Genomic DNA, 57,671 nt, shown 5'->3' with positions numbered 1-57,671 from the left:
TGGTTTACTTAGTTTTTAAAATTTCAGTTAAAACAATTAGAATTTTAAATTCTATAAAAATCAAAAGCCTACGATAAGTTGAGATTGGCGTAACTCTTTATTCTTATGTTTAATTGAGTGATAAGTGGTTTAATAACATCCATTCTGCTTAAACCTGACCATTTGGTCAACTGTTTTATGCAAATTATTTTTATACGCTGGTGAAAACCCTGCTATATTTTCGCTAAATAAAAAATAAAATTGGCTTATCAGTGCTGTTATATGTTGCAATATGGCTACTTATTTATCCTCCTATCCAATGGTTTATCTTATGACCCAACCTAATCAAACATCTCAAGCGTCCGATTCTGAGGCGCCTATTCATCGTAATCAGCAAGATATCCGCGCCCAAAATCAAGCAGTAATTTTGGCAGCTGCAGAAGAAGAGTTTGTATTACAAAGCTATCGCGGCGCTACGATGCAGGGCATTGCTGATCGGGCAGGACTACCAAAAGCCAATGTCCATTACTACTTTAAAAATAAAAAAAACCTCTACAAAATGGTTTTGCGCTCTATTATTGAAGAATGGAACGATGGTTTGGTGACAATGACCGTCGATAGCGACCCAAAAGCCGTGATAGAGAAGTTTGTACGCACCAAATTACACCAAGCGTTTGTGCATCCAAACCGTCATAAATTGTTTGCGTTAGAGGTCATCGGCGGCGCCCCATATTTACATGACTTTATGTCGACAACCATGAAAGAGTGGGCGCTTGATAAATCACAAGTGATGAAAACTTGGCATGAGCAAGGCAGAATTGGCATCGCTGACCCATTGCAGCTGTTGATTTTGATTTGGGCAACGACGCAGCGTTATGCAGAATTTGAAACAGAAATCGTCGGTCTGCTACAAAAAGACGCTTATGATAAGCAAGATGAAGCGCGCGCGGCTGACTTCTTAATACCCTTTATTCTGCGCGGTTGCGGGCTTGAATAGCGGATTTTACATAGCGCGCCATTTATTCAACCAAGCCCGCTGCCGTTATAACGGCTGACCTTCAACCTCACTTTTCGGCAACACGCGCACAGGTTTTAGACCATCTTCTATATGTTGATCAGACGTATCAAACTCGACGCCATAGTTCTTTGGCAAAATCATATCCAACGTGATAGCGACGATACCTGACATGGTCACTGCCGAGCCAAAGATATTGCGGAACAGCTGCGGCGTTTGCGCAAAGACATCAGGAACAAACGCGATACCCATCGATAAACCAAGCGAAGTCGCAATAATTAAGATATTACGGTGGGTAAAATTTACTGTGGATAGGATGCGGATACCCGCAGTAGCAACGGTTGCGAACATCAATAGCGTCACGCCGCCAACCACAGGCTTTGGCAGCTGCGTAAAGATAGCGCCAAGGATAGGGAATAGCCCCATGGTAAATAAAATCGCCGCCACATAAAAACCCACATAGCGGCTGGCGATACCAGTCATTTGAATGACGCCGTTATTTTGGCTAAAGGTAGTGACCGGAAAGGTATTAAATACCGCGGCAATCCACGAATTGATCCCATCACCTAGCACGCCGCCTTTGATACGCTTTTCGTAGACAGGACCTTGAATAGGTTCGCCTGAAATCATTGAAGTTGCGGTCAAATCGCCTGAGGTTTCGATACTGGTAATGATATACATAAAGGCAATCGGAATAAACGCTTGCCAATCAAAGCTTAAACCGTATTTAAAAGGAATAGGGACGGTAAGTAATGGCGCTTCAGAGACTAAAGAGAAGTCAATACGCCCCATCAACATCGCCGCAAATAAGCCCAACATCAGACCGATAAAAATAGCGCTTGAGCGAATCACTTTATTATTGACGATGCTAATCAGCACCACGCTGACCAGCACCCCGCCGCCCAGTAGTAAATTTTCCATACTACCAAAGTTTTCGGCACCAACCCCGCCCGCCAAATCAGTCAGACCTGTTTTGGTTAAAGACAAACCAATGGTGACAATGACGCAGCCAGTAACGATAGGGCTCATCAAAGATTTAAGTTTGGTGATGAACTGGCTTAAAAATATTTCGACAAATGCGCCGAAGAATGACACGCCAAAGATGACAGAAAGAATCTCCTCTGGGCTACCGCCTTTATTTTTTACCACAAAACCTGCGGCAAGGACGGCAGCCAAAAAGCCAAAACTGGTGCCCTGTAATGCCATCAGCCCCGAGCCGACGGGCCCGACTTTACGGGTCTGAATAAAGGTGGCGACCCCTGATACCATCAGTGACATGCTAATCAGATAGGGGATGTGCTCTCCCAATCCCAAAGCGCCACCAATGATTAAAGAGGGCGTGATAATACCAACGAAAGCGGCAAGTACGTGCTGTACCGCCCCTAAGAAAGCTTTTGCAGGAGCAGGGCGGTCATGCAGTCCATATAATAAATCAGGGTTTCCTTGAGTAACTTCACTCATTTTGGCTTTCTCCTAAAGTGTCTTTTAGTCCAATCTCTGAAGGTAGACCTAAACAGCGTAGGAAAACTGATGATTTGAGAGTTGAGTCCGTGACTTAAAAAAGCCTTTCAGTAAACTCTAGATCTTCATCTTGTTTCTCTAGCTATCTAAGCATTTACTAATTTTCCAACAGAGAGTCGCACTTTTCCGTGTGCTAATAAATAAAAGCAGCTCACCATTATTTATCAATATTGCCAGATATGGTGATTAAAACCTGACTAATTAGTCAGCTATCTAAGGGTATAGCGAAAGCCTTGCTTATTGCAATGTTTTTTTTGCGATTAAAATATTAATTTGTTTCATCTCGGCGATTTAACAAAACCTTAATGCGCTTATGACAAATAAAATTACGACTGCTATTAAGTACTTAATAGCAGTCGATGTTAGGTGCTGCTTAACTTTCAAAATGTCGTCTATCTTATTGAATTAAATTCCTTACTTTATTTATTGCCAAATTGTTAATACTTCGTTATTATGCCTGTCATATTTCAAATGCTAATCATTATCATTAGTGTTAATCATGTTATTTCTATACGCCAATCTCAACTTATCGTAGGCTTTTGATTTTTATAGAATTTAAAATTCTAATTGTTTTAACTGAAATTTTAAAAACTAAGTAAACCAATACCTTAGAAAAACAAGTTGAGAGTGGGGTTTCTATATGTATTTGTTGATTGAGTAGGCGTGGTCAATCAATAAAACACAAAAATTTTAATAGAAAATAAAAAGCAAAATCCCAAATTGTTTTTTTCGGACCATCTTTTTCAAACTGTCTTTCTAAAGTGGCACTTAAATCCTTCAATCCTAATAGTAAGTAAAGTGAGTGTGTTATGCGTGAAGTTAAGTCAGCAACATTTTCTAATCAATTAACGGTGTTATCGGTCGCTGTTTCAGCAATTCTGTGTTCACAGCTGGCGGTTGCGGCAACGGATGTGCCTAGTACGACCTTACAAACCATCACCGTAACTGCCAATAGCTCGGTACGTGAAAAGGTGCAAGAGGATGGCGTCGATGTCGAAGACTATACGCCTGCACAGCAAGCGAGCCATTTAAGCGATTTTTTAAATGTGGTGCCAGGCGTGACCATAGGTGGTACGTCAGCGGTCAACCAGCGCATTCGTATTCGCGGTCTTGAAGATAGCAACCTAAAAGTCACCATTGATGGCGCGCGCCAAGAAGGCAAGCTGTTCTATCATATGGGCGATATCACCATTGATCCTGATTTGCTCAAACAAGCGGATGTGGCAGTGGGTAACAATTCTGTCACGCTCGGTAATGATGCACTTGGCGGCGCGGTTGCTTTTAAAACGGTCGATGCCGCTGACTTACTTAAACCTGGTCAAAAGATTGGTGCCAAGCTAAAAGCAGGTTATGCCAGTAATAATGATGAGCTACTGACGTCAGCCACGGTTTTTGGCGCACCATCTGATAATGTCGATTTATTGGCTTATTATGGCAAGCGTGATACCAGCTCGGGTGAAGACGGTGAAGGCCGTGAGTTGTTTGAAGACAGTGAGAGCGAGAGCTTCTTATTAAAAGCCGGTGCTTATGTTGGTAATGACCATCATGTAGGTGCAAGCTTTAGCCGTACTGAGAAAGAAGGGATTTTCCCATTCCGTCCAGATTTTCCTCGTCTTCCTAATGACGGCGGTCCTAATGTAATCCCGCAAAAAGTAAAGCGCGATACTTATACCCTTGATCACAACTTTAACCCAGCAAACTCACTGGTCGACGTTGATACCACCATTTATCAAACTGAAACACAGATTTTACGTGATTCTTACTATGTAGGTAACTTTGAATTTGATGCACAGGTAAAAACCACTGGCGCTAAAATTGAAAACACCAGTGTGATTGATGCAACGTCAGGACGCCATAAACTGATTGCAGGGTTAGAGCACTACAAAAAAGAGTCAGACTATAGTGGGCTTGATCGTACAACAAAACTACCCGTATCAGGAACTGATGAAGCTAAAAATACGTCAGTATATCTAGAAGACCAATGGCAAATGGGCAAGTTTAGCCTAACGCCAGGCGTGCGTTATGACCGCTATGAAGCACCTGATTTTATTGCTGGTGGCAAAACCTATGATAATGTCGTCGGTGCACTTGCCGCAAGCTATGAGATTGCACCGAGTACGCAGGTTTTTGCTAGCTATACTCAGCTGTTCAATGGCCCAGATTTAGGCCAAGCTATCTTCAATCGAGATGGTGCTGGCACTGTGGCTAACAACGACTTAAAAGCAGAAGAGGGTGATAATACCGAAGTAGGCATCGTCACAACATTGCGTGATCTCACTACGGCTAATGATTCTCTACAACTAAGCGGTAAATATTTTGAAACCAATATCGAAAACTATATTGAATTTATACGCTCAGGTTTAAGCTGTGGACCAAATCTTGGAAATGATTGCCAAGGTGCGGTCAATAAAGACGAAGATTATAAAATCAAAGGTGTTGAGCTTGCCGCTGATTATAAAATGAATAACTTTAGTATGGGTTTAAGCTATGCTCATGCTCGTAGTAAGGGTGAAGATACTGGTTATAGTTTTTATTCACAAACAGGATCAGCATCAGATGCTGGTGATAAATACATGGTCAATCTAGCCTATCAGCCAACCGATACTACCGAGCTTGGCTGGCGCAGTACCTATGTCGCCCCTGTCACCCAGACCTTTATAAGTAGAGGGGAAGTTACAGAACTTAAAAAACCAAGCTATGATGTGCACGATATCTTTATGAGCTACTTGCCAACACAAGTAGAAGGTCTAAAAGCCACGGTTGGTGTATACAATATCTTTGATGAAACTTATGCCAGTCATGCTTCAAGATTCGATCCTCTAAAAGATGATAGCACTGACTTTGAGCCAGGTCGTAATATCAAAGCTTCTTTAACCTATCAGTTTTAAGCCTGCATTTATTTCTTAGTAGCAAAAGAGCCAGCTTTTTATAAAAAAGAGCTGGCTTTTTTATCGCCATTTTTTGGCACTCAAGCTTTCTTTTTAAACATTACGCTTCGGCTATAGCACCATTAACCCTATATATTCATAAAGAATCAGCACTCATGACTTCACTTTCCTTCTCTTCTTTTGCATCGAATCTGCGTCGTATTTGTCTTTGGATTCACCGTTATACTGGGCTTGTGATGGCAGGCTTTTTAATCATGGCTGGCATTACTGGCTCGTTATTGGCTTTCCATGAAGAGCTAGATGATATGTTTAATTATAAATTGGCTCAAATTGAGCGGCAAGATGGGCCACAGCTTCCTATTGCAACCCTGCACGACAAGGTGATCGCCGCCTATCCAGAGTACAATTTTTCTAGTATGCCAACATCATTAGAAGCGGATAAATCTGCGGTATTCTCGGTCGATAGAGCCAGAGGTCAAAGCGCTAAAAATCAACCTAAAGCCCCGTTTCAAGAGGTTTATGTAAACCCTTATAACGGCGATATCGTAGGAACGCGTGATAAAGACGCGTGGGCGTGGCGTAATACCATGTGGAAAGTATTTTGGTTGCACCGTGATTTATTGCTCGGCGATATTGGTAAGCTGCTGCTAGGTTTGATTGCCCTTATTTGGACGATTAACTGCTTTATTGGCTTTTACTTGACCTTTCCTAGAGCTATTAACGGTAAAAAAGCATTGCAGAAAACTGTACCTAAAACTACGCCTAAAAAACGTGCGTCTTTTATTAAGCGCTGGCTACCGGCGTGGAAAATCCGCCGCAAAACCAATACATTTAAGCTCAATTATGATTTGCATCACGCTTTTGGTTTATGGTTGTGGCTGATGCTATTTGTCATTGCGTGGTCGAGTGTCGGTTTTAATTTAAAATCGGTGTATCAACCCGTAATGCAAGCAGTGGTTGGGTTTGAAGGTAGAGAGGGTAAAAGAGAAGAAAAAGGTAAGTCAAAGACAACAGATAAATCGAGCGAGCAGGCTATGTCAGCCGTTGCACCAATGAGCACTGAAACGGGTAGTAATACCTTTGTTAATAAAGCGAATAGTATTGCGTATTTAACTGAGCAAGCGCATATTGCTGCGCAAAAAAATGGCGTAACCGTACAGCAGACATTGGGTATCCGCAGGCTTACAGAGGAGGGGCAATGGCAAATGCGTTTTAAAACCGACAAAGATGTCGGCACTCACGGTGGTGCCTCGTCTATCACAGTGTCTGCGGCGACTGGCAAAGTTGAAAAGGTTAATTTCGGTTATCAAAGCGCATTTGGTAATAAAATCGACCAATGGTTCTCAACCTTACACATGGGGCATATTGGACAGGGTAACGCTCATTTACTCTATCAAATATTTTTAGCAATGATAGGGTTGGCCGTGGCAGTTTTGTCCGCTACCGGTGTGTATTTATGGGTCAAAGCTCGTCAAAGCCGATTAAAGCAAAAATTGACCATTAAAAATAAATTTTCAAACCATTACGGAAAACCAGCTATTAAAAAACAGTTATAAAACACCCCGTACTTAAACCGTATCGACAATCACGGGTCGGCCTTGATGGTTAAGGACAGTCACATCGACTTTGTATAGCTCTTTCATGGTTTCATGCGTGAGTACATCAACAGGCGCACCGGTTGCCAGTACGCGACCCTCTTTCATCGTCACTACCGTATCGGCAAATTGCGCCGCTTGATTGATGTCGTGCAAGACAATCACCACGGTTTTTTGCTCAGTATGACTCAATTCGCGCAGCTCACGCATCAGACGGCCAGCATGGTACATATCTAGATTGTTGAGCGGTTCATCAAGGAGTAGGTACGGTGTATCTTGGCAGACAATCATCGCAATCAGCACGCGTTGACGTTGACCCCCAGAGAGCGTCGATAAAAAGCGCTCGGCTAACGGCTCAAGCTCAAAGCGTTCGATAATTTCCTGCACTTTTTGCTGATCATCAGCCGTTGGTTGTCCTTGATGATAAGGATAGCGCCCAAACATCAGCAGCTCATGCACACGCAGCCGTCCTTGTACTTGGTTGTCTTGCCCAAGCATGGCTACGGTCTTAGACAGCGTTCGTGCATGACAGCTGACAATATCATGCTCCTCATTACCTATAACGAAACTGACCTGCCCTGATTGTAGCGGTTGCAAGCGCGCCATCACCGAAAACAGCGTCGATTTACCCGCACCATTTGGTCCTATTAAAGCAATCACTTGCGAGGGCGGTAAAGACAGGCTGATGTCATGCAGGATTTGCTGTTTGCCAATATGGTGGGAAACATTATTTATTTTAATCATAGCAGTTCTTGTTTTTAGAAAAATTTAACCGTTGCGTTTTAAAAAGTCATCATTAGCGGCGATAGGTCATAAATATGAGTAATAAAAATACCAAGCCGCCTGCCAATTCAATCACTACTGACAATACACCCGCCATGCCGAGTACTTGCTCAAATATAGTTTGACCGAGGACCAAGCAAATCATCGCCACCAAGCTGACCAATATCAGACGCTCACTGTGATACATATGGCGCGCAATACGATTGGTCAAGGCGCAGACCAGTAAGCCAAAAAAAGTTACCGGACCGACCAAGGCGGTTGCCGTAGCGACTAATACCGCAATGACCGTTAATAGCCCAAAGGCGAGGCGTTGATAGTTGATACCAAGGTTAATTGCTTGTGGTTTGCCCAACATCAAGACATCGCATTGATAGCGCCAGCGCCAGATAAATAGCGCACTGATGACGCAAATAACAAAGCTAATGCCCAAAAGCTGCGGATTGACCGTATTAAACTGCGCGTAACTGGCCGATTGGACTACCACGAAGTCATCGGGGTTAATGAGCCGTGCAACTAGCGCTGATAAGCTGCGAAACAACACGCCAAAGATAACGCCTACCAGTATCAGCCGCGTTAAATCCTGACTGCTTTTTGAAAACAACAGTCGAAACAACAATAACGACGCGCCAAACATGAGGACGATTTCAAGGGTAAATTTGGTAATGGGGTTGATGCTGGTAAAACTAATTGCGCCTAAAAAGAACACCAATAAGCTTTGTAATAACACATACAGTGAGTCAAAGCCCAATAAGGAGGGTGTCAAAATAGGATTGTGGGTCAAGGTTTGAAAGAGCAGGGTTGATACGCCGATGGCATAACCGACGACCATTAGCGCCAGTAATTTTTTACCCCGTAATGGCAGGGCAAAGTCCCAATAGCCGTTGACGTTAAGTGTCAAAAACAGCGTCATCGAGATAAGTAAAATAATCGCGGCAATGGATTTTGGATGACCAGCGATAAAGGTCCAAAGTTTTGCTAAAAGGTTTTGACGACAAGTATCTTCAAGGCTGTCATTGTCTAAAGTAGCATTTGCTAGAGCGCTCTTTTTTGCCGAGCCAGTCTTGGTAGAATTGTCGTTTATAAAGTTATGCTTAGACGATGAGAACATGAATAAATCCTACTATGCTACCTTCAATAGTAACAACGCCAAGCTTATCTAATCAGACAACAGGACGAATAAATTGAGAAAAGTGTTAACAATCAGGCAGCGACAAGATTGCGCTAGGGCTTATTGCTCAGCAGGCGCACGTAATAACAACCATAAAAATATCACCGTGCCGACCACACCAAAAACTGTCGCCACAGGCACTTCAAAAGGATAACGAATGGAGCGCCCGATAATATCACAAAGTAGCACGGCTGATGCGCCCAAGAGCGCGACTGCGGGCAAGCTGCGACGTAGTTTATCGCCCATAATGCGGCTAACGATATTGGGTACGACCAAACCGATAAAGGGAATCATACCAACGGTTACGACGACGACAGCGCTCATCATCGCCACCATGCCAACACCAAGCCACGTCACTTGTCGTTTACTAATCCCCAAGTTTAGCGCGATATTATCGCCTAAACCGACGATGGTCAGTTTATCGGCGATAATATAAGCCAGCACGCATAGTGCGCCCGTCAACCAAAGCAATTCGTAACGTCCAGCTAATACCGAAGAGAAGTCGCCAAATTGCCAAACGCTGAGCATCTGTAGTGATTCCGTTTGGTAGGCGATAAAAGTGGTTATCGCCTCGATAATGCCACCAAAGACAATACCGATCAGTGGAATCATCAAAAAATCCGTCGGCGGAACGCGATGTATCAGCAGCATAAAGAGCATCATGCCCGCGACTGCCGCAATAGTTGCGACACCCATTTTGACCAGTAGCGCGCTGGCTGGGAACAATAAACTGACTACCAGTAATCCCAATGCGGCGCTTTGGGTTGCCCCAACCATCGAGGGTTCTACGAAGCGGTTTTTCAGCACCACTTGAATAATCATCCCAGCCACCGCCATCGCGATACCCGTCAAAATAATGGCAACGGTGCGCGGAATACGGCTCACTAACATTAATGAACTATCAGAGTTGGCGCTTTGACTGATAAGGCTTTGCAAAATACCTGACCACGAAAAATCTGCTACACCAATGGATAAGCTTAATAACACCAAAAGCCCCATAATAATGAGGCTGGCTGTGTTTATTAACCACGGCGGTATCGCAGCGCGGCGCTGTTTATCACGGGCGTAGCGGCTGCCACTACTTGCACTCGGCTGCCAGCTTGATGGCGCAGCTGGCAGAGTAGAGCTGGTTTTAACGCTGGCTTGAGCACGAGGTGAAAATAATGGCATAACGGCTACTGGCTTACGAATAGAGTGTGAAAAATTTTATGGATAGCAACTGTCATAAGCAACAGCTGCTACTTGTATTTTGTGTAGCGTCAAAATTTATTTTGCCTTAGTAAAGGCGTTTTTAATGGTCGTTAAATCCTGTAGCCACTGATAATAACCACCAAAGGCTAAGTAAGAGTCTGGGCTTAGATACACTACCTGGTCTTTATCCCACGCAGTGGTTTGCGCCACCAATGGGTTGTCCAATACGGCTTTGGCACCCGCACCATCTTCACCGATTGCAGCGCTGCGATCGACGACGAACAACCAATCTGGATTGGTCTTTTGTATGTATTCAAATGAGATAGGCTGACCGTGACGCGCATCAGTGATTTTATCATCTGCCATTGGAATATCTAATACGCTGTGAATAAAACCATAACGCGACTTATCACCATAGGCTGACAGCTTATTGCCATTGACCATAACCACCAAGCCTTTGCCTTTATTTTCTTTGGTTAAGGCTTTGATCTCGTCAATCAGCATGTCAATATTGCCTTGCAATTTTACTGCTTGATCGCTTTTGCCAAATAACGCACCCAAATCGTGTAGGCGCTGCTTGCTTGACTCATAGATATTTGCCGTATCAATGCTCATATCCAGCGTGGGTGCGATACTCGATAGCTCATTGTATTTTTCTGCCATACGCGAGCCGATCAAAATTGCTTGCGGCTGCATGGCGTTCAACGCTTCAAGATCAGGCTCAAATACCGTGCCGACTTCTTTAGGATCAGGATGTACTTTTGACTGTAAGTTATCTAAATGTAGCCCACTTGGCATACCGTCAACCGCTACGTCAAGCGCCGCCAAATCTTGCATCAAGGTCATATCATAAACGACCAATGGTGATGGATTCATGGCCAAATCGACTTTACCTTTTACCGTATCAACTGCGATGGTCGCAACAGAAACGTTGTCATTTTCAGCCACATTCGAGGCCGCATCAGCCGTTTGGTTTTCAGCTTTGGTTTCTGTTATCTCATTATCACTTGAATCAGGCGAACTACAACCTGCTAAGCCAACACTAGCAATGAGTGCGGTCATCATGGCAGTCAATAATGGACGTTTAACAAGGAGGCTTGCGGTACGATTAGAACATAAAGTAGTAGACATAAATAACTCGGTATATCAAAGGTTTGGTTGGTATTGTTATAAGAATGCTAAAAAACAGCAGAATAATGATAAAAAATAGCGGCTTTATAATTAAAGTTTTACGATCATTTGCTATTTTTACTATAAAAACAACTGCCATAATAAAGTAATTGAGACTTATTATCAATATTAACGATAATGGTTTTTATTAACTGACTTTTCATTCATTAAATTTTTAGTTTTAAACAACTTTGCTCAAGAACTTTGCTTAAGATAGGCAGTAAAAAAATGGAGAGATTAATAATTTACTATTGATAATAGTTATCGTTTGCATTATTATCTACGCTATTCTATAACGGTTAAATGTTAGGGTGTTATGAGTTCAACGGATTTAGAGGCGCCACCACTTAGATTGATACTTATCGCTATTATTTTAGTGGTCGGGCTACACCTGCTTACCGCAATCGCTTTGGTGATCATCAAAGCGCCTATGCTTAAAGATGAGCCCATTAAAGAGACGCCGCCGCTTGAAATCCAAATGGTCACATTACCTACTCAACCCATCGAAAACGTGGTTACTGAGGTAGAGGAAGTGCCGCAAAGTAAAGCTGAATCTATACCAACGCCTAAACCCGAACCCAAGCCTGAACCAAAAACGCAACAAAAAATGAAAGCGGTTACGCCAGTAGATCCAGTAGTAAGAGAAGAAGAACCAATCGTTCAGAAAGAAAAACCTGTACAGACGCCGCCTATAAAAGAACCACCTGTAAAGAAAAAAATAGAAGACAAGCCACCAGTTATTGATAAGTCAGTCGCTGACGAACAGCGCCGTATAATAGCTGCGCAGGCAGAAAAGGCAGCGCAACAAGCGGAAAGACAAGCGCAAGCAAAAGCGCTGCAAGAAGCGCAGGCGCAAGCGGCTCGTGACGCTCAAGCGCAGGCAGACGCCAATGCCGCTAAAGAGGCGGCGCAAAAAGCAGCGCAGGCAAAGGCTGAAAGAGAAGCGGAAGCCGCTGCTCGAGCAAAAGCAGAGGCTGCGGCAAGTAATGAGCCTGTCAATTTTACCGCCAGTGCTGCGAACTGGGCATCGGCGCCAAACTTTAGCTTTCCTGACCGCGCCGCTCGCCGCGCCCGTTCGGGAGATACGCTCAACGTGGTGTTGGTATTAAGAGTCAATAAACAAGGCGGTATCGATAGCATACGTGTGGCCCAATCGTCAGGAAATCCGCTGTTAGATAAAGAAGCACAGCGCCAAGTGCGTTCAGGTAAATTCAAACCCTTTACCAAAAACGGCGCGCCAGTGGTCGGCAATGTCACCCTGCCAATTGCCTATGCGGTTCCTTAAATATAAAAGACTGGGTGTAGAAAAGCGCATTTATACAAGCAGATATAAAACAACCGACACATACAAAATATAGTGAAACACAGCGAAATATAGCAACGATGTACGAAAATAGTTATCAAAACTCGTACTGCTAACAATCATAAAATGACAAGTAACGACATCCCACATTAAGGAGTCTGATATGGACTTTACAACCTACTGGCAATATAGCGATATGGTGACCAGAACCTTATTCTTTTTGCTTCTTATTTTATCTATTGCCTCTTGGGTGACGGGTATCATTCGCATATTGCAAAGTCGCAAACTGGCAGCTAGCGTCGCCGATGATTTGAGTGCGCAGATTCATAGTAAGCAGGTCAGTTTGGTTGAAAGCGATGCCGCGTCTCGGCGTTTGGTGATTGAGCAGACGTTACTCAAGCATATCGGTCGCTATCGTTTTGCCAGTGAGCGCGGTTTGCCGATACTTGGTACGACAGCAGCAATCGCGCCGTTTATCGGTCTGTTTGGCACGGTCTGGGGTATTTTCCATGCGCTGCATAATATCGGTGTTAGTGGTCAAGCAGGATTAGGACAAGTGGCAGGACCTGTCGGTGAAGCCCTTATTATGACCGGTCTAGGGATTGCTGTTGCGATTCCGGCGGTGGTGTTTTATAACCTTGCGATACGTATCAATCGCCGCGTCATGTATCACGCCAATGATAGAGCGCATGATTTATTGGCACAATCTAGCGAGCTTGCTGCAGTGCAACAAGCGCCAATTCAAAAGCCAGCAGTCCAACGTGATACTACTAATCAAGTAACGCAGTTAACGAAGCAGTCAAATGCAGATAAACAAGCTGAGCATTATCATAAATCCGCACCATCGCAGTTGTAGTGATGGTTCAGTAGAGATAATAAGCCAAAAAAGCACGAGCAGCAAAGACGACAATTAACGGTATTGAGAACAATTATGGCATTTCAATTGGGTGACGATGACAGTCAAAGCATGAATGAGATGAATCTTATTCCGCTTATCGATATCATGCTGGTATTGATGATTATCTTTTTATTGACAGCGACCGTATTGAATCCAACGGTGCCATTGGATTTACCGAAAACCAGTGCCGAGGTCAATGAAACACCGCCCGAGGCGATTCAAATTAGCATCGATAAAGATGCAGGTTTGTTTTGGGATGACAAGCCTATCAGTATAGAAGCATTAGAAGTGCGTCTGCAAGAACAGTCGGCGAATGGCAAGGATCCTTCTATCCAACTGCGTGCCGATAAAGAAAGTAGGTATGATACCGTGGCGCAAGTATTAGCGGCAGCCAGTCAAGCAGGATTAACGAAGGTGGCTTTTGTTAACGAGTAAGGTTTAAACGACTGATTAATACAGTTGAGCAGTAAAAATAGTTTTTAAAACAATAAGCTAGCAAGATAAATAAGTAAGCTTAGTAATAAGAAAATAACCACGACAATAACAAGAATAATTAAAATAATAAACTTTCTCTCCCGCCTCGCTTGGGCAACCTTGCGAGGTTATCTTTTTTTAGCAACCCTTCAATTTAGTAGATTGTATGGCATTCGGTGGGTCATATAGTGAGTGAAAAGTAATATCGATACATCACGCACTGCTGATATCAATTTTTCTTGTTTGCTGTGCCTACGCAGACAGAGGCTACAAAAAATTGATATCAGCAATACCGTCGCGTTTTCAGGATATTTTGACTATATAGCGGGCATTAATCATAGTAATTACCAAGCATAACCAAACGGGCGATAACCATAGCCAAAGTGTCCAGGTCCATAACCGAATGGATACGGCGCGCGCAGATAATCAAGGTCGCGCTGACGCATATAATAGTAGCGTCCTTGTGCGTAGGCTTCCTCAAGTTTTTCGATGCCTTCGAGTGGACAGACAGGCTGCCAATCATAACCTTCGCGGCCAAGTTTATAAGCATTGAGCTCGGTACAGTAGTTTTTTAGACCTTGCTGGCGACCTTGCTCCCACAATACGCGATTTGGCGTTGCGCCAACGACACTTGCGCATTGATTGGTATAATTGCCAAAGTAAGCCCCCGAGCGCCCGAGAAGTCCATCGACATAGCCGACTTCTTGCCAATTGCTATTTTGGCATTGCTCGGGCGTCAGACTTTGGGTGGTCGCGCAGCCCGATAAAGTCAGTAAAGCTACGCCTACTAGCGAGATGGTCAGCCCAGATTTACCCATAAGTTTGGTGACAATTTTATTTACTGATGCAGCAGTCGATGAGTTTTGTTTAATAAGATAATTCATAATAAACCTGCGCGCGTTTAAAATTATGGTTTATCATAGCACCTTTTTAGGCGACCAACTTTTTGCATCTTGTTATCGAATCAGTGGTTTTATGTACTAAGTATTTGATATGCCACTATAAATAGCAAGGCGTTGGTAAATGTCAGGTGTGCCTAGCAACTAGCCCTTTATAGAAGATAGTATTTACGAGCGTTTGTTTTTTAAAGGTTTACGCTCATTATAAGCGACTAGATAGTCGCCGTTTATATTTAAGCTGTTATATAAAGAGCCACGCTGATAGATTATTCAGCACGTTTTAATCACTAGCACACCATTAATTTTGTTAAAAGGTCAGACTGTTATGGGAATGTGGATTGCGATCGCCATTGTACTATTTGTATTAGGGAGTATGATGGCGCTCAAACCTAGCGGTATCGACCAGCGTTTGGATAAGCTGCGTATGACGGCGCGCCGTTTGCAGCTCAATCCCAAGTTAGTTACTTGCCCTGATTGGGTAAAAGGCCGTGACAATGAGTATGGTCGCGGCATGATTGGGCAATATGGTTTGGTGCTCGATAATGTCAAGCTGCCATTAACTCGCTATCAGGTGTTAGATGGACAATGGCGTCCGGCAAGTAACGCCAGCAGTAGTGATAACAATAGCAGCGACAATAAAAGCTTACCCGTACAAGCCAATTTTAGCTTAGATAAAGAGCCATTGGCATTGCCAGTCAGCATCGAACCATTTGTAAAAGCATTATTGGTTAAATCGAATAGCATTATTATTTATTGGGAAGATATTGCTTATGTGCGTCCGGCGACCAATCCTGCTTATCAGCAACAAGCGATTGAAAGCGACTTATTAATCATGAAAGAGAACCTTGAGAAATGGGCATTACAGATGCAAAAGTCGGCATAAAAATCACGCGGCGCTAGTAAAACATTTTTTCGTCTCCATAAAGAGGCAATATGCAAGTCCTTTTGGCAAACTCTCAGTCATTTTAAGTTGACAGCTTAACGCTTAGCAGTGTAACGTCTTTATAACTGTATCTATGCGTTATGGTTATTGTTTGTTTTATAACCGTTTTTATCGGCAGCCATTACTACAATAATTCGCTGAGCCATTATAACTAACTATTATAAATTGCCAGCTGCCGAGTTTATCCTTATTTTAATTTACTTATTATGGTGTCGTCACTTATGGCAAAAACCGCAACCAAAAAAAGCCCAGCCACGGCAAAAGACCAACCCAAAGGCAAGTCTTTGGTGATTGTAGAATCACCCGCCAAGGCAAAAACTATTAATAAATACTTAGGCGACGACTTTATCGTCCGCTCAAGTATCGGTCATGTCCGTGATTTGCCAGTGGGCGCGAGCAAAAGCGCGAAGAAGCCAGCCGCGAGTAAAAAAGATGACAGCCTAAGCAAAGAAGAAAAAACCCAGCAGGCATTGGTACGGCGCATGGGCGTCGACCCAGAACATGACTGGGCGGCTGTCTATGAGGTATTGCCTAATAAGACCAAGGTTATCAAAGAGCTAAAAGCCCTCGCCAAAGACGCTGACAAAATCTATCTAGCAACGGATATGGATAGAGAAGGGGAAGCGATTGCTTGGCATCTCAAAGAAGTCATCGGCGGCGCAGACAGTAAATATGAGCGCGTGGTCTTTAATGAGATTACCAAATCCGCTATTCAAAATGCCTTTAAACAGCCCTCAAAGCTCGATATCGACCGCGTTAATGCGCAGCAAGCGCGGCGCTTTTTAGACCGCGTCGTTGGTTTTATGGTATCGCCGCTACTTTGGCAAAAAGTCGCTCGCGGTCTGTCAGCTGGTCGCGTGCAGTCGGTCGCCATGCGTTTGGTCGTCGAGCGTGAACATGAGATTCGCGCCTTTATTCCAGAAGAATACTGGCAGATTCACGCCGATACTCATGTTGCTGATAGTAAAGCCAAGAAAGCGGCAGACGCTGAGCACATTGCGATTCGTCTAGAGGCAACCAAGCAAGACGGCAAAACGCTAAAGCTTGTTAATAAAGAGCAGACCGATAAAGTCCTAGAAGTTCTTAATTCAAACGACTTTATCGTGAAAGAGCGCGAAGAGAAGCCAACGCAGTCGCGTCCGAGTGCGCCGTTTATCACCTCGACATTGCAGCAAGCTGCCAGTACGCGCTTGGGCTTTTCAGTTAAGAAAACCATGATTTTGGCGCAGCGTTTATACGAAGCTGGTCATATTACTTATATGCGTACCGACTCGACTTTTTTGTCTGGTGATGCATTAGCCGCCGTACGTGGCTATATCGAAGACAGTTATGGCAACAAATACGTGCCAGAAAAGCCAAACTTCTATGGCAATAAGCAAGGCGCACAAGAGGCGCATGAGGCGATTCGTCCGTCTAACGTCAATATGAAATCGACGCAGTTAAAAGGCGTTGAGCGTGATGCCATTCGTCTATATGAGCTGATTTGGCGTCAGTTTGTCGCTTGTCAGATGACGCCTGCGAAATACTTATCCGTGAATCTATTTGTCGCTGCCGGCGATGTCGAGCTAAAAGCACGCGGTCGCACCCTAGTGTTTGATGGCTTTACTAAAGTCATGCCACCAGCGAAGACTGACGATACTTTATTACCTGATGTCAAACAAGGTGATAAGTTAACGCTCGATAAGCTCGATCCTAGTCAACACTTTACCAAGCCGCCACCGCGTTACACAGAGGCAAGCCTTGTCAAAGAGCTTGAGAAAAAAGGCATCGGTCGACCTTCGACTTATGCGTCTATCATCTCAACCATTCAAGATCGCGGTTACGTGAAGCTTGAAAACAAACGTTTATTTGCTGAAAAAATGGGCGATATTGTCACCGACAGATTGACGGCAAGTTTCCCAGATTTGATGGATTATACCTTTACCGCTGCGCTAGAAGACAAGCTTGACCATGTTGCTGAAGGCGATACCGACTGGAAAGATGTCCTCGATAACTTTTATGGCGACTTTAAAAAGACCCTAGATCGTGCCAAAGAAAAAGACGGCATGCGCCCAAATGATCCAACCGATGTGCCAGATGTCCATTGCGATATTTGCGATCGTCCGATGCAGCTACGTACTGGCTCAACGGGTGTATTCTTAGGCTGTACGGGCTATAATTTACCGCCAAAAGAGCGCTGTAAAGGTACCAAGAACTTAATGCCAGTCGAAGCGTTTGCCAATCTTGATGATAGCGACAGCGATGACGAAGCGGCCGAAGTCAAAGATTTGATGGAGAAAAAACGCTGCCCGAAATGTGGTACGGCCATGAATGGCTATATCGTCGACGGTGGTCTTAAGCTGCATATCTGCGGTAATAATCCTGATTGCGACGGCTATATCTTAGAAGAAGGTAAGTTTGAAGTTCCGGGTTCAGATGCGCCAACCATCGACTGTGACAAATGTGATGGACAGATGGAACTAAAAACTGGACGTTTTGGGCCATACTTTGCTTGTCAGAAATGTGATAATACCCGTAAGGTGCTTAAAACTGGTGAAGCGGCACCGCCACGTATGGAGCCAATCCATATGCCGGAGCTAAAATCAACCAAGCATGATGATTACTTTATCTTGCGTGAAGGGGCGGCTGGGATGTTCTTAGCGGCGTCTAAGTTCCCAAAAGTACGCGAAACCCGTCCACCAAAGCTGGCTGAGCTACGTGAAATCAAAGATAAGATGGAAGATAAATTCCAGTATCTGTTTGCAGGTCCAGACGAAGACCCAGATGGCAATCCAACGATTCTACGCTGGTCGCGGAAGAAAAAAGAGCAGTATATTGGCTCTGAAAAAAACGGTAAGGCTACCCGTTGGGGCGTATACTGGCGTAATGGCGAGTGGGTAGAAGAGTAAACCTCTGTAATCACCTTATCTTTAAACCATAAAAAACCTCTTAGATAATCTAAGAGGTTTTTTGCTATTAACTTTTGGGCTATCAGTTCTTTTCGATGATACCGCAAGCAACGCGATCGCCTGCGTTACCAGCAGGCTGGCTCTTATAATCATCAGCACCGCTATGGACGATAAAGGCTAGACGGTTAACACTGTATTTACCTGCATCAGCGGCAGAGATTTTCTTATTCACATAGTTGATAGTAGCAACGCCATTCGCATCGGCGGTTAAGTTCGGCAAGTCGCCCGCATGACCATTCATATCATCAGGATGAGAGTGCGGTTTTTTATCTGGATTAAAGTGACCACCAGCCGCTTTACCCATATCGCCGCAGCTACCCGTTTCATGAATGTGCAATGCCACAGTTTTACCAGGCTGCAGGTTCATGAGCTTACCATAAACTTGGACACCGCCATCTACTGGGCGTAGGAATACTTGACCCACTTCATTTTTATTACCAGCGACTGCATTGATCGTAGATTTTAACGCAGGTTGGTTAAGTGGATTGCCCGTTTGCATTTGACCTTTGACGGTTTGGCAACCTGTCATCGCTAGAGCTGAACCACATAACAGGGCACTTGCAAGCATCGTCTTATTCATTATTATCTCCATTTATATTTATTTGTTGTGATGAATGTCTATTGTTTTATTAAAATACTCAAACATTGCTTAATGTCGCAATCAGTATAGCCAAGGTTTAAATATAACTATTCATTAAATGCGCAACAATCGGTTAATAAATGTAAATAACGTATGCGTTTGAAAAAGGTTTACAGCGTTTTCTTTACTTCGTTTTGCCAAACTAAGGTTTCGCCTGTTGCCATCGTTTGCAATAAATTATAACGAGGCATATCGGTCTGATTATCTGCTGTTGGCGATGTTGGCTATGAGGGTTGTAAGCTTAATGTTAGCTGACTGCTGCTATCACGCATCAAATCAAACAAAGCGGACTCGATTCTATTGCCTGTCTCACCGCAGCCCATTACAGTACTAATAATAGTGCCGACTTTGAAAGTATTATCATTGAGTAAAAAATAAGGCGCGCGCGCGCCGTTACAGCCTGAGCTAAAGGATGCGTACTGATTGTTAGGCCAACTTTCAAAGCTCGCTGAAATAGGATGATCTGGGTGATAAAAATTGCCCAAAGGTTTTCTAGTTAATTCCCCTTTTGCATCATAAGTATTACTGACGGCACTCACCAGCGTCCAATGATACTGCTCTAATAACTCGTTAGTAATGGGCAATCCAGCGGGAGTTGCCAATGCTTTAGTTGAACCTATAAAAATTAAGCGATTACCATTTTCGATATTAAGTGCCAAACGTTTAGGGGCAGCTTGTATAGCGACTGGCGCTGATTGTGATGCTAAATGTGAAGTTGGCAATAACTCAAAATTAAGCCTAACAGGTGCGTACTTAACAAATAACGATTGAATACTATTATCCTCTTTAATTGCAGTATCAGTATTATTGTCGTCATGACAAGTTGTGGGTACTTTAGTAAGATGAGAATAATAGGGATAAGGCGGCGCGGACATCGACTGAAAATCCATCATATACTGTTCACAGCCTTGATAAAATCTGACTGCACTGGGTTCTATTGCTAAGGTAATCGGTGCAAAATTTTCGATGTCGACTATGTTACCGTTTTGATTAATTACTTGCGCCAATTGCCAGTCATAATGAGCTACCCATTGCATTACTTGTGATTCTTTAATTACTCTCTCGTCAGTAAAGTTAGATTTATCTTTAATAACAGGTGCGTTGACGATAGTGGTCTGCCGGATACTATTCGATGGCGCAGACTGGCAACCCATTAATCCCACTGCTACAGACAAGCTGATAATAGTTAATGAGCGCTTTATAGTTGGCAGGAGCATTGTAAAATCCTTTTAAAAAATATGAAAATGAATAGAGGCTAAGGTGTTTTCTTTACTTCGTTTTTCCAAATGAGTGTTTCGCCTGAATCAAAAGTTTGCAATAGGTTATAGCGCGGAAAATCGGTTTGGTTTTTTGACTGAGATTCTGATGAAATAGACGGCTGTAGGCTTAAGCTCAGGGTGCTTTTACTGTTACTAACCAGCTTAGAAAGCTCATTTTCAATTCTATTGCCAGTGATGCCGCAGCCCATGACGGTTTGCATTCCTGAGCCGACCAGCAAGGTATAATCTCTCATCAAAATATATGGACCACCGACGCCATTACAGTTTGAGTTAAATGACGCATATTGACTATCATCATATCCTCTAAATATCAACGATACTGGAAACTCTGGATGATAAAAATCACCAATAGATTGTCGAGATATAATCTTTCTATTAACATCAAAAGTATTACGAACGGCGCTCTTTAGCTGCCAATCGTAACGCTCTAGTAATGCATTATCAATTGGTAATCCCGTTGGTTTTCTAAAGGCTAGAGGCTTACCTGTGAATATTAATGTATTGCCATTCTCGATTTTAATCATCAAATTTTTCGGTGCCATTTGAATGTTGTCGAGCTTATTTTCTGCTACTGCTGACAGCGTAATCCCTAATTTTAATAGGCCGCTTTTAGGAAATAGCGCTTCTATATCGCCTTGATTCATTTTATTGCTAGGGGTGTTTTTACAGTCAGAGGGTTTTTGTCTAAGATCGCTACCATACTCAAAAGGTGGCGCATCCATCCACCCAAAGACGATTGAAAAATGCTGGCAGCCTTGAGATAAGCTTAATGAGCTGGGCGCGACTGCTAAAGTAATGGGATTAGCCGTGTCGATATTAATAAGGTTTCCTTTCTGATCTTTGACGTGTGCCAATTGCCACTGATAATGGCTTGCCCATTGCAGAGTTGTGGCTTTAGTAGGTTCTGGAGCCTGCCCTTTAATAGCTGGCGTTTGCTGTGTTGGCGCAGACGTCATCTTGTCGGGAACAGGAAGTGTTGTCATAATGCTCGGAACAACGTTAGGCTGACAACCCATTAGACTTACTGAAAACCAGACAGCTGAACATGCACATAGAGCGAAACGATTTAAAATCAAGTGTTTCAAAATCATAATTATTACCAAATAAACATTTGTCTAAAATATAGCACAGGGTTTTGACCAGATTGTTTTTTATTATTACCAAAAAAAGCCGCCCATCATGACGATGAGCGGCTTTTTGATTTATAAGACTGGATTAGTAACTAATCAGATTAGTTATGCAGCGCCTTGCTTGAGGTTTTATCAACCGTCACTTTCGCAGGCTTAAGCGGCACTGGCATACTCACCAATGCTACTTTTAATATCTCATCAATCGTGGCCACTGGTTGAATGGTTAAGCCAGCTTTGACGTTCTCAGGGATATCAGCCAAGTCGCGCTCGTTGGTCGCTGGAATCAACACATGCTTGATACCACCGCGATGCGCAGCAAGTAGCTTCTCTTTTAGACCACCGATGCGTAGGATTTTACCGCGTAAGGTAATCTCGCCTGTCATCGCAATATCTGGACGAATGGCAATGCCAGTTAAGGCAGAGACCAGCGCTGTCGTGAGCGCACCACCAGCCGATGGACCATCTTTCGGAGTCGCGCCTTCAGGCATATGTACGTGGACGTCAGTGGTTTTAAAGGTCTCGTAATCAATCCCTAAGCTGTCACCGCGAGCACGTACTACGCTCATGGCAGCACGAATCGACTCTTTCATTACATCGCCGAGTGACCCTGTAAAGCTCAGCTCGCCTTTACCTTTCATCGCCACCGCTTCGATGGTTAATAGCTCGCCACCGACTTGTGTCCAAGCAAGCCCAGTCACACGACCAATCTCAGGCTCTTCTTCTGCTAGACCGTAGTCATACTGATGCACACCTAAATAGTTACCGATGTTTTTGTCATCGACCACGATTAGCTGACGTTCGGCTTTTTTCGGAGCGCGTGCACCATGGGTTTCAACTGAGCCGCGAACCACTTTGCGGCAGATTTTATTGACTTCACGCTCAAGGTTACGCACACCAGCTTCACGCGTATAGCTACGCACGATGCTATGTAATGCCGCTTCAACGATTTCAATTTCGCCTTCTTTAAGGCCATTATTTTTAATCGCTTTCGGCACGAGATATTTCTGCGCGATATTGACCTTTTCTTCTTCGGTATAACCCGGTAGACGAATGACTTCCATACGGTCAAGCAGGGCAGGTGGAATATCCATGCTGTTGGCAGTACAGATAAACATCACTTGTGATAAGTCTAAGTCCATATCCAAATAATGGTCGTTAAAGGTATCGTTCTGTGATGGATCTAGCACTTCAAGCAACGCTGACGCTGGATCGCCGCGGAAGTCTTGCGCCATCTTATCGATTTCATCCAATAAAAATAGCGGGTTTTTAACTTCGACTTTCGCTAATGACTGCACGATTTTACCCGGCATCGCGCCGATATAAGTACGGCGATGACCACGGATTTCCGCTTCATCACGGACGCCACCAAGTGCCATACGCACAAACTTACGACCCGTGGCGCGCGCAATTGACTCACCCAACGAGGTCTTACCGACACCCGGAGGACCGACTAAACAAAGAATCGGACCGCGCAGTTTTTTCACCCGCGATTGTACCGCAAGGTATTCTAGGATGCGGTCTTTCACATCTTGCAAGCCATAATGGTCTTCGTCTAAGACGGTTTTCGCTTTATCTAAATTGATAGACACTTTGGTCGTCGCATTCCACGGCGTATCCAAAATCCATTCAATATAATTGCGCACCACTGATGATTCACTCGATGCAGGCGGCATCATTTTAAGTTTTTTCAGCTCTTGCTCGGCTTTTTTGCGCACATCTTCTGGCAAGTCAGCATCTTCTAAACGCTGCTCAAGCTCAGCCACGTCGTCTTCATCGAACGCGCCGTCATTCATATCTGACAGCTCGTTTTTGATGGCTTTCATCTTCTCATTTAAGAAGTACTCGCGCTGATTGTCTTCCATTTGCTGACGAACGGCATCTTGGATATCTTGCTCGATATTTTGCTCAGCGCTTTGTTTAACGAGATATTCGGTCAAGGTATTGATGTGGGTTTTGATATCGTCTTCTTCTAAGAACGACTGCTTAATATCCAAATCCATCGACACACGGGTTGAGATGAAATACACCAGCTCAAGCAAATCATCGATGCGTTTTGCCACGCGAGTTAGCTCACGAGCATTACGCAGACGAGCATCGGCATAGCCTTCAAATAACGTCGTTAAGGCTTGAATGGTGTTTTTTTGTTGGCTCTCACTCATGCTGATATCGAGATCAGCACGCGTAAAGCTTGCCATCAATAGCTCGTCGTGATTTTCAATATTATCAACGCGCGCACGGTATTGACCTTCGATCAATACTTTGATGCAATTTTCATCGCTATCATGCGGCATAGTGCTGACGATGCGGCACACCGTTCCGTACTGATACAAGTTATCTTGATCAATATCTTCAGTTAGCGAGTCTTTTTGCGCCACGACCAATACTTTATTGCCATACTCAGCTTGTGCCAATTCCACGGCTTTTACCGACGGCGCACGGCCGACAAATAAGGCAATTTGCATATGCGGATAAACAACCACATCACGCAATGCTAGTAGCGGCAGATAACTCTCTTCGCCATCTTTTGCCTTAACGTTTTCAGCTTCGATGTCTGCAGCGCTGTCCTGAATAGTTTCAGACGCCGAGACGTTTTCTAAGGTATCGTCAGATGAAGTGTTTAGCGCCTTATCATCAGCAACGTTAGATGAAACGTCGACATCGATGTCGATATTGTCTTGGGCAATTTTATGTTCACTCATATATTCTTCCTCGTTCACCAGACTTGTAAAGTCAAGTTAGTGGTTCATGTTTAGATAAATGGTGTTGCTAAATGAAATTGCAAGGCTATATGACGAGCAGTCATGACAATATTGTGTCTTTATTTGCAGGGTCGCTCTTGTCTGCTAAGTTTTGCGCGTGGGATTTATAGCTAAAATCAGGTAAAATGACGCGCGTCTTAACCGCTCCGTTCAAATAGTAATGGTATAAATTGAAGTGTGGGTTAAAACGCGAGGGCGTAATAAATAGGTCGGCAATGTGATAATAGCGTGCCAATAGTCAATAGCGGACCAAAAAACATAAGGTAAGGGGCGAGAATATGACCATCAATGCGGTGCTACTAGCGGTAGTCATCATGCTAGGCCTGTCTTTGGCGCGGGTACACGTGGTACTCAGTTTATTAATCGGGGCGCTGGCAGGTGGGTTGATTGCGGGTCTTGGTATGACCGATACCTTGAATGCCTTTCAAGAAGGTATCCGTAATGGCGCGCAAATTGCGTTGTCTTATGCCTTATTGGGCGCTTTTGCAGTGGCGATTGCACATTCGGGTTTGCCGCAGTCTTTGGCAGGGGCGGTGATTAAACGCATTGATGCTGGCGGGGCAGGTATAGGTACAGGTGGCATGATTAAATACATGCTGTTTGCAGGGCTCGTCACCATGAGCTGCTTTAGCCAAAACTTAATCCCGATTCATATCGCCTTTATTCCACTGCTTGTACCGCCTTTATTGCTTGCCTTTAACCGCATGCAAATCGATAGACGCCTGATTGCCTGTCTGATTACTTTTGGTCTGGTGACCACGTATATGTTTATCCCTTATGGCTTTGGCGATATTTACCTCAATCAAATCATGCTTAAAAACGTCGGTGAAGCCGGCATTGATGTATCGAATATTTCGGTCACCAAAGCTATGGCGATTCCGGCACTTGGTATGCTTGTTGGTTTGCTAGTGGCGGTATTTATAAGCTATCGTAAGCCGCGTCAGTATGCCCAATTAGCCATTGATAAAGAGGCTCGCGATGCAGTAGTAGAAAAAGACGCGTTAAGCAAAACAGCTGCCGACGCCCAAACGCAAAGTAAAATGAAAACCATCGTCGCGCTGATTGCTATTGTGACGGCGTTTGTGGTTCAGCTCTATACCGATTCATTATTACTCGGCTCAATGTTTGGTTTTGGCGTCTTCATGGCAACCGGCGTGGTCAAATGGCGTGACGCCGATACGGTCTTTAATGATGGTATCAAGCTGATGGCGATGATTGGCTTTATTATGATTACTGCCCAAGGCTTTGCCGAAGTGATGAAAGCGACTGAGCAAATACAGCCGTTGGTTGATGGCGCGGCGTCATTGTTTGCGGGTAATAAAGCGATGGCTGCATTTATTATGCTACTCATTGGCTTGATTGTGACCATGGGTATTGGTTCGTCATTCTCGACCATCCCTATTTTGGCGGCGATTTATGTACCATTATGTATCTCTTTAGGGTTTTCACCTTTAGCAACCGTGGCGATTATTGGTACAGCTGGCGCGCTTGGCGATGCCGGTTCGCCAGCGTCAGACTCGACGCTTGGACCAACCTCTGGTCTAAACGTTGATGGCCAGCACGACCATATCAAAGATAGTGTGGTACCAACCTTTATCCATTACAATATTCCGTTATTGGTATTTGGTTGGATTGCAGCGATGGTGTTGTAAAGCTATCAAAGTTAAGTAGAGTTTGGTGTAAGTTGGGTTTTTAACCCAGCTTTAAAATATCAATTACCTTGTTATTAAACTGATTCTCTACGAAAAAATCGCCTTAAAAAAAATAAACAGACCTGCCGAAAGCAAAGCAATAAAAATAGTAAAGATGACAGGAATGTCCAAAAAATCATCCCACCTAATGACGGCGGTGCATGCATCGCCATCATACCGAAACCAAATAAAAATAAAATGCTAGTCAACAGCATAGCGAAGAACTTCCAGCGACTATCCATATATACATCCATAGTTACCAGTAGGCTTAAGTGAAACAGCATCGCCATTATTAATATAACGACTAATTCTATAGGATAGGGATGCGGAGGAGGAATATTCTGAACGTGAAGTAAATAGGGATTTGTGCTAAAACCTAACGTGATAATAAGACCGACGAAAATGATCCACAAGATAGTAAAAACTACCCTTAGTGGTTTTGAGCAAAAGTAGCTCATTGTTGTCTTTATAAATCCTTTATGGGTCTTTATTTTTATCTTCAAAATCCTCAATCTTACCACTTAGACTAGCCAAAAAAGCATCACTGTCAGCCAGTAATTCATTTAAGCGTTTCTTATTAACCACCTTTGCTAATTCGTCGGAGTTAAAGGCTTGTTCTTGACTGTAGTAGAGCTTCTCTCTAGCGTCATCATTTCCCAATGCTCGTAAGTACGTATCAACACTATCAGCGCTAGATGCTTTGTCATAGCGGCTTGTAATCTGATTTCGTTTAAACCACCTCAAGCCACTTGGTGTTATCAAACCATCTAAAGGCACATCCCACGCTTGGCGCTCAAGCTGCTCAACCACTTGAAAATCATAGCACCAACCAATTTTCAATGGTTTTTTTAACCCTGCCTGATGGCTTTTACCAAGGGTTGTATCATAAAATCCACCACCCATGCCCATACGATTGCCGCTTTTATCAACCGCCACGAGCGGACAGATAATCACATCTAATTCGTGTGCCCAAAGTAACCTGCGATGGTGATTTTGCTTCATCCCTAAGCTATGAATGCGTGTCGGTATATTTAATAGTTTCGACTGATAAATAGGCACAAAGCGCAGACGTTTATCATCATTACCATTTCTAGTACGACCGAGCGAACCAACCACAGGCAGATAAGGCAAATAGCCTAAGCGTTGACACCAGTCCAACAGTGGCTGAGTGGGTAGCTCGCCAAAGCCATCATAATATAAGCCAATCTTTGCATGCGGCGGTAAGCGTTGTTGCAATTTAATTAAATGTAAGCTTGCCATGCGCGCATATTGTCTACGCTCGCCAGCTGTTAATTGCCGACGCTGGCGGGTAAATTGTCGTCTGGGTGGATTAGCCAGGCTATCAGCGACTTTAACCTCCTTTTTAGAGCGAGCGTCATCAGCCGATAACTGAGATAAAGAATCAGATAATGCAGTAGCAGAATGTTGTTGGCCGGTGTTTTTAGACATCAGTTAGCCTCACGGACTTGGAGAAATTTGTGATAAGTCATGCTATCATAACGCCACTTTACATCGTATTTTCCTTTATGTGCAGCGTGTGTTGCACTTTTTTCAAAGCAGCTATACAACAAACCATCAAAGAGGGTAGTTATGTCGACACAGAATCAGGCAACTCGTACCGAAAAAGATACCATGGGCAACGTGGAAGTCCCAGCTGACGCTTATTGGGGTGCGCAAACTCAGCGTAGTCGCGAGAACTTTAAAATCGGTGGCGAAACGTTGCCACGTCCGATGATTGAAGCAATGGCGCTAGTGAAAAAAGCCGCTGCCATTACCAATGCTAGCCTTGAGCGTATCGAAGGCGATAAGCGCGATTTAATCGTGCAAGCTGCTGATGAAGTTATCAACGGTGGTTTAACGGATCAGTTCCCACTCGTAGTATGGCAGACAGGTTCTGGTACCCAGTCAAACATGAACATGAACGAAGTATTGGCAAATCGTGCCAACGAAATCGCAGGGAACGCGCGCGGCAGCTACACGCCGATTCACCCGAATGACCATGTTAACCATGCACAGTCTACCAACGACAGCTTCCCAACCGCGATTCGTGTGGCGGCTGCCCGTCAGATTAACAGCTTGCTTATCCCAGCGGTAAAAGCACTACGCGATACGCTAGATGCCAAAGCCAAAGAATTCGATAGTATCGTTAAAATCGGTCGTACGCATTTGCAAGACGCGACGCCTTTGACTCTAGGTCAAGAATTTAGCGGTTATGTCAGCCAACTTGACCATTCATTAACTCGTATCGATAACGCGCTACAAGGTCTATATGAATTGCCACTAGGCGGCACAGCGGTTGGTACAGGTCTAAACGCTCACCCTGATTATGCGGTAAAAGCTGCTGAGCAATTGGCTGAATTAACAGGCTTACCGTTTGTCACCTCACCAAATAAATTTGAAGCACTAGCCGCTCGTGATGCCGAAGTGTTTGCTTCAGGCGCACTCAAAACGCTAGCTGGCAGCCTAAATAAAATCGCTAATGACGTCCGTTGGTTGGCATCAGGTCCTCGCTGTGGTTTGGGCGAATTGACGATTCCAGAAAATGAGCCAGGCTCATCTATCATGCCGGGTAAAGTAAACCCAACTCAGTCAGAAGCAATGACCATGGTCGTCGCTCAAGTCATGGGTAACGATGTCACTATCAGCATGGCTGGCGCGTCAGGTAACTTTGAGCTTAACGTTTATAAGCCAGTGATTGCCTTTAATTTATTGCAATCTATCAAGCTATTGGGTGACGCTTGCAACAGCTTTAACGAAAATTGTGCGGTTGGTATCGAGCCAGTCAAAGACAAAATCGATGACTTCTTGCATAATTCATTAATGCTAGTGACTGCTTTGAACCGTCATGTTGGTTATGAAAACGCAGCAAAAATCGCTAAGACTGCTTATAAAGAAAACAAAACTTTGAAGCAAGTGGCGGTTGAATTGGAGCTGTTAACTGAAGCGCAGTTTGATGAGTGGGTAACCCCTGCGGATATGGTGCATCCTTCTTAATTTAGATTTTTTTGGGTAAATAAAAGATCTTGTCATGTAATGTGGCAAGGTCTTTTTTATGCTGTAAACTTATATTTAGGTTACTAAATTTTGAGTGATTTAATACTCTTATACTATAGTCTACTGTTAGGCTTTATGAGGAAAGTAGAATGGAAAGTGCATGGATTGGTTTAGCAGGGCTACTAATTGGCGTTTTACTTGGAGAGTATTTTCACAGAAATAAACGGATTGAAATTTACTCTCAAAAAGTGTTTGATAAAAGATTATCTGTTCATGAAGAGCTATATAAAATTTTTCTTGAAAGTAATGAGATGGTATCAGAAGCAATGACAAACTCAACTTTGAACGAAGTATAAAGAAAAAATTTAGTTGGCTCTGTAATACATTCTCTTTGTGCGTTCACGGACAAAAACGGATTCTATTTGAATGATTGTCTTATAGTTCAGGTTGTAACCGCATATATGGGGGCTGAAGACGTTTTAAGTTATGAGGATGAGCTAGGTGCCATATCGGTAAGATCAAAAGTCTATGAATCAGCTAAAATAACAAAGAAGATGATACTTGAGGAGGCTGGTGTTACTGAGGTATTTAAGCATTTCTCTACAATATCAAAATCCAAGCCTAATTCTGCTGTGATCAGGTATTTTAGAAGATTGAGAATTAATAAGATGACAATACAATACTAATAGGGTGCGTCCCATGCACCATTTTTAAGAAATAGCTATACTATCGGTGCGCTAGGCGCACCCTACAATTAAAGTAGAGATAAAAAAAGACCTTGCCACATCAAGCAACAAGGTTTTTTTACCTAAAATTTATTTTTAATTAGAACTTAAAAAGCAATCCAAGCGTCGTTGTTGCATCCGTACGCGAGTCAACCATTGGGCTGTCGTATTGTTCATTTGGCAGATAGCTTAAGCTTTGATTGGCAAATCCTGCCCAGCGCTCATTAAAGTCATAGTTGGCACTGATATTGATATAAGGGTTTAAGCTATTATTTGACTCATAAGCAGCGACGCCTGTCTTCTCTGACTCTTGCGCACTAACGCCATAATAATAGTTATTGTAGTCAGCATCATGATATTCAAAGCCAATGCTTGGATAGACGGTCAGCTTATCTTTAGTGATCTTAGCAAGATAGGTCAAACGCGCTGTATTACCACCACTTTTATCTAAAACGTCAGTCGCGACTTGCAGGCGAAAACCACCCACAGGCGTACGACGCAGATAGGATAGACCGGCAGCGGCTGAGGCTTTACGCTCATCAAGACCTTGCAGCGCGCCAGTTGCATCATCAGGATCGAATTCACTGCCATCGAGCTGAGCATAAGCGGCTAGCTGATTGGTGCCATCATTGATGATATAAGCACCCGCTTGCGCACCGCGTGCATAGATTCTGTTGTTATCATAAAACACACCCGGCAATACTTTTATGTCGGTGCTGTCTTCCAAATCATAAGCCGACTTGACCGCCATGACGTTGACGCCGACACTTAAAATGGCATCTTTATCAGTCGGTAAGTTGTTTTTAAACAGTGCGGCATTAGAGATGCTGGCGACACTAAATAGGGCAGTGGCGGTCAATGCGCTAAGCACAGTGCGCGTCAACGGTTTCGATAGCGCTGATGATTTAAACATGGTTTGCTCTCATAAGTGGGTGGGATAAACGGTAAAAAAAGCATTGAAAAGCATTGATAAATAGAATAATAAATAAGTCTGGCATTTTACTCAATGGCGGCGAGCACTTGTAGTATTTGCTGATGGATATCTTGCCACCACCAGACAAAACCAATACTGATCAGCAGCATGACCAGCCACGGTAGCAATTGCCAAATAAACGTCGATTTGGTCGCTGTTTGTTGTTCGTTAATTTTGCTGTGATTAAGGGCTGCCTGATTAGCATAGCTATCTAAGGGTAAGTTTACAGCAGAGTCGTGATTAAAACTGCTGTTATTATCAAAATTACCCTCATTATCAAAGCGAGGAGCGTGGGTAGAAGTAGGGATAGAAAAATCAGTATCACTACTTGTTGGAGAATTGATATAGGTAGTCTGATAAATGTCTTGAGCTCGGCTAGGTAGATGCTTTAGCGTCGCAGCCAAGCGCTGACGGTAGGCAATGGCAAACGCCAATGCAATCACCAATCCTGTGACCGCGCCGCCAATATGACCGGCATTATCAATCCCCGGTACGGCAAAGCCATATACCAAATTGATGCCCATAATAATGATTAGGCTTTTCAGATTGAGCACCATGCCATTGACTGATATTTTAAACAGCGCGGCTATCAATAGCGCGGCACCGATACCCATGATACCGCCAGACGCGCCCGCTGATAGTCCGGGTTGTCCCGTACCATCTAGGATACCTTGCCACGTGACATAATTGTTCAGTAAATTACCACCGATTGCCGCCAGTAAAAATAACGCCAAAAACTTCGCTGAGCCAAACATCGGCTCGGCGATTTGCCCAAAGAAATACATGGCAAAACCATTAAACAATAAATGCATCAGACCGATGTGCAAAAAGGCACTACTTGCCAAGCGCCATGGTTCATTGTCCATGGTATAAGGCAAAGCATTGGCGCCCCATTTGAGCAATGCTTCGGTCGATGGATTGTTAGCATCGACGCCGCTCAGCACCTGCATGATAAATAAGCCGATAAAGCTTATTAATAGCAAAGTGGTGACGGGCGCGGTTTTTAATAATTGTTGAATGGTCATAAACGCAAACTATCAATAAAAAGTGATGAGTAGAGTATAAAGGCTAGGGTTAAGACGTGTCACCTATAAGCGGGTTATAGTCGATTCAACTGCAAAACGATATAGGGTTGCTAGAATGAATTTTTCGAAGCCTCTGGAGTGCGAAGCACACAGCAAGCAAGGAAAATTTATTCTAGCAGCATGCTATTTTGAACATATCCTTTTTACATCGAACTGAATATATCAATATTTAATAAAGCTGGGTTTTTTAATAAGGACTGGCTTTTTAATAAGCATGAGTTTTAAGATTCTCATAAGTGCCTTTAACCAAAATGTCATCCGTTACTTGATTGATATCGGTATGACCACAAAACGCCATGCTGATATCACACTCGTTATAAATAAGCTCTAGCGCACGGCGCACACCATCTTCACCATAAGCGCCAAGTCCATACAAAAACGCGCGACCAATCATTGTACCATTGGCGCCTACAGCGAGTGCTTTGAGCACATCTTGACCGGAGCGAATACCACTATCGAGCCAAATCTCGATATTGCTATTTTCTGCTCGTACCGCTTGCACGATATCAGCGAGCGCGGCAATGGAAGACAACGCCCCATCGAGCTGACGTCCACCATGGTTTGAAACCACCAACGCATCGGCACCGCTACGGGCAGCCATGATGGCGTCTTCAGGTTCCATGATGCCTTTGATAATGAGCTTGCCGCCCCACATATCTTTAATGCGTGCGACGTCATCCCAGCTTAGCGCCGGGTCAAACTGTTCAGCCGTCCATGCCGATAGCGATGAGATATCCTCGACGTTTTTGGCATGGCCGACGATATTACCAAAGCTATGCCGTTTGGTGCCGAGCATATTCATGCACCATTGTGGCTTGGTCATGAGGTTTAATATATTAGCAAGCGTAGGTTTTGGCGGCGCAGATAGACCGTTTTTGATGTCTTTATGGCGTTGACCGAGGACTTGTAAATCCGCGGTTAAGATAAGTGCGGAACAATTGGCCGCCTTAGCGCGGCGAATCAGATTTGCCATAAACTCTTGGTCGCGCATCACATAGAGCTGAAACCAAAACGGCGCACTAGTGTTTTCTGCGACATCTTCGATAGAGCAGATACTCATGGTTGAAAGCGAGAAGGGCACGCCAAATTTCTCCGCTGCCCGTGCGGCGTGAATCTCACCATCGGCCCACATCATGCCAGTAAAGCCAGTTGGGGCGATAGCAACGGGCATTTTGACTTTTGAGCCTAGCATATCAGTGGCAAGCGAGCGCCCTTCCATATTGACCAGAACCCTTTGGCGCAATTTAATACGGTCAAAGTCGGTTTCATTGTTGCGATAAGTGGTCTCAGTCCATGAGCCCGAATCGACGTAATCATAAAACATGCGTGGTACTTTACGCTCGGCAACACGGCGCAAATCCTCAATTTCCGTTATTTTTTTTAAATCTTTCATAAGTTTCTCATTATTATCATTTTTTACGTTGTCTGTTTTATGACGCTACTAATAATTGCTGCAAATCCAACACTGAAAAAGGATAGTTCAAGCGTTTTGATGGCGTCAGTATCACAGGAATCGTGGTAGCAAACTCCATCATCAGCACCTCATCAAAATCAGCAATATCAACATACTGATAGCGTATCGGCTGCACCGCTTGAAATTGGCTGAGTAGGTGTTCAGCGACGTCACAAAGATGACAGCCAGTCGTCCCGAGTAGCCACCATCTATCCTGATTTTCAGCCGTACCAAGATTGGGATTGGTGGCAATCATGCGTGCCCGTAACATTGCTACTGTATTATTAGCCATATTTACACTCTTATTCTTATATCTATTTATCGCCAAGCGTTAGTTTTAAATTTTTAAAGAAAAATATTCATAGCATTTGGCAGTATTTACATCATAAAGAAATAGGGTAAATAATGACAGCGATTGTGAGATTAGGTAAGATGACCTGCTATTTATGATTAACGCGTTAGTGTTAACAGTTTATTATGTTGACTATTTTTTAACCACTCGGATATCGCTCGCATGGCAAGTTTTGGCACATTTCTCAAACGCTTATTATTGGCATTCATGTTGTTGGTGGTGGCATTCCATATACTGGTCGCAGGTCTGCTGTTGATTTGGAAAACCCAGCCGATTAATAACAGCATGTTTATGCTGACCCATCGTTTGACAGGCGGCACGGTCACGCAGACGTGGGCTGAGTATGACGCCATTGCCAAATCTGCCAAACAAGCAGCGATTGTCAGTGAAGATTCGACCTTTAGCCAGCATAATGGCTTTGATATGAAAGGCATTAAGGCGGCACAGAAAAAGAACGAAGAAACGGGCAAAATGTCAGCGGGCGGCTCCACGATTACGCAGCAATTGGCCAAAAATTTATTTCTTACCTCGCATCGCTCTTATACCCGTAAAGCTGAAGAAGCGATTATCACGGTAATGATAGAAACCTTTTGGGATAAGCAGCGCATTTTGACCGCTTATCTCAACGTCGCTGAGTTTGGCAATGGCATTTATGGTGTTGAAGCCGCCGCCCAGCATTATTTTGATAAGTCAGCGGCCAACCTAAATCGTGACGAATCGGCTTTGCTCATCGCCATGCTGACCAATCCAAAATACTACGAAGGTCATCAAAGTGACAAACGCTTGCGCAACAAACAACGTATCATTAAAAAACGCATGAAAAATGCCGTCTTACCGCAATCCGCTTAGAAAACGATTGGCTTAGCATGTAATTAGCTTAAATTGTCGGTTGGCATTAAATAGCGTTCATAAAAAGTAAAAGATGACGGCATATCGATCACGTAAAGGATTAAAAAGGTGGCAGAGATGGTTAATAAGCAAAATAACGATCATGAAATTAACGATAGTATTGATGTTAGTACAAAAACGGATAGTGAACTCAGCACGAATCTGGTCAAAACAGAAGAAGAGCTAACAGCAAGCTCGAGCAAAGGATTGAGTGAAATAGACTGGCAGCGTTTCGACGATGGCAGCTATTCGCCGAGCAGCTATATCAATCGCGATTTGTCTTTGTTGCAGTTTCATCTGCGGGTGTTGGCGCAGGCGGCCAGTCCGCGCCATCCTTTGTTAGAGCGCTTGTTTTTCCTCATTATCTTCTCTTCCAACATGGATGAGTTTTTTGAAATTCGTGTCGCCGGTATCATGCAAAAACTCAATATGGGTGATGTCTCAACCAGCGCTCATGGTATGCGCCCAAGCGAGGTGCTCAGAGAAATCTCTGCTGTCACTCATAAAGCCATCAGCGAGCAATACCGCATTTTAAATGAAGATATATTGCCAGCCTTGGCTCAAGAAGATATTCGTTATCTCAAACGTGACGAGCTAACTCCTGAGCAATCGGCGTGGATGAAGCAGTATTTTACCGAGCAAGTCTCACCAGTCCTCACACCTATTAGCATTGATCCGGCGCATCCATTTCCACGCTTAGTGAATAAAAGCTTAAACTTTATCGCCACGTTAGAGGGCAAAGATGCCTTTGGTCGTGATATCAATCTCGCCATTGTACCAGCGCCGCGCAGCTTGCCGCGTGTCATTCGTTTGCCTGATGAGCTAACGGGCGGTAAAGAGCATCATGTGATGCTATCTGCGGTGATTCATGAGCATATCGGTGAGCTATTCCCGGGGATGAATGTCACTGGTTGCCATCAGTTTAGATTGACGCGCAATGCCGACTTGGATTTGGCAGAGGATGTCGATGATATTGCCAAGGCACTAGAGGGCGAACTTGAAAACCGCCGCTTTGGCGACAAGGTGCGTTTAGAGGTCACTACCGACTGCCCAGCGCCGATTAGCGATTATTTGCTCAATGAGTTTGAGCTACATGACAATCAACTTTACCGCGTCAATGGGCCGGTGAACTTAACGCGCTTGCTGTTTGATTTTAATATCCCAGCGCTACGTTATCAGCCTTTTACCCATGTCGTCCCCAAACCGTTCCGCCGTGAAGTCGATAAGCTCGATAAAGCGACCAGTATGTTTGCCGCGATGCGTAAGAGCGATGTCTTGGTTCATCATCCGTTTCATGCGTTCTCGCCGATTATCAATCTATTATGGCAGGCAGCAAGTGACCCAAAAGTGCTCGCCATTAAGCAAACGCTATATCGTTCAGGTACCAATTCAGAAATCGTTAAAGCCTTAGCGGCGGCGGCGCGTAATGGCAAAGAGGTCACGGCGGTTATCGAGTTACGCGCCCGTTTTGATGAAGCTTCAAATATCGCGGTGGCTAATTATCTGCAAGAAGCAGGCGCGGTGGTGGTTTACGGTATCGTCGGTTACAAGACCCACGCCAAATTGATGCTTATCATTCGCCGTGAAAACGATAAAATTCGTCGTTATGTGCATCTCGGTACGGGCAACTATCATGCTGCCAATGCCAAAGTTTATACCGATTATGGTTTATTTAGTGCCGACCCTGATATCTCAGAGGATGTGCACAAAATCTTCCAAGAGCTGACGGGCATGGGTAAACCTGCCAATCTAAAAAAACTCCTACATGCGCCATTTACCTTGCATGAAAAGCTCATGAGTTTTATCGATGATGAAATTGCTCAAGCCAAAGCAGGCAAACGCGCTCATATTATCATCAAGGTCAATGCGCTGACCGAGCGCCGACTGATTGATAAATTGTATGATGCGTCGCAGGCAGGCGTTAAGATTGAGCTAATTTTGCGCTCCATGTGCTGCCTACGCCCGCAAGTAAAGGATCTGTCCGAAAATATCACCGTCCGTTCTGTGATTGGGCGCTTTTTGGAGCATACGCGCATTTATTACTTTTATAATGCTGGCGATGAGCGCTTGTATTGCGGCAGCGCCGACTGGATGGACCGCAATTTATTCCACCGCGTTGAGGTGGCGTTCCCAATCGAAGACAAAAAGCTATTTAAGCAAATTTATCAAGATGGTTTAATCAACTATCTACAAGACAATACTCAGGCTTGGACGCTTGACGGTAATGGCGTTTGGCAGCAATTACAGCCAGCGGCAGATGAAACGCCGCATATCGCACAAGAGCATTTATTAAAGGTCATCAACGGCGTTGGCGAGACAACTTAGACTATTTCTCAACAACCTTTTTCGATCTAATAAGCATTGAAAAGCCCAAATAAAAACCAAGCATCCGTATTTATTGGATCTTGGTTTTTTTATTTAACAGCGCTTATAAAGTTGCGGAATAAATCACCAAAAAAGTAGCGCACTAATGAAAAGCAAGTTACAAACTGTCGGCTAACCTCACATTTATTCACACATTGATACCGCAGTACACTGGTGAGCAGTCAAAAATTATTCTTATAATTAAGTTATACCTTGTCGCTGATAGCTGATAGACGGCAGTCTATATATCAATAATTTATAAAGAGCGAACAAGGACAAGCTAATCATAGCTAGCACAATTTTATTATAAATAAATTATAAATAAGAGGAATTGCACCATGAGTAATACCAATAATGACACATCTGATGTAAAAAAAGCTGCAGAACAAGCAGATAGTCAACAAATCGAAAAAAACCTAGCAGATAACAAACAAGTCGATGAACCAGAAAATCTAAGCGAAGAGCAAAAAACGCCTTTTATCGAAGATGATTTGCGTACTGATAAATAATAAAACTAATCTGTTGCTCTACAACAAACGCGAGGGACACGCTATGAAAGACTTTACCCAACCTAATGATGAAGAACCAGTACCAATTGATGATCCAGCGGCATTAAAACCAAAAAATCCTAAAGACAGCTATAAAGGTCGAAAGTACGAGCCGGATATTGACGGTCCAGAACAAGCGTCACAGGAAACCGATGAAGTATATGTAGACCCACGTAAAGAAGAAGATTTGCCACCCGGTGGTAAAAACGTCGCTGATTTAAACGCTTATGACTTGTCTCAAAAAAATAATGAGTAATTGGTAGCAGTTATTCAACTGAAAGATAAATGAGCGAATGTAGCGATTTACTATCATGATAAAAATAATGATTTAAAAAACGATAAGGATATTATGATGCAAGCCAAAGATATGCCAACCAAAGATCCTGAATTAACCAAAACTCGTATCCAAGAGAATGATATTCAAAAAACTGATATTCAAGAAAATGAGGCTCATTCATCTATTGCTCACGATGATATCGAAGACAATACCAGAGTTAATAAAGGTACTGATACCTTTAAAGAAGGCGTGATAGAAACAGAGCATGTAAACAAAAATGACAATCCTGCGCGTCAGCCAGATCGCCGCGATCAAGAAGGCAATGCTTTCGACGAAGGGGTAAATGAGCATACCACCATGCCTGAAGCGGCCAAAAGCACCGATATAAACGATTTAAATCGCTATGCCAATGTCGATAATGCGCAAACACGCGTACTAAATCCTGACGAAAAAGATTTCTAATAGTTAAGGTTGAAGGTGCTTAGCGAGGCTAAGAGTGCTAGCAAATATAGATAGCTATTTTTTATATGCTTATAATTATAAAGAGAAGGCCTATGACTATACAAAACGACAAGAACGTTAATGCTACGGACGTTAACGATAGGAACGTTGATATGCATCAGCAAAAGTTGAATCATCCAGAAAACAACTCTAATCTAAAAGATGCCGATGATAACAATGGTATCGTACCTGACGATGCCCTGCAAAAGGTCAATCCGGCAGAAGCAGAACGGTTGACGGATGACCATGATCCCCATCATGTGGTAAAAAATCACAAACAATATGATACTTCGATAACCGAAAGCGATAAATAATGGCTTTCAGAACAATAAAATAAGAAACGGATAATTTATAGTGTCGCTTTAAGTAAAATTTATAGTGTCGCTTTAAGTAGTAAGATTTAAAAAGGTTTAACCCTTAGCAAGAATTTATACGCTAACGGTTAAACCTTTTTTATTTCAGGTGAAAATTAATAAGATGCTTAATTAATTAAGCAGGGTTACCACTATGAAAGCGTAGCTCGGCATCTGGACTTGATATCAGCTCTGCTTCAACTTCTCTAAAAAAGGCGACACGCTCGTCAATACTATCTTCAGCTAGTGATTGTGCTAATGCCAAATAATCTTCAAAATGGCGACTTTCTGATTTAAGTAAGTAGCGATAGTACTTCGCCAATCGTTTATCATTAATGACTTCTGCCAATGCGGCAAAACGCTCGCAAGAACGTGCCTCGATAAATGCCCCAATAATTAAGACATCTACCATCGCCGCTGGCTCGTAGGTACGTTTATGCTTGAGCATACCTTTGGCATAACGTCCAGCGCTCAGATATTTCCATGCTTGCCCGCGCTCATTCATGATGCCAAGCACTTGCTCATAATGCAGCATCTCCTCGCGTATCAATTGTGCCAATTTGCGCTGTAAGTCATAAGAAAACTCATAACGAAAGATTAAATTCATCGCTGTACCCGCCGCTTTTTTTTCGCAGTTGGCATGGTCTTGAATGATTAACGGCAAATCCGCAAGGGCAGCATCGACCCAAGCCTGCGTGGTACGTGCGCCTAAAAATTCATAAATAGGCGATAGGTCTACTTTTAGTGGCGTTCTTAATTGCGCGATATCGACACTGTCTTCTTGAGTGCTGTCTTGGTCAGCGTCATTATTTTGAGTTAGCGTTGCAAGATTTTGGGTAGTAATAGTCATAGTTTTTCGGACTTTTTAAAGAGTAGGTGTAAGGCAGTATTTATTAGACAATAATAAAAAGGCTTAAGAGTGAGAGCTATTATAACGACTATAACGGCAAATATTTTTAATGGCGCTTGGCATTTCTGGCATGATGGATAATCAAGCAAGCTTGGTACTTTTAAATGCTTTGGCTTAACAGATAACTATTAAGCATAATTTGATATAGTAATGATTACTCAAGGTTTATACATCATTTCAATTCTAGCGCTTAAGCAGACTATTTACCGCACCTAAGGCCATATAGGTTATAGGGTATCATTTATAGACAGCCTAAGTATTTACTTAGTGAATGGTCTTTCCTTGTTTATTTCATTATTTGATAGTAGGATGAGATTTTGCTTTTAGAATATCTTGTCTTACTATTATTATCAGTTAATAGCTAGCCAATCGGTATTATATCAACTATCCATGCCAGCGCAAAAAGTAACGCTTAGCGCCCTAGCATTGGCTTTGCACTGCACTAAGTAGTAGCAATATAGATAATAGCAATCCGGGATTAACACACTTCACGAACAGATAAGGATAACAATATGAGCCAGTCTTCTAACGCCAATCGTATTCAAAAGGGCATTCTTGCCATCGATAAGCAGATGTTCGATTTTATTGAAAACGAAGTGCTGCCGAAAGTCGGTGTTGATTCAGACAGCTATTGGTCAGGTTTTGAAAAGGTTATTAAAGAATTTACGCCACGTAATAAAGCGCTACTCGCGACCCGTGCCAAAATTCAGAAGCAAATTGACCAGTGGCATCTCGACAATCCTGCCAAAAATGGCGATATTGATTACCCAGCTTATAAAGCGTTTTTACAAGAAATCGGCTACTTATTACCAGAAGGTGATGATTTCAAAGTCAGCACCCAAAACGTCGATGACGAGATTGCCCATATCGCAGGCCCGCAGTTGGTGGTACCAGTCCGTAACGCCCGCTATGCATTGAACGCAACCAACGCGCGTTGGGGTAGCTTGTACGACGCCTTGTACGGCACAGATGTCATCAGCGATGAAAACGGACAAGAAGCCAAAGGTGGCTATAACCCAACGCGCGGCGCCGCTGTCGTCGCCTATGCCAAAAAATTCTTAGATGAAAACTTTGCATTGGCATCAGGCTCATATACTGATGCCACTGGCTTTAAAGTTGTCGATGGCAAGCTTGAAGTTATGCAAGGCGATAGCAGCACTGAATTAAAAGATGCCGCTCAGTTTGCAGGTTTTGTCGGTGAGGCTGAAAGCCCAACTGGTATTTTGTTAAAAAACAACAACCTACACGCTGAAATCCAAATCGATGGCAGCCATCCAGTGGGTAAAGACGATCCAGCTAACATCAAAGACGTACTATTAGAGTCTGCTATCACGGCGATTCAAGATTGCGAAGACTCAATCGCGGCGGTAGATGCCGAAGAAAAAGTAGAAGTGTATCGTAACTGGTTTGGTTTGATGAATGGCGACTTGCAAGAAACCTTTGAAAAAGGCGGCAAAACTCGTACGCGTAAACAAAACCCAGACCGCGAATACACCACGCCAGATGGCGGCGCACTTATCCTACCAGGTCGCTCGCTACTCTTAATTCGTAACGTTGGTCACTTGATGCAAAACCCGGCTATCCTGGTCGATTTGGGTAACGGACAAGAAGAGGTTTTTGAAGGCTTAATGGATGGTTTGATTACTCCGCTATTGTCTTTAAATGATTTAAAAGGTAAAAACGAGCTATCAAACTCGCGCAAGGGCTCGATGTATATCGTTAAGCCAAAAATGCACAGCCCTGATGAAGTCAAAATGGCGAACGATTTGTTTAACGCCGCCGAAGACTTATTAGGCTTAGAGCGTAATACCATTAAAATCGGTGTGATGGATGAAGAGCGCCGCATGACGGTTAACTTAAAAGAAGCCATCCGCCAAGCAAAAGAGCGCGTTATCTTTATCAATACGGGCTTCTTAGACCGTACGGGTGATGAGATGCACACCAGTATGAACGCTGGGCCCTTTGTCCGTAAAGGCGATATGAAATCGCAAGCATGGCAACCCGCTTATGAGCAGTGGAACGTCGATATTGGTTTAGAAACCGGTCTACAAGGCCACGCTCAAATTGGTAAAGGCATGTGGGCGAAGCCTGACGAGATGAAAGAGATGATGGAAAGCAAAATAACCCATCCACAAGCAGGCGCTAGCACAGCTTGGGTACCATCACCAACGGGCGCTACTTTGCACAGCATGCATTACCATGAAGTTAATGTTGCCGATGTACAAGACAGCCTAAAATCCCGTGAGCGTGCCAGCTTAGATGATATCTTGACCATTCCATTAGCCAAAGATAGCAACTGGACAGAAGAAGAGAAGCAGCAAGAGCTTGATAATAACGCTCAAGGTATCTTAGGTTATGTTGTGCGCTGGGTAAACCAAGGCGTTGGCTGCTCTAAAGTACCAGATATCAATGATGTAGGTCTCATGGAAGACCGTGCAACCTTACGTATCTCAAGTCAGCATATCGCTAACTGGTTGCATCACGGCGTGGTAAGCGAAGAACAAGTCATGAATACCATGAAGCGCATGGCAAAAGTCGTCGATGAGCAAAATGCGGGCGATAATGGCTATCAGCCAATGGCCAATAACTTCGATAATTCTTACGCCTTTAAAGCTGCTTGCGATCTAGTCTTTAAAGGTCGTGAGCAGCCAAGTGGTTACACTGAGCCATTATTGCATCAAGCGCGTTTAGACTTAAAAGCCAATACGCATTGCTAGTTTGTTATTTTTAAACGTTATTTTGGGGCTACTTATCCATAGTTCAGTAGTCCTTTAATAGCTAGCATGTGCATGCTTATTTAAAGCAATGTATTTCTACTTTGCTTATTTATAAAAGTTACCTCTATTTGCCAATGGCGAGTAGGGGTGTTTTTTTGTTTTTATCTGAACAATCGTTAAACCTTAGATGAAACATGGGTTTTAGAATTTTTCGTCATAAAAGTCTCAAAAAATATGTTGCAAATTATGTCAAAGTTGTTATGCTTGTAATCGAAGTATGAGTTTGGTAACGGATGTTACGCAACAGAGCGATAAAGACCAGCATTTACATGGCAGTTACGATTCTAATCCCGGTTATGTAAGTCATGGTTTTTTTCATCTTACGGTAATAGCACTTCGCCACACTTGTTTCTGACTAATCTCGGTAGCCAGTTACACATTATATCTTTGAGGATTTGTGACGATACCATATTGGGCACCGGCTAATCATAGCTCGCTCATTACTAAAATTGTAAAGTGGAGATACCCCATGAAAAAACTACTTTTAGCTACAGCAATCGCTGCCCTATCTGTATCTGCAGCCAATGCCGCACCAACTCTATACGGTAAAGCTTTTTTAGCTGCTGACTATGTTAATGCTGAGCTTGATGGCCCTGGTTATAACTATGATGAAGATACAGTAGAAATCAACTCTCATGCTTCACGTATCGGTATCAAAGGCTCTGAAGCCATGACTGCTAATACTGATGTTATCTACCAGTTAGAGTACGGCACAAGCGTCGATGGTGATATTGATGGTTTCACTAACCGTGACACCTATCTTGGTGTTATCAACAAACAGTTTGGTGAATTCCGTGTTGGTAAAAACCAATCTACGTTAGACAGAATTAACAACGTTATCACTGCTGACAGCGGTTACTGGGATAACCTAGGTAGAAATGAATTAGAAAAGGGTACTGTTGAAGCTTTAAATATGGCTGATAGTAGTCGTATCAAAAGCTCAATCATTTGGACTGCACCAAAATACGATGGTCTACCATTAGAAATCTCTGCAATGTACAACTCTGATGATCAGAATAACAACAATAATTCTGGCTTCGGCGTTGCAGCTATGTTTGATCAAGGTACAGGCTTTACTGCTGGTGTTGCTTATGATAAAGACAACAACATCGAGGGTGATATCATCCGCGGTACCGCAACTGTAGATCTAGGTAAATTTATGGCAGCTCCTGTTACTTTAGGTGCGCTATATCAAGTAGCTGATTTTGATTATAGTGATCGTGTTGACGATATGAAGAAAGAGAAAGGTTTAATCGTTAGTGCGTCAATGCCTTTAACTAACTTTGCTCGTCCAGCCTCTATCTATGCACAGTACAACAAAACTGACAACTTGAACGGTTGGGATAACGCTGATTCAGACCAAATCGTAGTTGGTGGTAAATACTTCTTTAAAGACAACATGATCATGCATGCTTATGCTGGTGTGAATAACGCTGATAATGTTAAAGCTTCATACTTAGGTAAAAATGATCTAGGTGAAAGTGTATATGTGCCGATCAATGGCGATGTGGAATTATTCGTAATTGGTACTGGTCTAGAATACAAATTCTAATCTAAACATTAGAATCTGATTATAGAAAACTCATCCTTCGGGGTGAGTTTTTTTGTTATGCCCTTTTTAAAGCGGCAGTGGCGTATAATAGTCATGCTTATGATAAATATGCACTGATGCGGGCGAAGCGCTAAAACGGAGTGTTTTAAAGAGTTTGTGCTTTTGCCCTATATTTTGTGGCGTATTTTTAGTAAAATCCTTCTTTACCAATTACCGACAGAGTACTATGACCAAGTTTATATTTGTGACCGGTGGGGTAGTGTCCTCACTAGGAAAAGGTATTACCGCAGCCTCTCTTGCAGCAGTCCTTGAAGCACGCGGCGTGAGCGTGACGATGACCAAAATGGATCCGTATATCAACGTCGATCCAGGCACGATGAGCCCATTTCAACATGGCGAAGTGTTCGTCACCGAAGATGGCGCTGAGACCGATTTGGATTTAGGCTACTATGAGCGCTTTTTACGCCATTCAAAGATGAGTAAGAGCAATAACTTTACCAGTGGCCGTATCTATCAGAACGTTTTGAATAAAGAGCGCCGCGGTGAATATTTGGGCGGTACGGTACAGGTGATTCCGCATATCACTGACGAAATCAAAAGTAAAATCCTTGCCAGTGGCCAAGGCTACGACATCGCCATTATCGAAATTGGCGGTACGGTCGGTGATATCGAGTCACTTCCCTTTATGGAAGCGGTACGCCAAATGCAAGTAGAGTTAGGGCGCAATCGCGCTATGCTCATGCATTTAACACTGGTGCCTTATATTGCCAGTGCAGGCGAAACCAAAACCAAGCCTACTCAGCATTCAGTTAAAGAGCTACGTTCTATCGGTTTGCAGCCAGATATCTTGATCTGCCGCTCTGATCACCATATCTCACAAGACAATCGCCGCAAGATTGCACTATTTACCAACGTCGAAGAGCGCGCAGTCATCATGTGTGAAGATGCGCAAAGTATTTATCAAATACCGCGTACCTTGCATGAGCAAGATCTTGATGATTTAATCTGTGAGCGTTTTGGTCTTGATGTACCAGAAGCGGATTTAAGCGATTGGGATAAAGTCGTCGAAGCTCAGCTCAACCCTGAAGCGGCGGTGACGGTTGCGATGGTGGGTAAATATGTTGAATTGCCAGATGCTTATAAGTCTATCAACGAAGCTTTGCTACACGCTGGTATCACCCATAAAGCCGACGTCAAAATTGACTATATCGATGCCGAGCTGTTAGAAACCGATGATGCTTTATTTGCTCGTCTAAACGATGCCGATGCTATTTTAGTACCGGGCGGTTTTGGTGAGCGCGGTACCAATGGCAAAATGAAAGCCATTACCTATGCGCGCGAAAACAACGTACCGTATCTTGGTATCTGTCTTGGTATGCAGCTAGCGGTGATTGAATATGCACGTAATGTGCTACATATCGATGCCAATTCCTCTGAGTTCCATCGTACCGCGGCCGAGCCTATTATTGGTTTGATTACTGAGTGGTTGGATGAGCGCGGCGAATTGCAGATTCGTAGCGATGATTCAGACCTTGGTGGCACCATGCGTTTGGGCGCTCAGCAAGCGGAACTGGTGGCGGGTAGTAAGCTTGCGCAAATTTATGGTTCAACCAATATCACTGAGCGTCATCGCCATCGTTATGAGATGAACAATCGTTATATCGAGCCATTAGAGCAAGCAGGTATGACGATATCGGGTTATTCTGCTAAGCAGCATTTGGTTGAATCGGTTGAGATTCCTAACCATCCTTGGTTTGTCGCCGTACAGTTCCATCCTGAATTTACCAGCTCGCCACGCGGTGGTCATCCACTGTTTAACAGCTTTGTCAAAGCAGCAAGAAATTATAACGATAACAAATAAGCATTATCGTACGACAGCTTGGTAATTATAAAAAAGACTGATCTTCGGATTGGTCTTTTTTTTGGCTTTAATTTAACCTTTTAATAGCTGTTTTTATCAATATAGTTTTTAACAAGATGGTTTTACCAAGACAGTTTTCTTATTTATTCATCATTATGATCAGTGAAGTGTAATTAGGAGTATTTGAACCTAATTACGCCCAATTACTCCTAATTACGCTTAGATACTTATTTTTATCAGCCTATCGGTTACAATAGGGAAAAACCAGATGAATAAATGCTGTTGATAACGACAGTAAATAACAATAATGAGGGTCAGCACTTCATGGAAAATTTATTAACCGCACAGTCACATATCAAGCTCGACACGCCAAGTGGCAAGACGATTAATATCGGTAACGACCAGCCGTTTGTCTTGTTCGGTGGTATGAATGTTTTAGAGTCCAAAGAATTGGCGTTTGAGATTGCCGAGCAGTATGTGGATATCTGCCAGCGTTTGGGCATTGGCTATGTCTTTAAAGCCAGCTTTGATAAAGCCAACCGTTCAAGCTTACATTCATATCGCGGGCCGGGTTTAGAGCAGGGTATCGATTGGCTAGGGCAAATTAAAGAAAAGTTCCAAGTGCCGATTATCACTGATGTACACGAACCGTATCAAGCAGCGCCAGTCGCTGAAGTGGCCGATATTATCCAGCTACCAGCGTTTTTATCGCGTCAGACTGACTTGGTGCATGCGATGGCAAAAACCGATGCGATTATTAATATCAAAAAGGCGCAGTTCTTAGCACCGCACGAGATGCGTCATATCGTCAATAAATGCCTTGAAGGCGGTAACGATAAGCTGATTTTGTGTGAGCGCGGCAGTGCCTTTGGTTACAACAATCTGGTCGTCGATATGCTAGGTTTTGATACCATGAAGCAGATGGATGTCCCCGTGTTTTTTGATGTGACGCACAGTTTGCAGCAGCCGGGAGCGCGTAGTGACAGTGCTGGTGGTCGTCGTGAACAAATCACCACCCTTGCTCGTGCAGGTATGGCGACAGGTTTGGCAGGTTTGTTTTTAGAGGCGCATCCAAACCCAGAAGTGGCGAAATGCGATGGCCCGTGTGCGTTGCGAACCAGTCAATTAGAGCCGTTTTTGCGTCAGCTTAAGCAGATTGATGAGTTGGTCAAAGGCTTTGAGGTATTGGATACGCATTAATGCTATAAATGCTATAAATGCTATAAACGACGAGGGGATAAGATCATGGCGATTAAAGTTGCACAAGTAAGTATCGAGAATATCGATGATACCGAAGGGTTTGAGAGCGTGATGACAGCGCTAAAAAACATTACTGGTGTCACAGAAATTGAGCTACAGCCTGAAAACAGAATGGCATTTATCCATTATGATGATACCAAAACGACGGTGCATGCATTTGTTGCGGCAATCAGCATGGTTGATTACGTGACTCAGCCGTTTCCTATCGATGCCCCGCAAAACCCACGTTATCATGATTAGAGATTACAGCTTACTCTTGTTTTAGAAATAGGAAGTGTGGCTTGTCGTTTTGGTATAAATTCATAGCTTTATTAATACAGCTATAACCAAACTGACTTGTTGTTAACAGTAATACGGCTTATGCTAGTTGCATGCTGTATTGGTAATTAAGCGCATAAAGAGCATTATCAAAACAGTTTTTGCACATTATAAAAAATTCACTAATAAAAAATCCGTTATAAGAATAAGGAGCCCCTCATGGCAAACCAAACTAGAATTATTAATATTGATGGCATGACTTGTGGTGGTTGTGTGGCAAGCGTACATAAAGCAACTGACGGCATAGACGGCGTAGAGACAATCTCTGTTGATTTGGCTGATAATTTAGCGACCGTGACCTTTGATGACACTAAGACCACTATTGAGAAGATAGCTACTGCTATCGACGATGCAGGTTTCGATGCTACCGTTGCAAACTCTTAAGATTATTTGTATTTATAAAAGAACCGGCTTTGATGGCTGGTTTTTTTAATGGCTAAAAAATAATGAAGCAGCAATAACTAACGTCTTTTTATTTATACGCCAATAGCTCTTGATGAGTTGCAACCATAGAAAAAGTTGAATTACCGCCAATCATAACCATTTAATATTTATCTCAGTAGGTTTAGAAAAGAGCGTTTCAAATACGCTTTCGTCTAACACCTTTATCAAGCTATTGAGCTTTTTTTCGCGCAAACGAATGCCTAAATATCTAAACGCTATCACGCGCTTTAACGCAATAACGAGTTCTCTCTATGAATGACGCTACCCGTACCGCTAACAATGACCCTTATGAAGTTGAGACTGATATCCAGTCAAATACGCCGCTTGCGCCCAAGCGTGCGCACCTGCAACTGGCGATTGAGGGGATGACATGTCAGGCTTGTGCGTCTCGCATCGAAAAAGTCCTTAATAAGAAGCCGGCGGTCTATGAAGTCAATGTCAACTTCGCTGGTGAGACGGCTAACGTCGATTATGATCCAGCGCAAACCACGCCTGAGCAAGTGACAGAATGGGTCAATAAAACTGGTTTTGTGGCCAATTTGCAGGCAGCCGATAGTTTGTTTGCTAAGTCGGATGAAGATACCGCAACTGAATATCCATGGCGCTTGATTGCGCTGTGGGTTTGTTTGCTACCGTTCTTGGTTGGTATGGCAGGCATGCTGGTTGGGCAGGGTATGGCGTGGATGCCGCCGGTTTGGATTCAGTTTATCTTAGCGACCATTGTCCAGTTTGGGCTGGCATTGCCATTTTATAAAAGTGCTTGGGCCTCTATCAAAGGTGGTCTTGCCAATATGGACGTATTGGTGGTCATTGGCACAGTAACTATTTGGGCGTATTCTACTTATTTATGGCTGACCTATGGCGATGGCACGTTAAGTAGCTTATTGCAAAGTGGTCATGCAGGCGGACACGGACCAGCTGTTTATTTTGAAGCAGGGGTGATGGTTATTGCCTTTGTGCGTACGGGTAAATACCTTGAAGAGCGTACCAAAAAGCACAGTTTAAACAGTATTGATTTATTATTATCTTTAACGCCTGATGAGGTTGAGCAGCAACAGCCAAATGGCGATTTTCATAATGTCGCGCTACAAGCGGTGCAAGTAGGCGATATCCTGCGTGCCAAACAAGGCAGCCGCGTGGCAACCGATGGTGTCGTTATCGGCGGTGCTGGCTGGTGCGTTGAGAGTCATTTAACTGGCGAGTCCGTACCGCTTAAAAAAGAAGCGGGTGATGTACTGCTAGCAGGGGCGTTGGTCGAAAATGGCAGCTTACTCTATCGCGTCAGTGCAAAGGGTAGCGATACCAAGCTCGGTGATATGGTACAAGCGCTGAGCGATGCACAAGGCTCAAAAGCCAATTTAGCGCGCCTTGCTGACAGAGTGACGGCTATTTTTGTCCCTGTGGTAGTAACGATTGCCTTGGTTACTTTTGGGCTGACGTGGTGGCTCACGGGTATGGTTGATACTGCCTTGATGCATGCGGTGTCGGTGTTGGTTATTGCTTGTCCATGTGCGCTTGGTTTGGCAACGCCAGCGGCTATTATGGCCGGTATGGGCGTCGCCGCGCGTCATGGCGTTTGGTTCAAAGACGCGCAAAGCTTAGAGGCGGCAGGTAATATCGATACCGTAGTGCTCGATAAAACCGGTACACTGACTATTGGTAAGCCTACCATCGTCGATCAGGTCATGGTGGATAAATCGCTTGCCGTCGATGATGTGCTGCAAATTGCCGCAAGTGTTGAGGCGCACGCCAGCCATCCTTTAGCGACGGCGTTGATTAACGCGGCTCAAGAGCGTAACTTGCCATTGATGACTGTCACCGATATCAGTGTCATCAAAGGTGCGGGCATACAAGCAAATATCGAAGGCTTAGGTATGGTAAAAGTTGGTACGGCAGAGTTTGCTCATTTAACCCTGCCAAAACTGATGCCAAAAGTATGGCAAATTGCCAGTACTGTCGCCATTAGTATCAACGATGAGCCGCTAGGCGCGTTTGCCTTAGCTGATGATTTAAAAGACGACACGCCGCAGGCAATTACTGCGCTACAAGATGCGGGTATCAATGTCATTTTGATGAGTGGTGATAAGCAATCGGTCGTTGACCATGTGGCAGGGCAGCTGTGTATTGAGCAAGCGTACGGTAAAATGAGCCCGCGTGATAAGGCGAGCCAAATTGCCCTGTTACAAACAGCGGGTCACAAAGTGGCGATGGCAGGCGACGGCGTCAATGATGCGCCAGCGATGGCAACCGCCGATGCCAGCTTTGCGATGTTTGAGGGTACGGATGTTGCTCAGCATAGTGCCTCTGCGCGCTTGATGGGTGAGTCGCTCATGCATATTGATGCGGCGCAAAAAATTGCCAATGCAACGGTGCGCAATATCAAGCAAAATCTATTCTTTGCCTTTATCTATAATTGCCTCGGTATTCCTTTGGCCGCTTTTGGTTTCTTAAACCCTATGATTGCTGCCGCAGCGATGGCGCTCAGCTCTATTTCGGTATTGATGAATGCGCTACGTCTGACGCGATTCAAAACCGAGGTTGAGCTAAATAACACTGTCTCTAATACTCATACTGACAGTAAGCATTTAACAAAAGCATAAATGCCAAACTGCCTGTTATATCGCCGCTGTTATTAGGGATTAAAACCCCTCTTTAATGGCTGATATTACAGGCGATATTTAATTTTATGGGCGCAAGTTGGGGTAAGATAAGGGAAGTTTTACAAAATTTATGCTATGATGCCAAGCACGATAGCTGACACTTAAAGTATTAGATAAACCTTTAATAATACATAAAACCAGCCAATGATATGAATAGATGCTGCTGGTTTTGCTATAAGTGCTATACGATATTTTGTTTTACCTTTTTTGTATTGTAGTTGCCGTTATTTATCCCTCAAACTTGGCATGACCATAGGAATTAACAGACATTATGTACGCTGAAGAAACCACCAACGTCGCCGCAATTATAGACATTCGCGCTCGTGAGATTTTAGACTCGCGCGGTAACCCAACGATTGAAGCTGATGTCATCTTAGCTGACGGCACGATTGGCCGTGCTGCTGCCCCAAGTGGCGCCTCAACGGGCTCACGTGAAGCGCTTGAGCTACGTGATGGCGACCAAAGTCGCTATATGGGTAAAGGCGTCAAAAAAGCCGTTGCCAATGTCAATAGCCAAATTCGTAGCGCGCTGATGGACAAAGACGTCACCGAACAGCAAGCGATTGATGACGCTATGATTGCGCTCGATGGTACAGAAAATAAAGACAACCTTGGCGCTAATGCCATGTTGGCGGTGTCTTTAGCATCAGCAAAAGCAGCTGCTAAGTCGCAAAGCCTGCCATTGCATCAGTATATTGCAAACTTGCGCAATCAGACATCATTAACCATGCCAGTACCGATGATGAACATCTTGAACGGTGGCGAGCACGCAGACAATACCGTTGATATCCAAGAGTTTATGATTGAGCCGGTTGGTTTTACCAGCTTTTCAGAAGCGCTGCGTGCGGGGACAGAGATTTTCCATAGCTTAAAATCAGTATTAAAATCACAGGGCCTAAATACCGCGGTCGGTGATGAAGGCGGCTTTGCCCCAAACCTACGTAGCAACGAAGAAGCCATCACCGTGATCATGCAAGCGATTGAACAAGTCGGTTATAAAGCAGGCGATGATATCCATTTGGCTCTAGACTGTGCTGCCAGTGAGTTTTATAAAGATGGTCAATATATTTTGGCAGGCGAGGGTAATAAATCCTTTGATAGCCAAGGTTTTTCAGATTACCTCGTAGGCTTGACGCGTCAATATCCTATTATCTCTATCGAAGACGGTCTTGATGAGTCGGATTGGGATGGCTGGAAATACCTAACTGAGCAGATTGGTGATAAAGTCCAGTTGGTTGGCGATGATTTGTTTGTGACCAACCCTGCTATTTTGCAAGAAGGCATTGATAAACACATTGCCAATGCGATTTTGATTAAGTTTAACCAAATCGGCACCTTGTCAGAAACCCTAGATGCGATTTATCTAGCGAAGAAAAATGGCTATGCAACGATTATCTCGCATCGTTCAGGTGAAACTGAAGACAGCACTATTGCAGATTTAGCAGTTGGTACAGCAGCGGGTCAAATCAAAACTGGCTCACTATGCCGCTCAGACCGTGTCGCGAAATACAACCAGCTACTACGTATCGAGCAACAAGTACGTGCAAGCTACCGTGGCCGTGAAGAGTTTATCGGTCTACGTGGCTAATCAGCTGAGTAGCTGAAAAGTTAGGCTTAAAGCTAAGCGCTATATTGTCATTCACAGGATGATATAGCGCCTAATTTAATCAGATTTTTGTTTTAATTATTATCTCTTTATTACTTGGCGTTAATACTTTATGAAATACTTTAGCCAATTTATCTTACTTGCTTTAGCGGTCGCTGTACTGTTAGGGCTGCAATACCAGTATTGGCTGGGTGAAAACGGTCAATTTGAGCATCATAAATTATTGACCCAGATTGAAGAACAACAGCGTTTAAATGACAATCAAGTAGCGGCAAATAACTTGCTGCGTACGGACGTTCATGATCTAAAAACCGGCCTTGAAGCGGTAGAGGAACACGCGCGTTTAGATTTAGGCTTGATTAAGCCAAATGAAACCTTTGTACAAGTATCAACAGCGCCGACAACCCATAGCCGTTATTGATTCTATCTACTCCAAAATAAACGATTACCTATAATTTTTTCTGCTTATATTTAAAGTACGATTTTTTTTAACTTCCTTTTTATCCAATCCAGTCATATCATCATGGAATCTGACCATGAGTATCAATCAAAACCACCTTATGAATACCACACCACATATACATGCCATGATTGTCGCTGCGGGTCGCGGTAGTCGTTTTGGTGCATCAATCGCCAAACAATATACCAAGCTACAAGGGCAGACCTTGTTACAACATAGCGTGGCACGGCTTGCGAGCAGTCGTTATATTGATCAGTGTTTATTGGTGATTGCAAAAGATGATCATACGGCGCAGACGCTTAATTTTGCATTGCCTATTGAATATACGAGCGGTGGAGCAGAGCGTTGGCAATCCGTGCAAGCAGGGGTAGAGGCGCTTATTAGGGCAGGTGCGCATGACTCAGACTTGGTGCTTATCCATGATGCCGCGCGTCCAGCGGTGCCTCAACAAGATATTGATAAAGTGATTAAAGCCGCGCTGCAAGAGCCGTATGGCGCTATCTTAGCGACCCCAGTTGCCGATACCCTAAAACAATCCTATACAGCGTCCTATAAGCACGCTAGCGCTGTCTCCGAAGCTATTAATAGCGCTAAAGGTAAACAGCATTCTTATGTTGAACGTACGCTTGAGCGTAGTAATATGTGGCAAGCGCAAACGCCGCAAGTCTTTCGCTTAGCTAAGCTGCGGGAAGTGTTGGCGTATGTTGAAGAGCATGACCTTGCTATCACCGATGAAGCAAGCGCGTTTGAGTACTTAGCGCTGCCAATTCGTTTGGTCGTTGGCAATCGGCAGAACATTAAACTTACCTATCCTGACGACGCCATCCTGCTTACCGCGATTCTTAACGCCCAGTCCCAATTGTCTTAAAAGATTTTCACCACCGTCACTATTTGCATTTCTCATTCTTTCCCCTGCTAAGTATTTCACTATAAATTTTCTATTCTCAAGTTCTAAATTGAGATGACTCTTCTCATAGCATCCATTTTTCATCTTTATTTTTCTAAGATTTTAGACCGACTGTTGAATAAAAAAGCATTTATTTATGCTATATGTTGAATATAAATCTTATTAAAGCAACGTTTAGTATTAATAAGTAGTCATTTGAAATAAACATATATTGCTTTGATGACGAAATTAGCCTATGATGTAACCAACTTAATACAATTAATATAAACATTTATAAATCAATAATATAACAAGCCAATTTGTTACTTCTAAATGCCTTGTTGCTCTATTTTTTCTAAAATGAGTATGGTTGTCTTAGCTACATTTACCTGATAATAGGGAGAAGCTGATTGTCAACAGTGAATGATTCGACAAATCCAGTAACGCCAGATCTCTGCCAGCTTGTATATCTGAGCCACATTACGTCGACTGGTCTTGCAAGTGCGAGTACGCTTAATGACATCGCAGAGGTCGCGATTGAGCGTAATCAAGCCGATAACATTAGCGGTATCCTTTGCTACGGCAATGGCTACTTTTTTCAATGTGTAGAAGGGTCAGAGCAAGCATTGACCAATCTGAAAAATCGCTTGTTGGTCGATGATCGACATAAAGATTTAAAAATATTGGATTTTTCGGCGATTGCTGAGCGCCGTTTTGCGGGTTGGTCGCTACGCTCGATCACTCTTGAGCGCTGGATGATGAATGAGCCAAAGCTAAAATCTTTTATGCCATTTAAGCCCCATACTTGGGAAGTTAATGGCTGGCAGCAATTTTTAGATATTCTGCAAGGTTATTATGAAGACCAAGAAAAGACTGGTGAGCTTGATACCCAGCCGATAAAATACAGTACGCTAGGGGTGACCTTAGGTAAAGTCGTCGGTCAGCATCAAGCGTTTTTCTTAATTCAAAGCGTCTTAGCGGGCTTAATCGTATTGGCGCTGCTTTGGTTGATGTTAGCCGATAAGATTTGGTAAATTGTTGTAAATAATTAGCGCATAGATATTTAAAAAGCCAGCATTCAGTGCTGGCTTTTTGCTGCGAGAAAATAATATAAATCACGTTCGATTTATTTATGAGTATTTATAAATATTGATGAAAGACAGATAGGTTTTCGTGAAAAACAAATAGGCATAAAAAAACCCCACTCATATTTCTATGAGCAGGGTTTTGCTGGTACGCTTATTAGTCTTATTGATGCCGTACAGCAAATTTGCTAATAAGTGACGCCAAATAGTGGCGTCCCCAGGGGGATTCGAACCCCCGTTACCGCCGTGAAAGGGCGGTGTCCTAGGCCTCTAGACGATGGGGACTAGTAACAACGCTTCAGCTGCTTTCACCATTTATGCTGAAGTGGTGCGTATTTTAATGGCGACCGCGCTTGCTGTCAAGCCTTTTTCGACGTCTTTTTGAAATTAAGTATCTTTTTTTAAGCGCGCGCCGTGGATGTAGGTCTTTTCGTTTTAAATGATGCCGAATCCACAACGACGTACAAGCGCTAATGGTTAACGCCAGTAGCATGTAACCGATAATGGTTGCCCATAATTTAACCTGTGGTTCCATAGCAAAGTCCCTTTTTGTTAAGCTCACCTAATCCATAATAGGTGATTAGCTATAGATAACACTATTCATTGAGTTTAACAATGCAAAGGACGTATGCTTTATTTTACTTGGCGTCGTCAGCGTTACTATCGACAGTGCTGTTAGCGGCTGTCTCGGTATTTTCCTGCTCGTTATGGATAGCGTTCGCGAGCATCGGGTAGCTATTTAAAATATGACAAAACAGTTCAGCCGTCTTTTGGGTATCATAGAGCGCTGAATGCGCGTCATTACCATCAAAATCAAGCCCAGCAGCCTTACAAGCACGCGCGAGTACCGTTTGTCCGAATGCCAATGCAGACAGCGTCACGGTATCGAAAACTGAGAAGTTGTGAAACGGATTATGGTTTTTGCTGTTGGTACGCAACACTGCCGCATTTAAAAACGCTAAGTCAAAATGGGCATTATGGCCAATCAAAACGCATTGACGGCAGTCCTCAGTGCGGCGTACTTCTTTTAAGCCTTTAAAAATACGGCGCAGCGCCGTTTTTTCATCTTCGGCAATGGCTTTACGCAGTGGATTATTAGGATCAATACCGGTAAAGGCAAGCGCGCTTGGCTCAAGATTTGCGCCCTCAAAAGGCTCGATATGGGCGTTAAATGCCTCTCCTGGATAAAACACGCCTTGCTCATCAAGTAGTACAGGAATACAAGCAATCTCTAATAAGGCGTCGGTTTGCGCATTAAAGCCTGCGGTTTCGACATCGACGACAACAGGCAAAAACTTACGAAAACGCTCTTTTAAGCGCATGGGTGCTTGTTCATCTGTTGCGCCGTTACTATCGGCAGTAGCGCTTGAGCTTGAGGTAGTAGTAAGACAGGCATTTTCCGTATTAGCCAAATTGTTTCTAGGTAAGCCGGCATCATTTTGAGTGGTCATATCAGGTTAAATCGCTTTTATCAGTCGTGCTGTGGTATTGAATTAAATAAAAAACACATATCCCATGATAGGAGGTTTACTTTTGCTAAGCGAATTGGCGTTTTAGAAAAAGTGCAGACCTAGCATAGGATAGAAATAAATGCAGGCAGACAATTTTACATTGTCGCTATTAAGCTTTAATAGACCAAGGTAACGTCTCACCAGCCAATAGGGGCGTTAACGACGCGCCATCAAAATAAGGGTAATTGGTCGGTACTTGCATCGGCGTGTTTATCAATTTGATGGTGCTGCCATTTAATGGCAAACCATAGAACTGGGCGCCAAAGCGGCTGGCAAATCCTTCAAGCTTATCTATTTTACCCACACTATCAAAAGCAGTGGCGTATAGCGGTAAGGCATTAGCAGCACTATAGCAGCCAGCACAGCCGCAAGCCGATTCTTTTGCGTTTGTTGCATGCGGCGCCGAATCTGTGCCTAAAAAGAATTTTGGATTGCCACTGGTAGCGACATCCAACAATACTTTTTGATGGCTTTCACGCTTCAAAATAGGCAGGCAGTAAAAGTGCGGCTTGATACCACCGACCAATAAATGATTGCGATTAAACATTAAGTGCTGCGGCGTAATGGTCGCAGCTACTTGATTGCCTTGCTCTAAAACAAAATCGGCGGCATCACTGGTGGTGATATGCTCTAGCACAATTTTCATCGTCGGAAATTTGACGATGATTTGCGCCAATACTTCGTCTAAAAAGCGCTTTTCACGGTCAAAGATATCGACATGGTCATGCGTGACTTCACCATGTAACAGTAGTGGTAGATTGTATTTTTCTAAGGCTTCAAAAACATCGACGCAGGCATTAATATCGGTGACACCGTCGGCAGAGTTGGTCGTTGCGCCAGCAGGGTAGAGTTTGACCGCTTGCACGATACCTGATTTTGCCGCCATTTCGATATCCTGAGCGGTGGTGTTATCAGTAAGATACAAGGTCATGCGTGGGTCAAAAGCTGCTTTACGCTCCGCACTCAAATCGCTTGCTGCTAAATGCTGCAGGATGCGCTCACGGTAGGCTTGCGCCGCATCGATATTTTTAACAGGCGGTACCAAGTTTGGCATACAGATAACGCGGTTAAAGCTTTGGGCGGCGTGCGGAACGGTAGTCGCCAACGCTTTATCATCGCGCAAATGAATATGCCAATCATCTGGCTGCAGCAGGGTTAATTCTCTAATCGAATCGGTCATAGTATCTTCGCGCTCTATATCTTTATACGGCAGTAAAAGGGAGTCTAGCTGAGCTGCTATCATAACAGATTTGCCTACTTGACTAAATATGCGGCGAAATATCTGTACATAAAAGCGTTATGATTTCGTTGATAAGTAACCAGCGCCTATGTATGCATTCATGCTAATTTTCGGTGAAAACCTAGCACCGAATGGCGCTGATACTTTTGCCGCTCGTAAATATGATGTACACTGAGCAGGCAATCTATTTTTTATTTATTTCATCCTATCCTGCGCATTTTTATTTCTCATTAAATGTATTCGATAATAAATTCTTATATTAGGAGTTATTCATGGCTCAGCTTGATCCAAAAAATATTAATAAAATCGTCTT

The 57,671-nt window shown here is 43.6% G+C and carries 47 protein-coding genes and 1 tRNA gene (1 of these 48 cut by a window edge); 29 read left to right on the top strand and 19 right to left on the bottom strand.

Going from position 1 to position 57,671, the window contains the following annotated elements:
- Positions 1–310 precede the first annotated feature (310 nt).
- Positions 311–976 carry a TetR/AcrR family transcriptional regulator gene (locus AB8P72_RS10220; protein WP_068407211.1) on the top strand — a complete coding sequence of 222 codons (666 nt, stop codon included), beginning with the start codon at positions 311–313 and terminating at the stop codon, positions 974–976.
- Positions 977–1,021: 45 nt separating this feature from the next.
- On the opposite strand, the gene AB8P72_RS10215 is transcribed toward AB8P72_RS10220, so the two are convergent.
- Positions 1,022–2,455, bottom strand: coding sequence for a nucleobase:cation symporter-2 family protein (locus AB8P72_RS10215; protein WP_313205798.1), 1,434 nt, complete (start codon positions 2,453–2,455; stop codon positions 1,022–1,024).
- Between the two features lie 869 nt (positions 2,456–3,324).
- Between AB8P72_RS10215 and AB8P72_RS10210 the strand changes: the two genes are divergently transcribed.
- Both AB8P72_RS10210 and AB8P72_RS10205 read left to right on the top strand, forming a co-directional pair.
- Positions 3,325–5,403, top strand: coding sequence for a TonB-dependent receptor domain-containing protein (locus AB8P72_RS10210; protein WP_369957722.1), 2,079 nt, complete (start codon positions 3,325–3,327; stop codon positions 5,401–5,403).
- A gap of 155 nt (positions 5,404–5,558) precedes the next feature.
- A complete protein-coding gene (locus AB8P72_RS10205; RefSeq protein WP_369957721.1) occupies positions 5,559–6,959 on the top strand; it encodes a PepSY-associated TM helix domain-containing protein in 1,401 nt (466 codons plus the stop codon).
- A gap of 12 nt (positions 6,960–6,971) precedes the next feature.
- Here the strand turns inward: AB8P72_RS10205 and AB8P72_RS10200 are convergent, their stop codons facing one another.
- The 4 genes from AB8P72_RS10200 to AB8P72_RS10185 all read right to left on the bottom strand — a co-directional run bounded on the left by AB8P72_RS10200 (position 6,972) and on the right by AB8P72_RS10185 (position 11,271).
- Entirely contained in the window at positions 6,972–7,742 is a 771-nt protein-coding gene (locus AB8P72_RS10200) for an ABC transporter ATP-binding protein (protein WP_201589227.1), read from the bottom strand.
- A 52-nt stretch (positions 7,743–7,794) separates the two neighbouring features.
- Positions 7,795–8,889 (bottom strand): iron chelate uptake ABC transporter family permease subunit, encoded by a 1,095-nt coding sequence (locus AB8P72_RS10195; RefSeq protein ID WP_191690455.1) that lies wholly within the window; start codon positions 8,887–8,889, stop codon positions 7,795–7,797.
- A 120-nt stretch (positions 8,890–9,009) separates the two neighbouring features.
- On the bottom strand, positions 9,010–10,119 hold the full coding sequence (locus AB8P72_RS10190; protein ID WP_223808516.1) for an ABC transporter permease: 1,110 nt from the start codon (positions 10,117–10,119) through the stop codon (positions 9,010–9,012).
- A 96-nt stretch (positions 10,120–10,215) separates the two neighbouring features.
- A complete protein-coding gene (locus AB8P72_RS10185) occupies positions 10,216–11,271 on the bottom strand; it encodes a siderophore ABC transporter substrate-binding protein (RefSeq protein WP_369957720.1) in 1,056 nt (351 codons plus the stop codon).
- Between the two features lie 355 nt (positions 11,272–11,626).
- Here AB8P72_RS10185 and AB8P72_RS10180 point away from each other — a divergent pair, with 355 nt between their 5' ends.
- From AB8P72_RS10180 to AB8P72_RS10170, 3 genes are all read left to right on the top strand, one after another.
- Positions 11,627–12,595 (top strand): energy transducer TonB, encoded by a 969-nt coding sequence (locus tag AB8P72_RS10180; protein WP_369957719.1) that lies wholly within the window; start codon positions 11,627–11,629, stop codon positions 12,593–12,595.
- Between the two features lie 181 nt (positions 12,596–12,776).
- Complete coding sequence (locus AB8P72_RS10175) at positions 12,777–13,469, top strand: MotA/TolQ/ExbB proton channel family protein (protein ID WP_201589216.1); 693 nt, start codon at positions 12,777–12,779, stop codon at positions 13,467–13,469.
- Between the two features lie 75 nt (positions 13,470–13,544).
- Positions 13,545–13,946, top strand: a complete 402-nt coding sequence (locus AB8P72_RS10170) for a biopolymer transporter ExbD (RefSeq protein ID WP_068407187.1) — start codon at positions 13,545–13,547, stop codon at positions 13,944–13,946.
- Between the two features lie 383 nt (positions 13,947–14,329).
- Here the strand turns inward: AB8P72_RS10170 and AB8P72_RS10165 are convergent, their stop codons facing one another.
- Positions 14,330–14,869, bottom strand: a complete 540-nt coding sequence (locus tag AB8P72_RS10165; protein ID WP_369957718.1) for a DUF2799 domain-containing protein — start codon at positions 14,867–14,869, stop codon at positions 14,330–14,332.
- Positions 14,870–15,209: 340 nt separating this feature from the next.
- Between AB8P72_RS10165 and AB8P72_RS10160 the strand changes: the two genes are divergently transcribed.
- Together AB8P72_RS10160 and topA are read left to right on the top strand one after the other, a co-directional pair.
- Positions 15,210–15,767: a hypothetical protein gene (locus AB8P72_RS10160; RefSeq protein WP_369957717.1), complete on the top strand. Its 558-nt coding sequence runs from the start codon at positions 15,210–15,212 to the stop codon at positions 15,765–15,767.
- A 281-nt stretch (positions 15,768–16,048) separates the two neighbouring features.
- The gene (topA, locus tag AB8P72_RS10155; RefSeq protein WP_369957716.1) at positions 16,049–18,715 is read left to right on the top strand and encodes a type I DNA topoisomerase; all 2,667 of its coding nucleotides are present in this window, start codon (positions 16,049–16,051) and stop codon (positions 18,713–18,715) included.
- Positions 18,716–18,797: 82 nt separating this feature from the next.
- Here the strand turns inward: topA and AB8P72_RS10150 are convergent, their stop codons facing one another.
- The 4 genes from AB8P72_RS10150 to lon all read right to left on the bottom strand — a co-directional run bounded on the left by AB8P72_RS10150 (position 18,798) and on the right by lon (position 24,524).
- Positions 18,798–19,355, bottom strand: a complete 558-nt coding sequence (locus AB8P72_RS10150) for a superoxide dismutase family protein (protein ID WP_068407176.1) — start codon at positions 19,353–19,355, stop codon at positions 18,798–18,800.
- Positions 19,356–19,639: 284 nt separating this feature from the next.
- Complete coding sequence (locus AB8P72_RS10145) at positions 19,640–20,632, bottom strand: META domain-containing protein (RefSeq protein ID WP_369957715.1); 993 nt, start codon at positions 20,630–20,632, stop codon at positions 19,640–19,642.
- A 38-nt stretch (positions 20,633–20,670) separates the two neighbouring features.
- Positions 20,671–21,786: a hypothetical protein gene (locus AB8P72_RS10140; RefSeq protein WP_369957714.1), complete on the bottom strand. Its 1,116-nt coding sequence runs from the start codon at positions 21,784–21,786 to the stop codon at positions 20,671–20,673.
- A 140-nt stretch (positions 21,787–21,926) separates the two neighbouring features.
- Complete coding sequence (gene lon / locus AB8P72_RS10135) at positions 21,927–24,524, bottom strand: endopeptidase La (RefSeq protein WP_369957713.1); 2,598 nt, start codon at positions 24,522–24,524, stop codon at positions 21,927–21,929.
- A 338-nt stretch (positions 24,525–24,862) separates the two neighbouring features.
- Between lon and AB8P72_RS10130 the strand changes: the two genes are divergently transcribed.
- Complete coding sequence (locus AB8P72_RS10130; protein WP_144297012.1) at positions 24,863–26,236, top strand: Na+/H+ antiporter family protein; 1,374 nt, start codon at positions 24,863–24,865, stop codon at positions 26,234–26,236.
- 516 nt (positions 26,237–26,752) lie between these two features.
- On the opposite strand, the gene AB8P72_RS10125 is transcribed toward AB8P72_RS10130, so the two are convergent.
- Complete coding sequence (locus tag AB8P72_RS10125; RefSeq protein WP_369957712.1) at positions 26,753–27,724, bottom strand: 5-formyltetrahydrofolate cyclo-ligase; 972 nt, start codon at positions 27,722–27,724, stop codon at positions 26,753–26,755.
- Positions 27,725–27,865: 141 nt separating this feature from the next.
- On the opposite strand from AB8P72_RS10125, the gene fumC reads away from it, so the two are divergent.
- The gene (gene fumC / locus AB8P72_RS10120; protein WP_191690480.1) at positions 27,866–29,269 is read left to right on the top strand and encodes a class II fumarate hydratase; all 1,404 of its coding nucleotides are present in this window, start codon (positions 27,866–27,868) and stop codon (positions 29,267–29,269) included.
- Positions 29,270–29,418: 149 nt separating this feature from the next.
- Positions 29,419–29,625, top strand: coding sequence for a hypothetical protein (locus tag AB8P72_RS10115; protein ID WP_102077659.1), 207 nt, complete (start codon positions 29,419–29,421; stop codon positions 29,623–29,625).
- A 469-nt stretch (positions 29,626–30,094) separates the two neighbouring features.
- On the opposite strand, the gene AB8P72_RS10110 is transcribed toward AB8P72_RS10115, so the two are convergent.
- The 4 genes from AB8P72_RS10110 to AB8P72_RS10095 form a co-directional block, all read right to left on the bottom strand.
- Positions 30,095–30,907, bottom strand: coding sequence for a MipA/OmpV family protein (locus AB8P72_RS10110; protein ID WP_369957711.1), 813 nt, complete (start codon positions 30,905–30,907; stop codon positions 30,095–30,097).
- 86 nt (positions 30,908–30,993) lie between these two features.
- On the bottom strand, positions 30,994–31,992 hold the full coding sequence (locus AB8P72_RS10105) for a rhomboid family intramembrane serine protease (protein ID WP_193032195.1): 999 nt from the start codon (positions 31,990–31,992) through the stop codon (positions 30,994–30,996).
- A gap of 265 nt (positions 31,993–32,257) precedes the next feature.
- Complete coding sequence (locus AB8P72_RS10100; RefSeq protein WP_102077663.1) at positions 32,258–33,445, bottom strand: alpha-hydroxy acid oxidase; 1,188 nt, start codon at positions 33,443–33,445, stop codon at positions 32,258–32,260.
- 37 nt (positions 33,446–33,482) lie between these two features.
- Positions 33,483–33,797, bottom strand: a complete 315-nt coding sequence (locus AB8P72_RS10095) for a glutaredoxin family protein (protein ID WP_369957710.1) — start codon at positions 33,795–33,797, stop codon at positions 33,483–33,485.
- Between the two features lie 222 nt (positions 33,798–34,019).
- Between AB8P72_RS10095 and mtgA the strand changes: the two genes are divergently transcribed.
- The 6 genes from mtgA to AB8P72_RS10065 all read left to right on the top strand — a co-directional run bounded on the left by mtgA (position 34,020) and on the right by AB8P72_RS10065 (position 38,749).
- On the top strand, positions 34,020–34,706 hold the full coding sequence (gene mtgA, locus AB8P72_RS10090) for a monofunctional biosynthetic peptidoglycan transglycosylase (protein WP_102077665.1): 687 nt from the start codon (positions 34,020–34,022) through the stop codon (positions 34,704–34,706).
- 117 nt (positions 34,707–34,823) lie between these two features.
- The gene (gene ppk1 / locus AB8P72_RS10085; RefSeq protein ID WP_369957709.1) at positions 34,824–37,070 is read left to right on the top strand and encodes a polyphosphate kinase 1; all 2,247 of its coding nucleotides are present in this window, start codon (positions 34,824–34,826) and stop codon (positions 37,068–37,070) included.
- Between the two features lie 377 nt (positions 37,071–37,447).
- Entirely contained in the window at positions 37,448–37,618 is a 171-nt protein-coding gene (locus AB8P72_RS10080) for a hypothetical protein (protein WP_193032189.1), read from the top strand.
- Positions 37,619–37,661: 43 nt separating this feature from the next.
- On the top strand, positions 37,662–37,913 hold the full coding sequence (locus AB8P72_RS10075; RefSeq protein WP_068407143.1) for a hypothetical protein: 252 nt from the start codon (positions 37,662–37,664) through the stop codon (positions 37,911–37,913).
- 93 nt (positions 37,914–38,006) lie between these two features.
- Complete coding sequence (locus AB8P72_RS10070) at positions 38,007–38,396, top strand: hypothetical protein (protein ID WP_226928934.1); 390 nt, start codon at positions 38,007–38,009, stop codon at positions 38,394–38,396.
- A gap of 92 nt (positions 38,397–38,488) precedes the next feature.
- A complete protein-coding gene (locus tag AB8P72_RS10065) occupies positions 38,489–38,749 on the top strand; it encodes a hypothetical protein (RefSeq protein ID WP_156508523.1) in 261 nt (86 codons plus the stop codon).
- Positions 38,750–38,924: 175 nt separating this feature from the next.
- Here the strand turns inward: AB8P72_RS10065 and AB8P72_RS10060 are convergent, their stop codons facing one another.
- Positions 38,925–39,638, bottom strand: coding sequence for a tRNA-(ms[2]io[6]A)-hydroxylase (locus AB8P72_RS10060; protein ID WP_369957708.1), 714 nt, complete (start codon positions 39,636–39,638; stop codon positions 38,925–38,927).
- 572 nt (positions 39,639–40,210) lie between these two features.
- Between AB8P72_RS10060 and AB8P72_RS10055 the strand changes: the two genes are divergently transcribed.
- The 11 genes from AB8P72_RS10055 (at position 40,211) to AB8P72_RS10005 (ending at position 54,556) form a co-directional block, all read left to right on the top strand.
- Complete coding sequence (locus tag AB8P72_RS10055) at positions 40,211–42,415, top strand: malate synthase G (RefSeq protein ID WP_369957707.1); 2,205 nt, start codon at positions 40,211–40,213, stop codon at positions 42,413–42,415.
- Between the two features lie 529 nt (positions 42,416–42,944).
- Positions 42,945–44,027 carry a porin gene (locus AB8P72_RS10050; RefSeq protein WP_369957706.1) on the top strand — a complete coding sequence of 361 codons (1,083 nt, stop codon included), beginning with the start codon at positions 42,945–42,947 and terminating at the stop codon, positions 44,025–44,027.
- 226 nt (positions 44,028–44,253) lie between these two features.
- Positions 44,254–45,888, top strand: coding sequence for a CTP synthase (locus AB8P72_RS10045; RefSeq protein WP_369957705.1), 1,635 nt, complete (start codon positions 44,254–44,256; stop codon positions 45,886–45,888).
- A 324-nt stretch (positions 45,889–46,212) separates the two neighbouring features.
- Entirely contained in the window at positions 46,213–47,088 is an 876-nt protein-coding gene (gene kdsA, locus AB8P72_RS10040) for a 3-deoxy-8-phosphooctulonate synthase (RefSeq protein ID WP_369957704.1), read from the top strand.
- A gap of 45 nt (positions 47,089–47,133) precedes the next feature.
- Entirely contained in the window at positions 47,134–47,388 is a 255-nt protein-coding gene (locus tag AB8P72_RS10035) for a hypothetical protein (RefSeq protein ID WP_068407125.1), read from the top strand.
- Between the two features lie 237 nt (positions 47,389–47,625).
- A complete protein-coding gene (locus AB8P72_RS10030; RefSeq protein ID WP_193032176.1) occupies positions 47,626–47,850 on the top strand; it encodes a heavy-metal-associated domain-containing protein in 225 nt (74 codons plus the stop codon).
- A 311-nt stretch (positions 47,851–48,161) separates the two neighbouring features.
- Positions 48,162–50,510 carry a cation-translocating P-type ATPase gene (locus tag AB8P72_RS10025; protein WP_306495247.1) on the top strand — a complete coding sequence of 783 codons (2,349 nt, stop codon included), beginning with the start codon at positions 48,162–48,164 and terminating at the stop codon, positions 50,508–50,510.
- Between the two features lie 331 nt (positions 50,511–50,841).
- Entirely contained in the window at positions 50,842–52,158 is a 1,317-nt protein-coding gene (gene eno / locus AB8P72_RS10020; RefSeq protein ID WP_193032172.1) for a phosphopyruvate hydratase, read from the top strand.
- A 130-nt stretch (positions 52,159–52,288) separates the two neighbouring features.
- The gene (locus AB8P72_RS10015) at positions 52,289–52,597 is read left to right on the top strand and encodes a septum formation initiator family protein (protein ID WP_068407112.1); all 309 of its coding nucleotides are present in this window, start codon (positions 52,289–52,291) and stop codon (positions 52,595–52,597) included.
- A gap of 115 nt (positions 52,598–52,712) precedes the next feature.
- Positions 52,713–53,504: a 2-C-methyl-D-erythritol 4-phosphate cytidylyltransferase gene (gene ispD / locus AB8P72_RS10010; RefSeq protein WP_226928933.1), complete on the top strand. Its 792-nt coding sequence runs from the start codon at positions 52,713–52,715 to the stop codon at positions 53,502–53,504.
- 437 nt (positions 53,505–53,941) lie between these two features.
- Positions 53,942–54,556 carry a BLUF domain-containing protein gene (locus tag AB8P72_RS10005; protein WP_227678299.1) on the top strand — a complete coding sequence of 205 codons (615 nt, stop codon included), beginning with the start codon at positions 53,942–53,944 and terminating at the stop codon, positions 54,554–54,556.
- Positions 54,557–54,816: 260 nt separating this feature from the next.
- Here AB8P72_RS10005 and AB8P72_RS10000 read toward each other — a convergent pair.
- The 3 genes from AB8P72_RS10000 to pyrC all read right to left on the bottom strand — a co-directional run bounded on the left by AB8P72_RS10000 (position 54,817) and on the right by pyrC (position 57,298).
- Positions 54,817–54,892: transfer RNA gene (locus AB8P72_RS10000), tRNA-Glu, on the bottom strand.
- Between the two features lie 353 nt (positions 54,893–55,245).
- Positions 55,246–55,929: a ribonuclease T gene (gene rnt / locus AB8P72_RS09995; RefSeq protein WP_369958289.1), complete on the bottom strand. Its 684-nt coding sequence runs from the start codon at positions 55,927–55,929 to the stop codon at positions 55,246–55,248.
- Positions 55,930–56,227: 298 nt separating this feature from the next.
- On the bottom strand, positions 56,228–57,298 hold the full coding sequence (pyrC, locus tag AB8P72_RS09990; RefSeq protein ID WP_193032168.1) for a dihydroorotase: 1,071 nt from the start codon (positions 57,296–57,298) through the stop codon (positions 56,228–56,230).
- Between the two features lie 332 nt (positions 57,299–57,630).
- Between pyrC and AB8P72_RS09985 the strand changes: the two genes are divergently transcribed.
- Positions 57,631–57,671 carry the start of an argininosuccinate synthase gene (locus AB8P72_RS09985; RefSeq protein WP_068407105.1) on the top strand. Its footprint extends 1,198 nt past the window's final position, so the window shows 41 of its 1,239 coding nt (coding positions 1–41); its start codon is at positions 57,631–57,633; its stop codon lies beyond the right edge, outside the window.

This window comes from Psychrobacter sp. CLB018 (assembly GCF_041222815.1).
Classification (GTDB): Bacteria; Pseudomonadota; Gammaproteobacteria; order Pseudomonadales; family Moraxellaceae; genus Psychrobacter; species Psychrobacter faecalis.
Note: the sequence above shows the minus strand (reverse complement) of the source record. Positions and strands in the feature narration are given on the sequence as shown.

Coding starts and splice junctions, on each gene's coding strand:
- AB8P72_RS10140 (WP_369957714.1), bottom strand. CDS start 21,786: ATGATTTTGAAACACTTGATTTTAAATCGTTTCGCTCTATGTGCATGT.
- ispD (WP_226928933.1), top strand. CDS start 52,713: ATGAGTATCAATCAAAACCACCTTATGAATACCACACCACATATACAT.
- AB8P72_RS10030 (WP_193032176.1), top strand. CDS start 47,626: ATGGCAAACCAAACTAGAATTATTAATATTGATGGCATGACTTGTGGT.
- AB8P72_RS10125 (WP_369957712.1), bottom strand. CDS start 27,724: ATGTCTAAAAACACCGGCCAACAACATTCTGCTACTGCATTATCTGAT.
- AB8P72_RS10195 (WP_191690455.1), bottom strand. CDS start 8,889: ATGTTCTCATCGTCTAAGCATAACTTTATAAACGACAATTCTACCAAG.
- AB8P72_RS10050 (WP_369957706.1), top strand. CDS start 42,945: ATGAAAAAACTACTTTTAGCTACAGCAATCGCTGCCCTATCTGTATCT.
- AB8P72_RS10070 (WP_226928934.1), top strand. CDS start 38,007: ATGATGCAAGCCAAAGATATGCCAACCAAAGATCCTGAATTAACCAAA.
- AB8P72_RS10165 (WP_369957718.1), bottom strand. CDS start 14,869: ATGAATTATCTTATTAAACAAAACTCATCGACTGCTGCATCAGTAAAT.
- AB8P72_RS10105 (WP_193032195.1), bottom strand. CDS start 31,992: ATGACCATTCAACAATTATTAAAAACCGCGCCCGTCACCACTTTGCTA.
- AB8P72_RS10115 (WP_102077659.1), top strand. CDS start 29,419: ATGGAAAGTGCATGGATTGGTTTAGCAGGGCTACTAATTGGCGTTTTA.
- AB8P72_RS10015 (WP_068407112.1), top strand. CDS start 52,289: ATGAAATACTTTAGCCAATTTATCTTACTTGCTTTAGCGGTCGCTGTA.
- AB8P72_RS10220 (WP_068407211.1), top strand. CDS start 311: ATGACCCAACCTAATCAAACATCTCAAGCGTCCGATTCTGAGGCGCCT.
- kdsA (WP_369957704.1), top strand. CDS start 46,213: ATGGAAAATTTATTAACCGCACAGTCACATATCAAGCTCGACACGCCA.
- AB8P72_RS10060 (WP_369957708.1), bottom strand. CDS start 39,638: ATGACTATTACTACCCAAAATCTTGCAACGCTAACTCAAAATAATGAC.
- AB8P72_RS10185 (WP_369957720.1), bottom strand. CDS start 11,271: ATGTCTACTACTTTATGTTCTAATCGTACCGCAAGCCTCCTTGTTAAA.
- AB8P72_RS10130 (WP_144297012.1), top strand. CDS start 24,863: ATGACCATCAATGCGGTGCTACTAGCGGTAGTCATCATGCTAGGCCTG.
- AB8P72_RS10100 (WP_102077663.1), bottom strand. CDS start 33,445: ATGAAAGATTTAAAAAAAATAACGGAAATTGAGGATTTGCGCCGTGTT.
- AB8P72_RS10075 (WP_068407143.1), top strand. CDS start 37,662: ATGAAAGACTTTACCCAACCTAATGATGAAGAACCAGTACCAATTGAT.
- AB8P72_RS10210 (WP_369957722.1), top strand. CDS start 3,325: ATGCGTGAAGTTAAGTCAGCAACATTTTCTAATCAATTAACGGTGTTA.
- AB8P72_RS10025 (WP_306495247.1), top strand. CDS start 48,162: ATGAATGACGCTACCCGTACCGCTAACAATGACCCTTATGAAGTTGAG.
- AB8P72_RS10215 (WP_313205798.1), bottom strand. CDS start 2,455: ATGAGTGAAGTTACTCAAGGAAACCCTGATTTATTATATGGACTGCAT.
- AB8P72_RS10055 (WP_369957707.1), top strand. CDS start 40,211: ATGAGCCAGTCTTCTAACGCCAATCGTATTCAAAAGGGCATTCTTGCC.
- AB8P72_RS10205 (WP_369957721.1), top strand. CDS start 5,559: ATGACTTCACTTTCCTTCTCTTCTTTTGCATCGAATCTGCGTCGTATT.
- AB8P72_RS10190 (WP_223808516.1), bottom strand. CDS start 10,119: ATGCCATTATTTTCACCTCGTGCTCAAGCCAGCGTTAAAACCAGCTCT.
- AB8P72_RS10145 (WP_369957715.1), bottom strand. CDS start 20,632: ATGCTCCTGCCAACTATAAAGCGCTCATTAACTATTATCAGCTTGTCT.
- mtgA (WP_102077665.1), top strand. CDS start 34,020: ATGGCAAGTTTTGGCACATTTCTCAAACGCTTATTATTGGCATTCATG.
- AB8P72_RS10065 (WP_156508523.1), top strand. CDS start 38,489: ATGACTATACAAAACGACAAGAACGTTAATGCTACGGACGTTAACGAT.
- eno (WP_193032172.1), top strand. CDS start 50,842: ATGTACGCTGAAGAAACCACCAACGTCGCCGCAATTATAGACATTCGC.
- AB8P72_RS10080 (WP_193032189.1), top strand. CDS start 37,448: ATGAGTAATACCAATAATGACACATCTGATGTAAAAAAAGCTGCAGAA.
- AB8P72_RS10150 (WP_068407176.1), bottom strand. CDS start 19,355: ATGAATAAGACGATGCTTGCAAGTGCCCTGTTATGTGGTTCAGCTCTA.
- ppk1 (WP_369957709.1), top strand. CDS start 34,824: ATGGTTAATAAGCAAAATAACGATCATGAAATTAACGATAGTATTGAT.
- AB8P72_RS10110 (WP_369957711.1), bottom strand. CDS start 30,907: ATGTTTAAATCATCAGCGCTATCGAAACCGTTGACGCGCACTGTGCTT.
- fumC (WP_191690480.1), top strand. CDS start 27,866: ATGTCGACACAGAATCAGGCAACTCGTACCGAAAAAGATACCATGGGC.
- lon (WP_369957713.1), bottom strand. CDS start 24,524: ATGAGTGAACATAAAATTGCCCAAGACAATATCGACATCGATGTCGAC.
- AB8P72_RS10160 (WP_369957717.1), top strand. CDS start 15,210: ATGGGAATGTGGATTGCGATCGCCATTGTACTATTTGTATTAGGGAGT.
- AB8P72_RS10035 (WP_068407125.1), top strand. CDS start 47,134: ATGGCGATTAAAGTTGCACAAGTAAGTATCGAGAATATCGATGATACC.
- rnt (WP_369958289.1), bottom strand. CDS start 55,929: ATGCGCTTAAAAGAGCGTTTTCGTAAGTTTTTGCCTGTTGTCGTCGAT.
- topA (WP_369957716.1), top strand. CDS start 16,049: ATGGCAAAAACCGCAACCAAAAAAAGCCCAGCCACGGCAAAAGACCAA.
- AB8P72_RS10200 (WP_201589227.1), bottom strand. CDS start 7,742: ATGATTAAAATAAATAATGTTTCCCACCATATTGGCAAACAGCAAATC.
- AB8P72_RS10095 (WP_369957710.1), bottom strand. CDS start 33,797: ATGGCTAATAATACAGTAGCAATGTTACGGGCACGCATGATTGCCACC.
- AB8P72_RS10045 (WP_369957705.1), top strand. CDS start 44,254: ATGACCAAGTTTATATTTGTGACCGGTGGGGTAGTGTCCTCACTAGGA.
- AB8P72_RS10180 (WP_369957719.1), top strand. CDS start 11,627: ATGAGTTCAACGGATTTAGAGGCGCCACCACTTAGATTGATACTTATC.
- AB8P72_RS10170 (WP_068407187.1), top strand. CDS start 13,545: ATGGCATTTCAATTGGGTGACGATGACAGTCAAAGCATGAATGAGATG.
- pyrC (WP_193032168.1), bottom strand. CDS start 57,298: ATGACCGATTCGATTAGAGAATTAACCCTGCTGCAGCCAGATGATTGG.
- AB8P72_RS10175 (WP_201589216.1), top strand. CDS start 12,777: ATGGACTTTACAACCTACTGGCAATATAGCGATATGGTGACCAGAACC.